The following is a 55,002-nucleotide window of genomic DNA, read 5'->3' as shown; positions in this document are numbered from 1 at the left end:
CAGTCGTTCCCCTATGCGGTCGATCCCGACCAGAGCCACGATCCGCAGAACGTGCTGCTGCTCGACCTGTCGAACGGCGGCCGCGTCGCGATCCGGCTGATGCCGCAGTGGGCGCCGCACCATGTCGAGCGGATCAAGGAGCTGGTGGGGCAGGGCTTCTACAACGGCATCATCTTCCACCGCGTGATCGACGGCTTCATGGCCCAGACCGGCGACCCGACCGGCACCGGGCAGGGCGGATCGAAGCTGCCCGACCTCGCCGCCGAGTTCAACGATGCGCCGCACGTGCGCGGCACCGTGTCGATGGCGCGCACCGATGATCCGAACTCGGCCAACAGCCAGTTCTTCATCGTGTTCTACCCGCGCATGGGACTGGACCACAAGTACACCGCCTTTGGCCGGGTGATCGCCGGGATGGACACCGTGGACGCGATCCAGCGCGGCGAGCCGCCGGCGAACCCGACCCGCATCCTCCAGGCATCGCTCGCCTCGGACGACAAGCCGCAGGCGCTGCCCGCCGCGCCCGCCGCCGCGCCCGCGATCACCACGGACATGCTGCGCAACTCGAAGTCGAACTGACAGGCTCGAATTGCCGGCGCAATCGCGCTAGGGGCGCTGTCCCATGCGCGTTGACCTGTTCGACTTCGACCTTCCGCCCGAAAACATCGCCCTGCGCCCGGCCCGTCCGCGCGACTCGGCGCGCCTGCTGCGCGTCGGGCCGGAGGGGCCGTTCACCGACCACGTGGTCCGCGACCTGCCGGGTCTGCTGCGCGCCGGCGACGTGCTGGTGTTCAACGACACCCGGGTGATCCCCGCCCAGCTCGAAGGGCAGCGGGGCGAGGCGCGGGTGGGCGCGACGCTGCACAAGCGGGTCGACCTGCGCCGCTGGCAGGCCTTCGTGCGCAACGCCAAGCGTCTGCGCGAAGGCGACGAGATCGCGTTCGGCGCGGGCGTCACCGGCTTTGCCGAGGCGCGTCACGCCGACGGCAGCTGGACGCTGTTCTTCCCGGGCGACGAGCCGGTCGAAGTGCTGCTCGAACGCGCCGGGCGCATGCCGCTGCCGCCCTATATCGCCGGCAAGCGGCCGACCGACGAGCAGGACAAGGCCGACTACCAGACGATGTTCGCGGCCAAGGACGGCGCGGTCGCTGCGCCGACGGCCGCCTTGCACTTCACGCCCGGGTTGATGGCGGCGCTGGCGGCGGCGGGGATCAGGACCGAGACGCTGACGCTCCACGTGGGCGCGGGCACGTTCCTGCCGGTCAAGGCCGAGGACACCGACGATCACGCGATGCACGCCGAATGGGGCACGATCGATGCCGCGACCTGCGACCGGCTCAACGCCGCGCGCGCTGCGGGGCACCGGGTGATCGCGGTCGGCACCACCAGCCTGCGCCTGCTCGAAAGCGCTTGCGGAGTGGACAAGATCATCCGCCCGTTCGAGGGCGACACCGCGATCTTCATCACGCCGGGCTATGTCTTCCGCGCGATCGACGGGCTGATGACCAACTTCCACCTGCCCAAGTCGACGCTGATGATGCTGGTCAGCGCGCTGATGGGCCGCGACCGGATGATTGCCGCCTATGCCCATGCCATCGCGGCAGGGTACAGGTTCTACAGCTACGGGGATTCGAGCCTGCTGCTGCCCGAGGACTGAACGCCGCTCAGGCGGTGAACCAGCCCCAGACCAGGCGCCCGGTCAGCCCCAGGCTCACCACCACCAGCAGCGGGCGGATCACCTTGGCGCCGTGGCGGGTGGCGAAGTGGCTGCCGATCATGGCGCCGCACATCGCGCCCGCGCCCATGCAGAGCCCGAGCAGCCACATCGCCTGCCCGCCGATGGTGAACACGATCACGCTGGCGATGTTGCTGGTGACGTTGAGGTACTTGGTGAGCCCCGTCGCGCGCGTCAGGCCGAGGCCGCGCAAGGCGACCAGCGTCGTGGTGAAGAACTGTCCCGCGCCGGGACCGAAGAACCCGTCGTAGAAGGCAACGCCCGCGCCCACCGGCATGTAGCCCTTTTCGCCCAGCCGCGCATGGCGGTCGTCGTCGGTCATGCTCGGCGACAGCACCGTATAGAGTGCCACCGCGATCAGCAGCACCGGCACCACCAGCTTGAGCACGTCGGTGCTGAGCCGCTGGATCGCCAGCGAGCCGATCAGCGCGCCCGCGAACACCACCACAGCGGTCGGCGCGCTCGTGCGGAAGCTGAACAGCCCGGCGCGCCAGTAGCGCCAGGTGGCCATGCCGGTCCCGAACATCGACTGCACCTTGTTGGTGCCGAGCACGACATGCGGCGGCAGCGGGGTCGAGAGCAGCACCGGCATCATCACCAAGCCGCCGCCGCCCGCCACCGCGTCGATGAAGCCGGTCAGCACCGCGACCAGCGTCAGCGCGGGGTAGAACCACAGGTCGAGGTGCGCGGGCGCGAGCATTTGCGCGCCATGGCGATTGCGCCTAAGGGCCGCAATCTTCTTTTTCGCCAGTGATCCCGATGACGCGCTTTTCCTTCGATATCCACGCAACCGACGGCAAGGCGCGTACCGGCGTCATCCGCATGCAGCGCGGCGAAATCCGCACGCCGGCGTTCATGCCTGTCGGCACCGCCGCGACGGTCAAGGCGATGAAGGTGGAGGAGGTTCGCGCCAGTGGCGCCGACATCATCCTCGGCAATACCTACCACCTGATGCTGCGCCCCGGCGCGGAGCGCGTGGCGCGCCTTGGCGGCCTGCACAAGTTCATGGGCTGGGACCGCCCGATCCTCACCGACAGCGGCGGCTACCAGGTGATGAGCCTGTCCGATTTGCGCAAGATCACCGAGGAAGGCGTCACCTTCGCCAGCCATGTCGACGGCTCGCGCCATATGCTCAGCCCCGAGCGCTCGATGGAGATCCAGCGCCTGCTCGGCAGCGACATCGTCATGTGCTTCGACGAATGCCCCAGGATCGACCAGCCGCGCGACGTGATCGCGCGCTCGATGGAAATGTCGATGCGCTGGGCCCGCCGCAGTCGCGACGCCTTCGATGCGGGTGAGGAGCACGCGAGCCGCGCCGCGCTGTTCGGCATCCAGCAGGGCGCGCTCGACGAAAGCTTGCGCAAGGCGAGCGCCGATGCGCTGACCGACATCGGCTTCGACGGCTACGCGATCGGCGGCCTTGCGGTGGGCGAGGGCCAGCAGGCGATGTTCGAAACGCTCGAATTCGCGCCCGGCCAGCTGCCTGCGGACCGTCCCCGCTACCTGATGGGCGTGGGCAAGCCCGACGATCTCGTCGGCGCGGTCGAGCGCGGGGTCGACATGTTCGACTGCGTGCTGCCGACGCGCTCGGGCCGCAACGGACAGGCGTTCACGTGGAACGGCCCCCTCAACATGCGCAACGCCCGCCATGCCGAGGATACCGGCCCCGTCGACGAACGCTGCGCCTGCCCCACCTGCGCCAAGTACAGCCGCGCCTACCTCCATCACCTGCACAAGACCGGCGAAATGCTCGGCGCGATCCTGCTGACCGAACACAACATCTGGTTTTACCAGCAGTTGATGGCCGCGATGCGCGCCGCGATCGCGGAACAGCGGTTCGATGCGTTTGCGCGGGATTTTCGGCGGGATTATTTCGAGAAGCGATGAACTTGTCGCGGAAAGCACTCCGAGGGAATGGAAACTAGGGGCAAACTGTCTAGGCTCGCCGGCAACATTGTCCGGGGGCACGATGATTTCGTACAAGGCATTTCGCACCGCGCTTGCGTTTGTCGGCGTGACGACGGCCGGTGGGTTTGCCGGGGGAAGCGCGATGGCGCAGGGCACGGCGGTCGATCCGGCATCGCTGGCGGCGCGCTTCGGAGCGCTGGAATCGGTCAGACAACTCAGCCTTTCGCCCAGCGGCGACAAGATCGCCTACATTGCCCCGCGCCCCCAGGGCGGCGCCGTGATCATGGTGGTCGATCTGGCCGGCGATGGACAGCCTAAAGCCATCCTCGCGCAGCGTGCCGGGACCCAGAACTTGCGATGGTGTGCCTGGCCGACCGAGACCCGGCTCATCTGCTCCAACTACACGGTCGTCGGCACGGGTTCCGACAACGTCGCGATGTCACGGCTGATCGTGCTGAACGCCGATGGTTCCAATCCGCGCCAGCTCACGGCGGACGGAGGCAGCAACACCATCGGCGCCGTGCTCGGGGGCGGGGGCGACATCGTTGACTGGAACGTGCCGGGCAAGCCTGACAGCATCCTGCTGTCGCGGTACTATCTTCCCGAAGTCACGATCGGCAGCAACGCCAAGCGCGAAGTCAACGGGTTCGGGGTCGAGGAAGTCGATACCCGCACCTTGCTGCGCCACAACGTCGAACGTCCGGCCTTTGAAGCGGTCCAGTATCTCAGCGATGGCAGTGGCAACGTCCGCGTGATGGGGGTGCAGCCGCGTGATCCGGATGGAGAGCAGCGCGGCCATCTCAACTATTCGTACCGTGCGCCGGGCAGCCGCGAATGGCACTCCCTGTCGCGCGTGCGGCTGGACGATACCGGAATGGGCGAGGGCTTCGAACCGCTCGCCGTCGATGCGACGAAGAACGTCGTTTACGGTGTGGATTCGCTAAACGGTTTCAAGGCGCTCTATTCGATCTCGCTCGATGGGGAGGGCACGCGCACGCTGGTGCTGGCAAAGGACGGCGTCGATGTGGATGATGTCGTGCAGATCGGGCGCGACCGCCGCGTGGTCGGGGCAACCTATGCCGGTGAGCGCCGCGAATACGCCTTCTTCGATCCGGAGCTGAAGAGCTTGGGCGCCGGGTTGAGCAGGGCCTTGCCCGGCCAGCCGCTCGTCGGCTTCATTGGCGCCAGTGCCGATGCGAACAAGCTGCTGTTGCTTGCCTCCAGCGACGTCGATCCGGGCACCTTCTATCGCTTCGACAAGACGACCAAGGCGCTCGCGCCGCTGCTTCCCGTGCGCAACGAGCTTTCCGGGATCGCCATGGGGCAGATGCGCGCGATCACCTTCCCGGCCGCCGACGGGACGATGATTCCCGGTTACCTGACCCTTCCTCCGGGAAGCGAAGGACGCAACCTGCCGGCGATCGTGATGCCGCACGGCGGGCCGGCGTCGCGCGACGAATGGGGCTTCGACTGGCTGGTCCAGTATTTCGCTGTCCGTGGCTACGCGGTGCTCCAGCCCAACTATCGCGGGTCCGCCGGCCTGGGTTCGGAATGGTATCGTCAGAACGGTTTCCAGTCGTGGCGAACGGCTATCGGCGATGTCGACGATGCCGGTCGATGGCTGCTCAAGCAGGGCATCGCCGCGCCGGGCAAGCTCGCCATCGTGGGATGGTCCTATGGCGGTTATGCCGCCCTGCAGGGCGCGGCGCTCGATCCCGATCTTTACAAGGCGGCCGTGGCCGTGGCGCCGGTCACCGACCTTGCGCGGTTGAAGAACGATGTCGGCCAGCTTGGACGTGACTTCATCGGCAGCGGGCCGCACATCAGTGAAGGCTCGCCGGCACAGAATGCCGAACGCATCAAGATCCCGGTGCTGCTGTTCCACGGGGACCACGACGCGAACGTCGACATCGCGCAGTCGAGGGTGATGCGCGACAAGCTGAAGGCGGCGGGCAAGGACGTGACACTGGTGGAATTCCCGGGGCTCGACCACCAACTGTTCGACGCCAGCGCACGGACCAGGGTGTTGGCCGACAGCGACGCCTTCATCCGCAAGGCGCTGGGGCTCTAGGATCGCCTGCTCAGCAGCGGTGATGCGATCAGGACACCGACCCGGCGTAGCGGGCGCCGGGTCATTCTGGCGGCTGCCTCGAGGCGACCTTCAGCTATCGGGTGCGGGATCGATTTCTTGCACAGGTCCGGCGCGAGACAGCGCACAAAGGATCGCGCAGCAGCGTGTGCTTCAAGCCGCGATGACCTGCGTCTCCACCGGCTCCAGGACCCGCGTTTCCAGACGCGTGCCCGGGTACTGGTAGAACTCGCCCGTTCGCTGCTCGAGGAAGCCGGCGCCGATGGCGTAGGCTTGTTCCTGCGCGGTGCGGAGATCGGGATACCATTTGCCGGTACGGTGAGCGGTCAGGAAACGATATTGCGTGGTCATGCCCGATCAATCGCGGGCAGGGTCGGCGGTTCCGCCTCCTGTCGCGGAATCGATGCGGTACGAAGATGCAGCAAACTCTTGCTTAAAAACGGAAAAAGGCGGGACTTGCGTCCCGCCTTCTTGCCGCGTTCCAGTGCTGGAGCGGACCCGATCAGCGCGAGTAGAACTCGACGACCAGGTTCGGTTCCATCTTCACCGGATAGGGCACTTCGTCGAGCGTCGGCACGCGGACGAAGGTCACCTTGTCGCCGCCGTCCTGCGCGACGTAGTCGGGCACTTCGCGCTCGGGCAGGGTCAGCGCTTCGGCGATCAGGGCCATTTCCTTGGCCTTCTTGCCGAGGCTGATCACGTCGCCGGGGCGGACGCGACGCGAGGCGATGTTGCACTTCACGCCGTTGACGAAGATGTGGCCGTGCGAAACGATCTGGCGGGCCGAGAAGATCGTCGGGGCGAACTTGGCGCGGTAGACGACCATGTCGAGGCGCTGTTCGAGCAGGCCGATCAGGTTCTGGCCGGTGTCACCCTTCATGCTCGCCGCTTCCTGGTAGGTGCGCTTGAACTGCTTTTCGGTGACGTCGCCGTAGTAGCCCTTGAGCTTCTGCTTGGCGCGCAGCTGGATGCCGAAGTCCGAAACCTTGCTCTTGCGGCGCTGGCCGTGCTGGCCCGGGCCGTACGAGCGGCGGTTCACCGACGACTTGGGACGACCCCAGATGTTTTCGCCAAGGCGGCGGTCGATCTTGTGCTTCGAAGCATGACGCTTGGACATGCGCGTTCCTTTCCAATCTGCTTGCCCGCGGCAGGATTGCCACGGACGGGTTCGCTTCCGGAGCGCACCATCCGGCCTGTTGCCGGATGCGGCCGCCGCTTCACCGGAAATGCGGGGCCAATAGGACGTTGTCGGCGAAAGAGGCTTCCGCCGGGTCCAAGTGAAGCGCGGCCCTTACAGGCTTGGCCGCGCGAGTCAAGCGCAAGCGTCGCCTTCGTCCTTCGGCCCCGGCCGGCGGCGCAGGATCGACAGCACGCCGCGGAAGGTGCGCACTTCCAGATGGTTCCAGCCGGCCTTGGTGAGCAGCGTGCGCAAGGTGCGGCGGGTGACCGCGGCACGGATCTCGGGCTCGAAATAGCCGCGCGGCTCGAGCATGTCGCACAGCTGTTCGAACATGCCCTCGAACTCCTCCTGCGGGGCAGGGGGCAGGATGTCCTCGACCGTCGGCTGCACCAGGTCGAGGTGCTTGGAATATTCATAGGCGCACAGGATCACCGCCTGCGCGAGGTTGAGCGAGCCGAATTCGGGGTTGATCGGCGCGGTGACGATGGCGCGGGCGAGGGCGACGTCGTCGGTCTCGAGGCCCGAGCGTTCGGGGCCGAACACCAGCGCGCTGCGGCCGGGGGCGACGACGATGTCCTTCGCCGCCTGTTCGGGCGTGAGCACCGGCTTGGTCACGCCGCGCTTGCGCACGGTGGTGGCATAGACGTGCGAGCAATCGGCCACCGCTTCGGCCAGCGTGTCGAAGACCTGCGCCTTTTCCAGCACCACGTCCGCGCCCGAGGCGGCGGGGCCGGCCGAGGGGTTGGGCCAGCCATCGCGCGGGGCGACGAGGCGCAGCTCGTCCAGCCCGAAGTTGAGCATGGCGCGCGCGGCCTTGCCGATGTTCTCGCCCAGCTGCGGGCGCACCAGCACGATCACCGGCTTTCGGGTTGCAGCGTCGGACGTCATTGGCCGCGACGGCTCATTTCGGCGACGCTGCTGGCGAATTCCTCGAAATCGCGCGCTTGCGCAAAATCGCGATAGACGCTGGCGAAGCGGATGTAGGCGACGCTGTCGAGCTGGCGCAGGCCTTCCATCACCATCTCGCCGATCTCGCGCGAGCTGACCTCGTTTTCGCCCAGCGTCTCGATCTGGCGCTGGATGCCCGAGACGAGCTGGTCGAGCCGTTCCTGCGCGACCGGGCGCTTGCGGCTGGCGAGCGCGACCGACTGTTCGATCTTGGCGCGGTCGAACGGTTCGCGGCGGTCGTTGCTCTTGACCACGGTGACTTCGCGCAGTTGCACGCGTTCGAACGTGGTGAAGCGCGCGCCGCAGCCTTCGCACTGACGGCGCCGGCGGATCGAGGTGTTGTCCTCGCTCGGCCGGCTGTCCTTCACCTGGCTGTTGTCATGGGCGCAAAACGGGCAACGCATCCGTCAGGGGTCAGTTCTTGATCCGCTGCCAGAACGCGATCCCAGCGCCGATCAGCAGGCCGGCCGGAAGCGAAACGACCGGCAGCAACGCGCCCGCCACCGCGCCGATGCCGGCGCCGACCAGGACCGGCTTGGTCGAGGGATGGTCCATGCCCTGCCGGGCCATGCCGGAAATTTCGGCCTTGGCGCGGGTGGCGAGATCGTCGTTGCTGCTCATCGGGTCAAAGCTCCGGGTAGATCGGGAAGCGGGCGCACAGCGCCTCGACCTGATCGCGCACGCGCTGCTCGACCTGGCCGTCGCCATCATCGCCGTTGCGGGCGAGCCCGTCCACGACTTCGGCAATCAGCTTGCCGATGGTGCGGAACTCATCCTCGCGGAAACCGCGGGTGGTGCCGGCCGGCGTGCCGAGGCGGATGCCCGAAGTGACGAAGGGCGAGCGCTTGTCGAACGGCACGCCGTTCTTGTTGCAGGTGAGCCACGCGCGATCGAGGCCCTTTTCCGCCGCCTTGCCGGTGACGTCCTTGGCGGTGAGGTCGACCAGCATCAGGTGGTTGTCGGTGCCGCCCGAGACGATGCCGAGGCCTGCCTCCTTGAGGCTTTCAGCGAGCGCCTTGGCGTTGCTGACGATCTGGTGGGCGTAGGCCTTGAACTCGGGACGCAGCGCCTCGCCGAAAGCCACCGCCTTGGCGGCGATGACGTGGACCAGCGGACCGCCCTGGAGGCCGGGGAAGACCGCGGTGTTGAACTTCTTGGCGAGGTCCTCGTCGTTGGTGAGGATCACGCCGGAACGGGGGCCGCGCAAGGACTTGTGCGTGGTGGTGGTGACGACGTGGGCGTGCGGGAACGGCGAGGGGTGCGCGCCGCCGGCGACAAGCCCCGAGATGTGCGACATGTCGACCAGCAGCCAGGCGCCGATCTCGTCGGCGATGGCGCGGAAGGCGGCCCAGTCCCAGGTGCGCGAATAGGCGGTGCCGCCGGCGATGATCAGCTTGGGCTTGTGCTCGCGGGCGAGGCGAGCGACCTCGTCCATGTCGATCAGGTGGTCGTCCGGGCGCACGCCGTAGGGAATGACGTTGAACCACTTGCCGCTCATGTTCACGGGGCTGCCGTGGGTGAGGTGGCCGCCCGAATTGAGGTCAAGCCCCATGAAGCTGTCGCCGGGCTGGAGCAGGGCGAGGAACACCGCCTGGTTCATCTGGCTGCCCGAGTTGGGCTGGACGTTGGCGAAGTTGCATCCGAACAGCGTCTTGGCGCGCTCGATGGCGAGGTTCTCGACCACGTCGGCATATTCGCAGCCGCCGTAGTAGCGCTTGCCGGGATAGCCTTCGGCGTACTTGTTGGTGAACACCGAGCCGGTCGCCTCGATCACCGCGAGCGAGGTGATGTTCTCGGACGCGATCAGTTCGATCTTGTTCTGCTGGCGCTTGAGCTCGCCCTGGATCGCGGCGAAGACTTCGGCGTCGGCCGAGGCGAGGTGCTCGGTGAAGAAGCCGGGCTTGCGGATGTCGGGGGCGAGAGAGGCCATCGCTTCGGTCTCCTGGGTCAGAACGAGGGGTTGGTGAGCTTGTCGACGCGGCCGGTGTGGCGGCCGCCGCCGAAATCGGTCGAAAGGAAGGCGTCGAGGCAGGCCTTGGCCATGTCCTCGCCGGTCAGGCGCGCGCCCATGGCGAGGACGTTGGCGTCGTTGTGTTCGCGCGCCAGCGCGGCCGAAAGCGGCTCGGAGACGAGCGCGCAGCGGCAGGCCGGGTTGCGGTTGACCGCGATCGAGATGCCGATGCCCGAGCCGCACAGCGCGACGCCATAGTCGGCGATGCCTTCGGCGACGACCGAGGCGAGCTTGTAGCCGTAGTCGGGGTAGTCGACGCGGTCCGCCGTTTCGGGGCCGAGGTCGGCGACTTCGTGGCCGAGGCCGATCAGGTACTCGCAGCAAACGGCCTTGAGGTCGACGGCGGCGTGGTCGGAGGCAATGGCGATGCGCATGGCGTGCGGGGTGGCCCTGGCTGCGATGATGAAGGAATCGCGGCCTCCCTTAGGCGCGCTTGGGGCCGAGCGCCACCCGAAAAGGGCGCGCGCGGTCGCGCTGCACCGGAGGGAATTGCTGACCGCAAGCGGTGGCGCCGGGGCCAAGTTGACACAGTTGACACGGTCCTGAGCAAAAACTTCGGGGCCGCCGCAGGGGTAGCGTTCGACCGGCGCGAGCACCCGGTCGCCTGGCCCCACGGCCGATGCAAGATGCTGATGGTCAACGATTTGAAGGAGCGATGCGGCGGTCTTATAGCGGCTCGGCCCGCTGTAGGACAGGCCTGCAGAGGGACCGCGTCAACCTTGCATATGCAATCGCTGGGTGGCGCGCGCCAGCGCACGAGAAAAGGCCCCGACGATCCGTCGAGGCCTTTTCCCGAGGATCCCGGATGGACGCCTCGCTGGTGCTTTCCATTCGCTCTGCAAGATCAACGGGACACGCAATTTGGCGTTCCGCAGCCCGCCGCTGTCAGCGCTCGGCTGGCGGATTTTCCTTGAGCGCGCCGCGCAGATAAGCGTTGATGCGCGATTGCCACCCGGGACCGGTGGCGCGGAAGTGCGCCAGCACATCGGGATCGAGACGGAGCGAGACCGCCTGCTTGACGTCGGCCTTGACAGACCCTGCCGGGCGGCCGCGCATTTTCGGGAAGGCGGCGCGGATGTGCGCGGGAATGTCGTCACCCCTCAAAGCACGGGCGAAGTCGTCCTCGGTCCATTCGGGATTGTCGTCGTCGAAGACTACGGGCTGTCCTCGGCCGGTCGCTTCAATTGACATGGCGTCGAAATTCCTTGGCATGCGCCCGCCGCAGGCTGATGACGCGAACCTTCAAGTTCCGGTCAGTACCGGCGAGGCAATAAAACTCCCCGTCGATCAGTCCGTAGAGCCGGAAGCGAGGCTCTCCGAAACGGTCGTCGGGCACAAAGGCGAGGAGTTCGAAGTCGGCCGCGCGGGCGAGCGAAATGCCGTGCTTGGCGATGTTAGCCGCATCCTTGTCCGGATCGAACTCGATCTCCATCGCATTTCAATGTATATACATTTTAATGCGACGTCAAGTGTATGCAAGCGCGACCGCCTGCTCGACCAATGCAAGAAAAAGCCCCGCCGAAGCAGGGCTTTCTCTTACTGATCGAGGAACGAGCGCATCTTTCGCGACCGGCTCGGGTGCTTCAGCTTGCGCAGCGCCTTCGCTTCGATCTGGCGGATGCGTTCGCGGGTGACCGAGAACTGCTGGCCGACTTCCTCGAGCGTGTGGTCGGTGTTCATGCCGATGCCGAAGCGCATGCGCAGCACGCGTTCCTCGCGCGGGGTGAGGCTGGCAAGGACGCGAGTGACCGTTTCCTTGAGGTTCGCCTGGATCGCCGCGTCGACCGGGATGATCGCGTTCTTGTCCTCGATGAAATCGCCGAGGTGCGAATCTTCCTCGTCGCCGATCGGCGTTTCGAGGCTGATCGGCTCCTTGGCGATCTTCATCACCTTGCGCACCTTTTCGAGCGGCATCGACAGGCGCTCGGCCATTTCCTCGGGCGTGGGCTCGCGCCCCTGCTCGTGGAGGAACTGGCGGCTGGTGCGAACCAGCTTGTTGATCGTCTCGATCATGTGGACCGGGATGCGGATCGTGCGCGCCTGGTCGGCGATCGAGCGGGTGATCGCCTGGCGGATCCACCAGGTGGCATAGGTCGAGAATTTGTAGCCGCGGCGGTACTCGAACTTGTCGACCGCCTTCATCAGGCCGATGTTGCCTTCCTGGATCAGGTCGAGGAACTGCAGCCCGCGGTTGGTGTACTTCTTGGCGATCGAGATCACGAGCCGCAGGTTCGCCTCGACCATTTCCTTCTTGGCGATGCGCGCCTCGCGCTCGCCCTTCTGGACCATGTTGACGATGCGGCGGAACTCGCCCAGCGACATGCCGGTGGCGCTGGCGATGTCGGCGATCTCGGCGCGGATGCGCTCGACCGCGCCCGCTTCGTTGGCGGCGAAGGCGGCCCACTTCTTGTCGCGGGTGGCGTGCTGCTGCAGCCAGCCTTCGTCGAGTTCATGGCCGACGTAAAGGTCGAGGAAGTCCTTGCGCGAGACCTTGTGGCGCTCGGCAAGGCGCAGCATCTGGCCGCCCAGCGTGGTCAGGCGACGGTTGAAGGCATAGAGGTTGTCGACCAGATATTCGATCTTGGTGGCGTGGAACTGCACGCTCTCGACCTGCGCGGTAAGGTCCTCGCGCAGCTTGTGGTACTGCGCCTCCTTAGCCGGCGGGAAGGCGTTGCCGAGGCCCAGCGCGTCGAGGCGCTCGGCCTGGAGCTTCTCGAAGGCGCGGAACAGGCCGGTGATCTCGGCGAACTTCTCGAGCGCGGCGGGCTTGAGCTGCGCTTCCATCTGGGCGAGGCTGAGGGTGTTGTCCTCTTCCTCTTCCTCGGCCGGGCGGGCGCGGCGCTCGCGCAGTTCATCGTCCTCGTCGTCGGAGGTCTCTTCCTCCTCCTCGATGTCCTCTTCTTCCTTGAAGGTCGGACCGGCGGTCGCCTCGCTGATCTCGCCGTCGGCTTCCTCGCCGTCTTCCGACAGGTTCTCGGGCTGCGGCTCCTTCGACAGCATCGCGTCGAGATCGAGGATCTCGCGCAGCTGCATTTCGCCGGCGTTGAGCGCCTCGGACCACTGGATGATCGCGTGGAAGGTGATCGGGCTTTCGCACAGGCCCATGATCATGGTGTCGCGGCCCGCCTCGATGCGCTTGGCGATGGCGATTTCGCCCTCGCGGCTGAGCAGCTCGACCGCGCCCATCTCGCGCAGGTACATGCGCACCGGATCATCGGTGCGCTCGACGGTTTCCTTGCGCTTGACGATGTCGGGACGGTCCTCGACCGCATCGCTCTCCTCGATCTCGTCGTCCTGGCCCTTGTCGTCGGGATCGACCGCGTCCTCGTCGCTCTCGACGATGTTGACGCCCATCTCCGAGATCGCGGCCATGATGTCCTCGATCTGCTCGGACGACATCTGGTCCTGCGGCAGAGCCTCGTTCAGCTCGTCGTAGGTGATGATGCCGCGGCGCTTGGCGCGCGCGATGAGCTTCTTGATCGAAGCATCGTTGAGGTCGATCAGCGGGGCATCGCCGCTATCGGTCTTTTCGTTCGAAGCCATTGAAACCCGGTACCACCTGTCATCCGCCGGCCTGCGAGGAGCCGGACCCAGTGCATCGTATAATTATACCGAAAGCCGAGCACGGCCCATCTGCCCCAAACGGGCAAGCAACGCCAGCCTTCGTTGCAGCAAACGCTGCTGTTCGGCAAAACTTTCGTCGGAAAACTCCGCCTCGTGCCGCCGGTTCGCCTCGACCAGCGCCGTTTCGACGGCCGGCAGCTCGACCAGCAGGGCGATCGCCTCGGCGAGTTCGTCGCGCGCCGAATCGCTTGCCGCGTTCAAGAAGCCGAATCGCATCCCGGCGTAGTCCGCCGCTTGCGGGACCGTGAGCCCTCGCGCTGCCAATATGGTGGGAAGCGTGCCGCTTTCAAGCGGCTGCCCCGAGTCGGCGAGCAGAAGCAGCGCATCGAGCAGCGCGGCTTGCGCGGCCTGCTGGGGATGGAGCCGGGCCAGCGCCTCGCTCTGTTGCCCGATCAGCGAAGGGTGGGCGACCAGTCCTGCCAGCACCGCGGCCATCAGCGCATCGTTGGTGCCGACGTTGCGCAGCCGCGCGGCGGCTTGTGGGTCGAGCGGGGGCGGGGCGGGTTTCCACGGCTGGCCCCTGGGGCGTTGGCCCTGGGCCTGGCGCGGTTGGAACGGCGCGCGCTCGGGCCGCGCATAGGCAAGATCGCCGAAGCGCCGGGTCAGCTCGCTGCGATAGAGCGCCTTGATATCGGGATGGGCGATCGTGTCGCAGTGGGCGAGCAGGCGCGCCTTGAGGCCGGCCTTGTCCTCGGGCGTGGTGAGCGGGGCGGCGTCGCGTTCCGCTTCCCACAGCACGTCGACGAGGCTGCGCGCTTCGCCCAGCAGGGCCTCCATCGCGGGCGCGCCCTGTTGCTTGATCACGTCATCGGGGTCGAGGCCCTTGGGCAGGGTAACGATGCGCAAGGAATGCCCGGGCTGGAGCATCGGCAGCGCGCGCACGATTGCGCGCATCGCCGCGCGCTGGCCGGCGGCGTCGCCATCGAAGCACAGCGTCGGGCATTCGGTCACCCGCCACAAGCGTTCGAGCTGGTGTTCGGTGAGCGCGGTGCCGAGCGGGGCGACCGCCTCGGCAATGCCGGCGGCGGCGAGGGCGACGACGTCCATGTAGCCTTCGACCACGACGATCCGGCCCGACTGGCGGGCGGCAGGGCCTGCCCGGTGCAGGTTGTAGACGGTGCGGCCCTTGTCGAACAGCGGCGTATCGGGCGAGTTGAGGTACTTGGGCGCATCGGTCTTCTCGGCCGCGAGGATGCGCCCGCCGAACGCGATCACGCGGCCGCGCGCGTCGAGGATCGGCAGCATCAACCGGTCGCGGAAGCGGTCGTAGGGGTCTTTCCCCTCGACCACGATCCTGAGGCCGGCCTCGATCAGCATCTCTTCGGGAAAGGCGGAGAGCGCGGCCTTGAGTCCCTGCCGATCGTTGGGCGCGTAGCCGAAGCCGAATTCGCGGACGATGCCTTCGGGAAACCCGCGCGAGGCGAGGTAGGCGCGCGCCGCCGCGCCGCCCGGTCCTTTCAGCGATTCGACGAAGTAGCCTTGCGCCGCGGCCATGACGTCGTGGAGCGACTTGTGCTGCTCGGCCCGCTTCGCCGCGCGGTGATCGGGGGCGGGGACGTCCATGCCCGCCTGCGCCGCCAGCTCCTTGACCGCGTCCATGAACGGCAGCCCCTGGTGGTCGGTCATCCAGCGGATCACGTCGCCATGCGCGCCGCAGCCGAAGCAGTGGTAGAAGCCCTTCTCGTCGTTGATGGTGAAGCTGGGCGTCTTCTCGTTGTGAAACGGGCAGCACGCCTTGAACTCGCGCCCCGCCTTCTGCACGCGCACCGAGCGCCCGATCACGCCCGACAGCGAGATCCGGGCGCGCAGTTCGTCCAGCCATTGGGGGGAGAGGCTCATCGCGCCGATCGTCCGGTCAGGCGCGCATCAGTTCGGGCAGGTGCTCGACCGCGATCTCGTCCTCGCGCTGGCGGGCCTGCGCGATGTCCCAGGCCGACTGCATCCGCAGCAGCGTATCGGCCTCGAGCCCGAACACCTTCTCGAAGCGGATCGCCATTTCCGCCGAGAGCCCGGCATTGCCGTTGAGCAGGTTGCTGAGCGCAGGGCGCGAGACATGCAGCACTTCGGCCGCGCGCTTGACCGTGAGGCCGTGCGGGTCGAGCACCTGACGGCGCAGCCAGCCGCCGGGATGGACCGCGAGCGAGGAATGAAGCCTGATCGCCATCAGTGGTAATCCTCCAGGTCGAGATCGCCGATCGCATGGTCGCCGATCCGGGTGAACGTCAGCCGCCAGTTGCGCGCCACGGTCATCGCCCAGCACCCGGCACGGTCGCCGGTGAGCGGATGAAGGCCGAAATTGGGCGGCAGGGCCAGTTCTTCGAACGAACCCGCCGCATCGATATAGGCCAGCATGTCGCGCAGCCGGTCCGGCTCGATCAGCCCCTTCGCCCTGCCTTCGATGGCGAAGCGACGGAGCGCCTTGTGCCGGATCGACGCGATTTCCATCGCCGGGGGATCGCAGGTGAGTGGCGCTGCGTCAAGTGTAGCGTTACACGCTACGCCTCACCCCGCCAGCGCCGCCTTCACCAGCCCGCTGGCCTTGCCCATGTCGAGCTGGCTGCCGTGCTTGGCCTTCAGCGCCGCCACGACGCGCCCCATGTCCTTCATCCCCGCAGCGCCCGTCTCCGCGATGATCGCGGCGATGGCGGCCTTGGTGTCTTCCTCGGAGAGCTGCTGCGGCAGGAATTCCTCGATCACGGCGAGTTCGCCCTTCTCGACCTCGGCGAGTTCCTGGCGGCCGCCCTGTTCGTAGAGCGCGATCGATTCGCGGCGCTGCTTGGCCATCTTCTGCAGCACGTCGACCACCAGCGTGTCGTCGTCGGGGACGCTGGCGGCGGTGCGCAGTTCGATGTCCTTGTCCTTGAGCTTGGCGAGGATCAGGCGGACGGCGGCGAGGCGGGGCTTGTCGCCGGCCTTCATCGCCGAAACCTGCGCGGCCTTGATGGTGTCGCGGATCATGCGGTTTTCCTGTGGATGTGGGGGCGCTGCGAAGCGCAAGCGGTCCATCTAGGGGAAACTTTCTGGCTTCGCTAGGTTGACGCTGCGCGCCCGCAGGTCTAGCGGACGAGCCTTAGCGACATCGCCAGACCCCTTGCCAACGGAGCGCCCCCAATCATGGCCGACCCCGCACTTTCGCACGCGCCCAAACCTGACGGCGCGACGGGAGTCCTTGTTCTTGGCGATGGCTCGGTGGCGTGGGGACGCGGCTTCGGCGCCGTCGGTTCGTCGGTGGGCGAGGTGTGCTTCAACACGGCGATGACCGGCTACCAGGAAGTGATGACCGATCCTTCCTATGCCGCGCAGATCGTGACCTTCACCTTCCCGCACATCGGCAACGTCGGCGTCAATTCCGAGGACATCGAGAGCGCGGGCGTTCCCGGCGCGATCGGCTGCGTGGTGCGCGAGGACGTGACCGACCCCGCCAACTTCCGCGCCACCGGCACGTTCCAGCGCTGGCTGGAAGTGCAGGGCAAGATCGGCCTTGCCGGGATCGACACCCGCGCGCTGACCCGCCGCATCCGCATGTCGGGCGCGCCCAACGCGGTGATCGCGCACGATCCCGCCGGCAATTTCGACATCGCGGCGCTGGCCGAGCGCGCGCGTTCGTGGCCGGGCCTCGAAGGCATGGACCTTGCCATCAAGGTCACCCGCGAGGCGCGCGAGCAGTGGGACGGTTCGATCTGGAAGCTGGGCGAGGGGTATACCAAGCCCGAAGGCACCGGTCGCCCGCATGTCGTCGCCATCGACTATGGCGCGAAGGACAACATCTTCCGCAACCTGGTGAAGGCCGGGGCCGACGTCACCGTCGTGCCCGCCGAGACCAGCGTGGACAAGATCCTCGAGCTGAAGCCCGCTGGCGTGTTCCTGTCGAACGGCCCGGGCGATCCGGCGGCGACCGGCGCCTATGCCGTGCCGGTGATCCAGAAGCTGCTCGAAATGGACATGCCGATCTTCGGCATCTGCCTTGGCCACCAGATGCTGGCGCTCGCCGCCGGCGCCCGCACCACCAAGATGCACCAGGGCCACCGCGGCGCGAACCACCCGGTCAAGCGGATCGAGGATGGTGTGGTCGAGATCACCTCGATGAACCACGGCTTCGCGGTGGACAACGCGCCCGGCGCGCTGGGCGACAACGTGGTCGAAACGCACGTGTCGCTGTTCGACGGTTCGAACTGCGGCATCGCGGTGAAGGGCAAGCGCGCGTTCGGGGTGCAGTACCACCCCGAGGCGAGCCCGGGGCCGCAGGACAGCTTCTACCTGTTCGAGAAGTTTGTGGGGACGCTGGGGTGATAACTTTTCCGGTTTCTTATTCCAACTCGCGACTGCTTGAGAAAGCGGTTCGTTGGTCGTTGAGAAATCGGCATCATATCCCTTCGCTGTCCGACCTAGCACCCCGCTGTTCGCTGAATGAACTGACGCAGTTGGGGCGTGAGTGGCAGGCGTCCGGCCTGGGAACAATGATTGAGGTTTCGGAAGCGGGGCGGCGTTCAGTACATTTTTCGCTCAACGATACTGCAGTCCTTTTCGTGGATCAGCTGAATCGGACCTCCATTAAGGGGCGATTGAAGTCAGTGTCTCGCGCTGATTGGATCGCTTTTTCCGCTTTGATTGTTTCAATAATCGCACTTTTTAAGTCGGGATCTTAAATGCCCAAACGCACTGACATCTCCTCGATCCTGATCATCGGCGCCGGGCCGATCATCATCGGCCAGGCTTGCGAGTTCGATTATTCGGGCACGCAGGCGGTGAAGGCGCTCAAGGAAGAGGGCTATCGCATCATCCTGGTGAACTCGAACCCTGCGACGATCATGACCGACCCGGACATGGCGCACGCGACTTATGTCGAGCCGATCACCCCCGAAGTCGTCGCCAAGATCATCGAGAAGGAGCGGCCCGACGCGCTGCTGCCGACGATGGGCGGGCAGACCGCGCTCAACACCGCGCTGGCGCTGTTCAACGACGGCACGCTCGACAAGTTCGGGGTGCAGATGATCGGGGCGAATGCCGATGCCATCGACAAGGCCGAGGACCGCCAGCGCTTCCGCGAGGCGATGGACAAGATCGGGCTGGAATCGGCGCGTTCGGGCGTGGCCCACACCATCGAGGAAGCGCTCGCCGTGCTGGAACGCACGGGGCTGCCTTCGATCATCCGCCCCAGCTTCACCATGGGTGGCACGGGCGGCGGCATCGCCTACAACAAGGAAGAATTCGTCCAGATCGTGAAGGGCGGGCTCGAAGCCAGCCCCACGACCGAAGTCCTGATCGAGGAATCGCTCCTCGGCTGGAAGGAATACGAGATGGAAGTCGTGCGCGATCGCAACGACAACGCCATCATCATCTGCTCGATCGAGAACGTCGATCCGATGGGCGTCCACACGGGCGATTCCATCACCGTCGCGCCCGCGCTGACGCTGACCGACAAGGAATACCAGATCATGCGCAACGCCAGCATCGCGGTGCTGCGCGAGATCGGCGTGGAGACCGGCGGATCGAACGTGCAGTTCGCGGTCAATCCCGCCGACGGGCGCCTGATCGTGATCGAGATGAACCCGCGCGTGTCGCGCTCCTCGGCGCTGGCGTCGAAGGCCACCGGATTTCCCATCGCCAAGGTCGCGGCCAAGCTCGCCGTGGGCTACACGCTCGATGAAATCACCAACGACATCACCGGCGCGACGCCGGCGGCATTCGAGCCGACGATCGACTACGTTGTCACCAAGATTCCGCGCTTCGCCTTCGAGAAGTTCAAGGGCGCCGAGCCGCTGCTGGGCACGGCGATGAAGTCGGTCGGCGAAGTCATGGCGATCGGCCGCAACTTCAAGGAATCGCTGCAGAAGGCGCTGCGTGGCCTTGAAACCGGGCTCGACGGCTTCAACCGCGTGGTCGAGCTGGAAGGCGCGAGCCGCGACGAGATCAAGGCGGCGCTGAGCCGGGCGACGCCCGACCGCCTGCTGATCGTGGGCCAGGCCTTCCGCGAGGGCTTCAGCGTGGAGGATGTCCACGCGATCACCAAGTACGAGCCGTGGTTCCTGCGCCACATCGCCGAGATCATCGCCGAGGAAGCGAACGTCCAGGCGAACGGCCTGCCGGTCGATGCGGCGGGCATGCGCCGGTTGAAGGCCATGGGCTTTTCCGACAAGCGGCTGGCGACGCTCGCGGTGCGCTCGGTGGGCGTTGCCGGCGGCCTCGGCGAGACGCAGGCCAAGCGCTCGGGCCTGCTCCACGACGTGATCAGCGCGATGGCCGGCGCGACCAGCGAAGCCGAAGTGCGCGCGCTGCGCCACAAGCTGGGCGTGCGCCCGGTGTTCAAGCGCATCGACAGCTGCGCCGCCGAGTTCGAGGCGGTGACGCCGTATATGTACTCGACCTACGAAGGCGCGCTGTTCGGCGAGCCCGAGAACGAGGCGGCGCCCTCGAACCGCAAGAAGATCGTGATCCTGGGCGGCGGCCCCAATCGCATCGGCCAGGGCATCGAGTTCGACTACTGCTGCTGCCATGCCTGCTTCGCGCTCGAGGATGCAGGGTTCGAGACCATCATGGTCAACTGCAACCCCGAGACGGTTTCGACCGACTACGACACTTCGGACCGGCTCTATTTCGAGCCGCTGACCGCCGAGGACGTGCTCGAGATCCTCGAGATCGAGAAGTCGAACGGCGAGCTGGTCGGCGTGATCGTGCAGTTTGGCGGGCAGACTCCGCTGAAGCTCGCGCAGGCGCTGCAGGATGCGGGTATCCCGATCCTTGGCACCAGCCCGGATTCGATCGACCTTGCCGAAGACCGCGAACGCTTTGCCGCGCTGGTCGAGAAGCTGGGCCTGCTCCAGCCCGCCAACGGCATCGCCCGCAGCCGGGAAGAGGCGATCGCGGTCGCCAGCCGGATCGGTTACCCGGTGCTGATGCGCCCGAGCTACGTGCTCGGCGGGCGGGCGATGGAAATCGTCGACAGCCAGGCGCAGCTCGAGGACTATATCCAGACCGCCGTGAAGGTGTCGGGCGACAGCCCGGTGCTGATCGACCAGTACCTACGCGACGCGATCGAGTGCGATGTCGACGCGCTGGCCGATGGCGACCAGGTCACCGTCGCGGGCGTCATGCAGCACATCGAGGAAGCGGGCATCCATTCGGGCGACAGCGCCTGCACGCTGCCGCCCTACAGCCTGCCCGCCGAGATCATCGCCGAGATGGAGCGCCAGGCGGTACTGCTTGCAAACGGGTTGTCGGTGCGCGGGCTGATGAACATCCAGTTCGCGGTGAAGGACGGCAAGGTCTATCTGATCGAAGTGAATCCGCGCGCCAGCCGCACCGTGCCGTTCGTCGCCAAGGCGGTGGGCCAGCCGATCGCCAAGTTCGCGGCGCGCGTCATGGCGGGTGAAAAGCTCGCCGATCTTCCCGCGATCAAGCGCGACATCGACTACATGGCGGTCAAGGAAGCGGTGTTCCCGTTCGCGCGCTTCCCCGGCGTCGATCCGGTGCTGTCGCCGGAAATGAAATCGACCGGCGAAGTCATGGGCATCGACGGCAATTTCGCGGTGGCCTTCGCCAAGGCGCAGCTGGGCGCGGGGCTGCGGCTGCCGACGCAGGGCACGCTGTTCGTGTCGGTCAAGGACAGCGACAAGCCGGTGGTGCTGCCGGCGGTGCAGAAGCTCGCCGGCCTCGGCTTCAGGATCGTCGCGACCGGCGGCACTGCGGGTTTCCTCGCCGGAAACGGCGTGGCGGTCGAGCGGGTCAACAAGGTCGCCGAAGGGCGCCCGCACATCGTCGACCGGATCATCGACGGCGAGATCACGCTGATCTTCAACACCACCGAGGGGTGGCAGAGCCACAAGGACTCGCAATCGATCCGCGGATCGGCGCTGACGGGCAAGATCTCCTACTTCACCACAGCGGCGGCGTCGGTCGCGGCGGCCGAGGCGATCGAGGCGCTGAAAAGTGCCGATCTTGCGGTCCGTTCCCTGCAGGATTATTATCGCTGAGCTTCCACGGGTCCCCCCGACAACTCCGGATGTGAAGTTCCGGACCGCATCGTGCGGTCCGGCGGGGAACGGTTTGCTCCGGCCTGCGTAGCGTCATGAACGTTCGCGTCGGTTAAGGGTTTGATAAGAAAAGGAATACGGATGGCCAGTATCGAAAAGCTGCCGATGCTCCAGGAAGGCTACGAGAAGCTGACCGCCGAGCTGAAGGCGCTGCGCGACGAGCGCCCGAAGATCGTCGACGCCATCGAGGAAGCGCGCGCGCACGGCGATCTTTCGGAAAATGCCGAGTATCACGCGGCGAAGGAGCGCCAGGGCCAGGTCGAGGCTTCGATCGCCGATCTCGAGGACAAGATCAGCCGCGCGCAGATCATCGATCCGACGACGCTGTCGGGCGACCGGATCGTGTTCGGCGCGACCGTGACGCTGCTCGACGACGACGACAAGCCGGTGCGCTACCAGATCGTGGGACAGGCCGAAGCCGACGCCAAGGCGGGCAAGATCAGCTACAACTCGCCGCTCGGGCGCGCGCTGATCGGCCGCAAGGTCGAGGACGAGGTCGAAGTGACCGTGCCGTCGGGCGACAAGTTCTACGTGGTCGAGAAGATCGAGTTCATTTGAACCGCAAGGCGCGCGCCCCGCGCGCGAAACGACCAGCGAAAAGGCCCCGGAAGCGATCCTTCCGGGGCCTTTTTCGTGGCGGCGCCTCAGGCTTCGCCGAGCTTGGGCTCGAGCAGGCGGTGGAGGTGGACGATCACGTAGCGCATCTCGGCATCGTCGACCGTGCGCTGCGCCGCGCTGCGCCAGGCGTCCTCGGCGCTGGCGTAGTCGGCATAGACGCCGACCATGTCGATGGCCTTGAGATCGACGAATTCGAGGCCTTGCGGGTCCTTGACCCGGCCGCCCATTACCAGATGCAGCTTCTGCATGTTGCGCATGTTCCTTGAGGGGAGGAAGATTCGCCTGCGCCACTGGCAAAAGGAATGGGCGGTTGCAAGTGCGACCAAAGCCGCACGCCCTATTAAGGTTTTACGCGGTCCTTCAGCTCGCCTGCGCGCTTGAGCGCCGCTTCGCCGGCTTCGCGCAGGACGTTGACGGCGATGTCGGCGAAGTCGCTCGCCCGCTTCTTCGCCTCGCTCGCGCCGTCACCCAGCTTTTCGCCCACGGTGCCGCCGATATCCTCGAGCTTGTGTACGCCGTCGCGGCCCTTTTCGGCGGCCTTCGCGGCATAGGCGAGGGCGATCTCTGCGCCGAGCGCGGCAAGCGCCGACGCGCTCTTGCCCGCCTTCTTGACCGGCTCGGCCGCGCTCTTCGAGCCGCGCGGCAACATGCGCGCGACGATCGCGCCGACGAGAATGCCGCCGGCAAGCGCGGCGACGGGGTGTTCCTCGATCAGGCCCTTTACGGTCTCGACGCCGGAACGTGCGGCATCGCGCGCCTTTGCGGCATCGAGACGGTCGCGCAGGCGGGACGCGGTTTCTTCGGTCATGGAAGGCTCCTCGAATGGAAGGCTTGGGGCTTTTGGGCCGAGCCGGGCGGTGCGCCGGCGTCAGCGCCGGTCGATATAATCGGTGACGGCTTCGGCGATGTCCTGCGCGACGTCGGTGATCGGGCGGCGGAAGAACCAGCCGAGCAGCGCGGCGAAGGTGAGGCCGATGACGGTCTTGTTCTCGGCGGCGACGTCGCGGGCGGTGTCGATCATGTCGACGACCTCGCCGGTCGCCTTGTCCTTGATCCGCTGGCCGATCGGCCGCGCCGCGAGACCGCTGCGCAGCGCCTCGACGTCGCTGCGCACCTGGCTCCAGGCGCGGGTGCGAAGTTCGAGCAGGTCCTTGTACTCGCTCGCGGTGGTCATGGCGTGCTCCCGTCCTTGCCGAGCACCACCGCCCGCGCGGCGCGATAGCGGCCGATCGCGCCGAACAGGCACAAGCCGGTTCCGGCGAGCAGCGCGAGCGCGACGATGGCGAGCGCACCCCACGGCCCGACCAGCGGCGCCAGCGCGAGCAGCAGCCCGACGACCAACGCGACGAGGAAGAAGAAGGCAAGGAACAGCGCCGCGACGAGCAGCAGCGCGATTCCCTTGGCGCGCGAGGCGACGAAGCCTGCGCGCGCCTTCTGGAACGCGAGTTCGGCTTCGAACAGCGTCTGCCCGTCCTCGAGCAGCGCGCGGATGCCGTCACCGAGCGCGAAGTCGCCGGCAGAGGCCTGCGCGCTGCCTTCGCCGCCGGGCATGGCCTGGGTTTCGGTCATGCGCGCAGCACTCCCGCCTGCGGGCATCAGGCGTCGGACTTGTCGGAACCGCCGATCAGGCGCGCCAGGGCATAACCCGCGACAGCGGCGATGCCCACCGCAATGGCCGGGCTCTTGCGCACCGCTTCCTTGAGGTCCTCGCCCAGTTCGGCGAAATCCTTGGCCTCGAGGCTGGCGGCGGTTTCCTGGATCGAACGCGCGGCGCTGCGGGCATAGTCGCCGTACTGCACGCCGAGCTTTTCGTCGATCGTGCCGGCGCTGCCGGAGATCGTCTGGCCGAGCGCGGCGAGCGCGTCGCTCGCGCGGGTCTTGCCGACCTTGGCGAGTTCGATGCCCTTGTCGCGGGCCTGGCTGGCATAGGCGCCGGCCTGTTCCTGCCAGTCGGCGGCGGTGCTGGCGGCCTTGTCCCGGGCGTCGCTCGCCCGCGCGCTCGCTTCGTCCTTGAGCGCGGCGGCGCCGGCCTTGGCTTCCTCGATCGCCTTGCCGAAGCGGGTCTTGGCGTCGGCCAGCCCCGCGGTGCCGGCTGCGTCCGCGTTGGTCACTTCGTCCGCGGCGATGTTCGCGCCCTCGACCGACAGGACGGGAGCGGCGCTGTCGGTGGTGCCGGTGGAGGTGGTGTCTGCCATGGGGTCGGTTCCTCTGAATCGTGGGGCCAGTCCCGCAAGGGGATGACGGATCGAAGGCCGTCGAAGCCATTATTGCCCGCAAATGTTGCACCTGCGCAATAGCGGGCGTTCGAAGCGTTCAACGCGGGTTGCTAGCACGGGTTCCACCCGATAGGAGCCGAGCCGAGCCCCGTATCCGGCGGCCAGTTCCACGCCTCGCCGCCCGGCGAGTTTGCCCATCTGAGGGGGGAGCCCACCTTGACCGCGATCATCGACATCCACGCCCGCGAAATCCTCGACAGCCGTGGCAACCCCACCGTCGAAGTCGACGTCCTGCTCGACGACGGCTCGTTCGGCCGCGCCGCCGTCCCTTCGGGCGCCTCGACCGGCGCGCACGAGGCGGTCGAACTGCGCGACGGCGACAAGGGGCGCTATCTCGGCAAGGGCGTGACCAAGGCGGTCACCGCGGTCAACAGCGACATCGCCGAACTGCTGACCGGGCTCGACGCCGAGGACCAGCGCGACATCGACCTCGCGATGATCGAGCTCGACGGCACCGAGAACAAGAGCCGCCTCGGCGCCAACGCGATCCTGGGCACCAGCCTCGCCGTCGCCAAGGCCGCCGCCGATGCGCGCGGGCTGCCGCTCTACAGCTATGTCGGCGGGGTTTCCGCGCACGTCCTGCCGGTGCCGATGATGAACATCATCAACGGCGGCGAACATGCCGACAACCCGATCGACTTCCAGGAATTCATGATCATGCCGGTCGGCGCGCCCTCGCTCGCCGAAGCGGTGCGCTGGGGCGCCGAAGTGTTCCACACGCTGAAGAAGGGCCTGCACGAGAAGGGCCTCGCCACCGGCGTCGGCGACGAAGGCGGCTTTGCCCCCAACATCGCCAGCACCCGCGATGCGCTCGACTTCGTGATGGCCTCGATCGAGAAGGCGGGCTTCACCCCGGGCACCGACATCGTGCTCGCGCTCGACTGCGCCGCGACCGAGTTCTTCAGGAACGGCAAGTACGAGATCAGCGGCGAAGGCCTCTCGCTCTCGCCCGAAGCGATGGCCGACTACCTCGCCGCGCTGTGCGATGCCTACCCGATCCGCTCGATCGAGGACGGCATGAGCGAGGACGATTTCGAGGGCTGGGCGGCGCTCACCGCCAAGGTCGGCAAGAAGGTGCAGCTGGTGGGCGACGACCTGTTCGTGACCAACCCCAAGCGCCTGACCATGGGCATAGGCAAGGGCCTCGCCAACTCGCTGCTGGTGAAGGTCAACCAGATCGGCACGCTGACCGAGACGCTCGAGGCCGTCAGCATCGCGCAGCGCAACGGCTATACCGCGGTCATGTCGCACCGTTCGGGCGAGACCGAGGACGCGACCATCGCCGACCTCGCGGTTGCCACCAACTGCGGCCAGATCAAGACCGGCTCGCTCGCGCGTTCGGACCGGCTCGCCAAGTACAACCAGCTGATCCGGATCGAGGAAGAGCTGGGCGTCAACGCGGTCTACGCAGGCGCGGGCGCGTTCGGGCGCCTTGCGGGGTAAGCCCTCGCGAAGCGTTGCGAATGAAAAGGGGGCCGTCCGCCGGGGCGGCCCTTTTCGTTTGGCGATGCAACGGTCCTGCGTCGTCGTGCTGAACTGAATTCAGCATTCATCTTGCCGCCGAGAGCAACGGCGCCGGACCACCGATGGACCCTGAAACGCGTTCAGGGTGACGGGATTGGTTTGAGGTAGCTTCAATCTGCCGCTTCCTTCGCCACCTCGTCCTTCGCCTCGGCTGCCAGTTCTTCCTGCTTCTCGATCTCGCGCTTCTTCCTGGGGCTCAGCAGGTATTGCCACACGCCCCAGGCGTTGACCGCGAGCAGCAGGGCGTTCTGCACGACGATCGGCATCGTGCTGTTGGCGAGGCCCGAAGCGATCCACGCCACCGAGACCGCGACGAAGAGGACGAACGCCCAGCCGGTCCAGCGCCGGCCGAGGTCCATCGCGATCATGCCGGCGGCGACAATGGCGCCGATCGCGCCGAACCATTCGAGTGGGCCGTCCATGGTGCAAGGAATTGATCGGACTCGATTTATGTTCCGTTGCGTGCAACCGATTTAAGTGACCAATTAAATCCTCTTCACAAGCCAGTGCGGCTCTGCCAGCATGGCGGCGGGAGAGAATGATGACAGATTTTCCGAAGTGCCCCGCGGACGTGACCGCGTCCTGGCTCGAAGACCGCCTGCGCAGTTCCGGCGCGCTGGGCGAAGGCCGGATCACCGGCGTCGAATGGGTGTCGATCGGCACCGGACAGGTGGGCGACACCGCCCGCTTCACGCTGACCTACGAGCCCGAAGGGGCGGGGCCGGCGACCGTCGCGGCCAAGTTCGCCTCGACCGATGCGACCAGTCGCTCGACCGCGGCGATGTTCGGGCTCTATCGCAAGGAAGTGAACTTCTACCGCGAGCTGGCGCCCAACATCGACGTGCGCACCCCGCGCACCTACGGGTCCGAACTGGGCGAGGACGGCGCGGACTTCATCCTGCTGTTCGAGGACCTCGGACCCTGCCGTGGCGGCAACCAGCTGGCCGGGTGCTCCATCGACGACGCGCGGCACGGCATCCGCCAGGCAGCGGCGCTCCACGCGCCGACCTGGAACGCGCCATGGCTCGCCGAAACGCCGTGGATCCAGGCGGCCGAGGGCACGCAGTCGCAGATGATCGCGCTCTATCCGCAGGCGCAGGCGATCTTCCGCGAGCGCTACGCCGATACGCTCGAGCCCGAGCTGATGGAGGTGTGCGAGCAGCTCAACGACCTGGTCGAAGTCTACTTCTCGCGCCTGCCGACCGATTATTCGGTGACCCACGGCGACTTCCGGCTCGACAACATGCTGTTCGACGTCTGCGGGGGTGCGGACCCGATCGCGGTGGTCGACTGGCAGACCACCGGCATCGGCTGCCCGCTCAACGACGTCGGCTATTTCATGGGCTGCGGCATCGGCAGCGCGGTGCGCCGCCCGCACGAGGACGAACTGCTCGACCTCTACTGCGCGGAAATGACCGCGCGCGGCGTGCCGCTGACCCGCGCGGACATCTGGGACCGCTATCGCGTCGGCGCGCTCCACGGCGTCTCGACCGCGGTGTTCAGCGCGGCTTTCGTCGTGCGCACCGAGCGCGGCGACGCCAACTTCCTCTCGATGGCGCGCAATTCGTGCGAACTCTGCCTCGACCATGACAGCATCGGCGCGCTGAAGCGCCTGACGGAGACTGTGTGATGTTGACCAAGGGTGACGATTTCCCGCTCCACCAGACGCCCGAGCCGATCGCCTATTCGGGGACCGACCGGAACTTCTACGACCGCTATTTCTTCAATGGATATGCCCCCGACGGCAGCGGCTTCTTCGCCGTCGCATTCGGCGTCTACCCGCACCTCAACGTCGCCGACGCAAGCTTCTGCGCGATCCGCGACGGCAAGCAATACAACCTCCATGCCTCGCGCGAGCTGGGGATGGAGCGGCTGGACCTGGTGGTCGGGCCGATCTCGATCGAGGTGGTCGAGCCGCTCAAGCAATTGGTCGTGCGTGTCGATGGCGAGGGGATCAAGGCCGAGGTCCGCTTCACCGGCCGCGCCTTCCCGATCGAGGAGCCGCGCTTCGTCTTCCGCAATGGCCCACGCACCTTCATGGATTATACCCGCCTGACCCAGAACGGTCACTACACCGGCTGGATCGAGATCGACGGGGTGCGCGAGGAGCTTGCCGCGGGGACGGCTGGCACGCGCGACCGCAGCTGGGGCGTGCGGCCGGTTGGCACCAGCGACACGCAGCCGCATGCGGGCAACCAGGTGCCCTCGTTCTTCTGGCAGTGGACCCCGATCAACCTGCCGACGCGATCGGTTTTCTACCACATCAACGCCGACGTCCACGGCTCGGCCTGGAACACCCGTGCGGTGGTGGCGCCCGATGGCGCGCATCACGATGGCTTCTTCGAGACGCCCTCGGGCAAGATGGTCTCGCCGATGGAGAAGGGCACGCGCTGGCCCGCCTCGGGCGAACTGACGGTGCAGGCGCCCGACGGCCCGCTGACCCTGACATTCGAACCGATCGTCCGCTTCCAGATGAAGGGCCTCGGCTATACTTCGCCCAAGTGGGGCCACGGACTGTACCACGGCCCGCTCGAGGTGGAGCGCGAGGACTTCGTGCTCGACCAGATGGACCCGCTGCAGATGGACAACCTCCACGTGCAGGTGGTCAGCAGGATCACGACGTCGGCCGGGGAAACCGGGGTGGGCGTGTTCGAGCAGCTGGTGATCGGGCCCTACCACCCGTGGGGCCTGACCGGCTTCACCGACGCCGGCTGATCGCTTGGCGAGGGCCCGGCGCAGGCATGGCGGAGCCAGCGGGCGCGGCGCGCTTGCGCTGGCGATCGGTCTCGGCGTGGCCGCCGGGCTCGGCTCGGCGTGGTGGGCGATGAAGCACGGGACCAGCGGCGAGGTCCACGCGCACTGGGCGGGCAATCGCCTGACCGGGCGCGTCGGGGCCGATCCCTGGACGCGGGCGCAAGTCGCGCTGACCGGGCTGCTCGCGCTCAACCCCTCGCAGGCGATCTATTTCCGCCGCCAGGTCGACGACAGCGGCGCAAGGCTGCGCGAGAATTGCCGGTATCGCATCGCCGGGGGGGCGCTGCCCGGCCGCTGGTGGTCGGTCACGGTCTACGCCGCCGACGATTACCTGCCGCTCAACCACGACGATGCGCTCTCGTTCGACGCGACCGAAGTGCAGCGCAATGGCGCCGGCCGCTGGAGCGCGACCGTGGCGCCCGACCGGCCGGCGCAAGGGGCCTGGGCCTCGACCCGCAATGCCGGGGACTTCGACCTGACCTTGCGGATCTACAATCCGACGCCGCAAGCGCAGGCCGATTTCGGCGCGATCGCCTTTCCCACGGTCGAGCGGATCGGCTGCAACAAGACGCCGCGCGCATGAGGAGGCCGGTCCTGCTGCTCGCCGCCTTCGCGGTGACCGCGCTGCTCGTCCATCTTGGCGCGATCGTGGCCGCGCCGCGGGTGATCATGGCGCTGGCGATCGGCAAGCTGGGGCAGGGCGGGGCGGCGGTGAACAGGTTCCAGTTCTCGCGCCGCACCAATGCCCAGTCGCGCGACGTGGTGCGCCCGTCGCCCGACCTTGCCTATGCGAGCTGCGTCTACGACCTCGAGAAGGGGCCGCTGCTGGTCGAAGCCGCGCCCACTCCGGGCGGGGGCTATGCCTCGGTCTCGGTCTTTGCCGGCAACACCGACAACATCGGCGTGTTCGACACGATCGCGAATCCGCAGGGCGTGCGTTTCGCGCTGGTCCGGGCGGGCGAGCCTTTTCCCGACAAGGCAGTCCGACTGCAGCTTCCGCTGGTGGTCTCGCCTTCGCGCAAGGGGGTGATCCTCGACCGCCGCCTTGCGCCCACGCAAGCGGCGTTCGATCTTGCCGACAAGGCGCGGCGCGCGGACCGGTGCGCGCCGCTCTAGCTCAGGCTTTCAAATCAGGCGTACTTCTCGCGCAGCGCGAGCAGCGCCATCGCCGCCTTGGCCGCTTCGCCGCCCTTGTCCTTCTGCGCGGGGTCCGCGCGAACCAGCGCCTGGGCCTCGTTCTCGACGGTGAGGATGCCGTTGCCGATGGCGATGCCGTCCATCGTCAGCGCCATCACGCCGCGCGCGCTTTCGCCGGCGACGATCTCGAAGTGGTAGGTCTCGCCGCGAATCACCACGCCGATCGCGACGTAGCCGTCGAAATCGCCCGACTGTTCGGCGAGTGCGATCGCGCCGGGGATTTCGAGCGCGCCGGGCACGGTCAGCACTTCGGCCTTGTGGCCGGCGGCCTTGAGCGCAGCCTTCGCGCCGGCGACGAGCATGTCGTTGAGGTGGTCGTAGAAGCGCGCTTCGACGATGAGGAACTTGGCCATGTCGGCGATTACTCCGCAGGAATCGGCCGTTCGCCGACGATGTTGATGCCATAGCCTTCGATCGCGACGACGTTGCGATGGGCGTTGGTCAGGAGGATCATGTCGTGGATGCCGAGGTCGGCGAGGATCTGCGCGCCGATGCCGTAGTTGCGCAAGTCCATCTCGCCCCCGGTCTGGCCGCCCCGGCTGGGGTCGTTCTCGCGGTCGGGGAACAGCAGCACGATCACGCCGGCGCCTTCCTTGCCGATTTCCGCCATCGCCCGCTGCAGCGCGCGCTTGCGCGGGCCCGGCGCGCCGAGGAAGTCGTCGAACGGCGAAAGCTGGTGGACGCGGGCGAGCGTCGGCTTGCCCTCCTCGACCGAGCCCTTTTGCAGGACCAGGCTTTCGGTGCCGTCGATCTTGTTGCGATAGGTGAGCACGCGCCAGTCGCCGCCGTAGTCGGACGTGAAGGCGATGTCCTTGACCCGCTCGACGAGATGGTCGTGGCGGCGCCGGTATTCGATCAGGTCGCGGATCGTGCCCATCTTGAGCCCGTGCCGCCGCGCGAAGGGAATGAGGTCGTCGAGACGGGCCATCGTCCCGTCGTCCTTCATGATCTCGCAGATCACGCCCGAGGGGTTGAGCCCGGCGAGGCGGCTGATGTCGACCGCGGCTTCGGTATGGCCGGCGCGCACCAACACGCCGCCGTCGCGCGCGATCAGCGGGAAGACGTGGCCGGGGGTGACGATGTCTTCCTTGCCCTTGCCCGCGTCGATCGCGACGGCGACGGTGCGCGCGCGGTCGGCGGCGGAAATGCCGGTGGTGACGCCCTCGCGCGCCTCGATGGAGACGGTGAAGGCGGTCTCGTGCCGTGTGCCGTTGTTGCGGCTCATCAGTTCGAGCCCGAGCTGTTCGACCCGGGTGCGGGTAAGCGTGAGGCAGATCAGGCCGCGGCCGTGAGTCGCCATGAAATTGATCGCATCGGGCGTGGCCATCTGCGCCGGGATCACGAGGTCGCCCTCGTTCTCGCGGTCCTCGTCGTCGACGAGGATGAACATGCGGCCGTTGCGCGCCTCGTCGATGATCTCCTCGATCGAGGCGAGGGCGGGAGCGTCGTCGCTTTCGAACAATACCCGCTCGAGCTTGGCGAGCGTGTCGGCCGTGGGGTTCCACGTCGGCTGCGTGACGTCGCGCAGGGTGTTGGCATGGAGGCCTGCGGCGCGCGCGAGGCCGGAACGGGACATGCCGCCTTCGGTGACGAGTCGGCGGATGCGGTCGATGAGGTCACTGGACATGGCGCATGAATTTCACATCATGATGTGATTTGCAAGCGGTGATAATCACATTGCGATGGAAAGACCCGCTCCGAACGTGTCGTTCCCGCCACGGTGATGGTTTCCGAAAAGATCTTCGGGTTACGGAACGGCTTCGTGTTAATTATCCGGTTGACAAGTTGGCCGTCTCAATATGTCTTTGTTGCAGGAGACCCGCGCAAAAGACGGGCTCCGCTGGAGAGAGAGGTCAGAAAGATGAGGGGCAAGATTACCCTGCTTGCGGGCGTGTGCGCCGCAGCCGTTACCACTCCGTCGTTCGCCCAGTCGGCGCCCCAATCGGCCCAGGCAGACTCGGGATCGGGAATCGAGGAAATCATCGTCACCGCGCAGCGCCAGTCGCAGCGCCTCCAGGACGTGCCAATCGCGGTCAGCGCCTTCACCGCCGAAAGCATCGAGAAGCAGCAGATCAAGAACACCAGCGACCTGCAGCTGACCCTGCCGAACGTCACCTTCACCAAGACCAACTTCTCGTCGGCCTCGTTCACCATTCGCGGCATCGGCGACCTTTGCGTCGGCGTCACCTGCGACAGCGCGACCGCCATCCACCTCAACGACGCGCCGCTCGGCGGGTCGACCCGCCTGTTCGAAGGCGAGTTCTACGACCTCGCCCAGATCGAAGTGCTGCGTGGTCCCCAGGGCACCCTGTTCGGCCGCAACGCGACCTCGGGCGTGGTCAACTTCCGCACCGCCAAGCCCGATCTCAACAAGTTCGGTGCCAACGGTGAAGCCGAATACGGCAACTACAATTCGATCAAGGTCAAGGGCGCGCTCAACGTGCCGCTCAGCGACACTTTCGGCGTTCGTCTCGCCGGCTTCTACCTGAACCGCGACGGCTATACGAAGAACCTGTTCGACAACAGCCGCGTCGACGACCGCGACATGTACGGCCTGCGCGGCTCGGTCACCTGGGAGCCCACCCCGAGCACGACGATCGACATCGTCGGCCAGTACTTCCATGAAAACGATCATCGCCTGCGCATCCAGAAGCAGCTGTGCGACCGCGACCCGACCGGCGTGCTGGGCTGCCTCAACACCAGCTACGGCTACGGCATCACCAATGCCAACTCGCAGTTCGGCAACACGCTGGTCTCGAAGCAGGCTTTCGCGATGCTCGGCCTGCCGACCGCATTGGCGCTGGGCGACGTCTACGGACCCGACGTCTATGCCAACAACCAGAACCCCAAGGATCCGCGTGTCATCAACACCGATTTCAACCCGACCTACAAGGCGGACGAAATCATCATCCAGGGCCGCCTCAACCAGAAGATCGGCGACAAGCTGAACCTGCGCGTGACCGGCCAGTACACCAAGGTCACCAACGATTCGCAGCAGGACTACAACCTGTCGGTGGTCAATCGTAACCTGTTCGCGCCGGGCCTGACCGAGCTTCAGGCCTACGCCGATGGCGCCCGGGGCGCTTTCTTCGTGCCCTTCCTCAAGCCCGTCGCCGACGCGCTGATCCCCGATGGCCCGAGCGGCAAGCTCTGCACCTCGGCTGCCGAACGCACCGGAACCGGCGTTTATGGCGGCCACGCGGTATGCTCGGACACGCCGCAGGACTTCGACCGTTCGACCCTGCGGACGTCGGGCTGGTCGGCTGAAGCGGTGCTGACCTCGGACTTCGACGGTCCGTTCAACTTCCTGCTCGGCGGCATCTATTCCAAGGCGCACCTGACCGACGGCAGCTACTGGGTCGACGGGTTCAACCTCGACTATCTGACCGGCGTGCTGGGCGCCTTCACCTCGATCGGCCGCAACGTCGACACCAATCCCGACAACAACGTCGCGCCTTCGTACAACGGCTCTCCGTACTTCCATTCGGACTCGACCGACCTGCGGATCACCACCTACGGTCTGTTCGGCGAAGCCTACTACAAGTTCAACGACAAGGTGAAGCTGACCCTCGGCCTTCGCTACAACAACGACAAGAAGGTCAACGTCGCGCGCACCACGCTCGCCTCGTTCCTCGTGCCGTTCACTGCCGCGAATATCGAGGATTCGCCCAACTACGGCGAGTTCGACGCTGACCCGGGCCGCGCCGGCAACCAGCCCTGGCAGCAGCGCCAGGTCAAGTTCGGCGAGTTCACCGGTCGTGCGGTGCTCGACTTCCAGGTGACGCCGGACAACCTGATCTACCTGTCGTACTCGCGCGGCTACAAGTCTGGCGGCATCAACCCGCCGCTGTCGCCGATCTACACCGTGCCCGAGACGTTCAACCCCGAATTCGTCAACGCGTTCGAAATCGGTTCGAAGAACACCTTCGCCAACGGCGCGCTGCAGCTTAACCTCACCGGCTTCTACTACCAGTACAAGTCGCTGCAGCTCTCGCGCATCGTCGCACGCACCTCGGTCAACGACAACGTCAACGCCAACATCTGGGGTCTCGAAGCCGAAGCGATCTTCCGCCCGGTTCGCGAGATGACGATCAACGCCAACTTCAGCTACCTCAACACCAAGGTCTCGCAGGACAAGTGGATTGCGGACTCGCGTGACTTCGGGGCGGGCCGTGAAGATGCGGTGATCATCAAGGACATCACCAACGGTGCAAACTGCGCGGTGACGTCGGCCACCGGCAGCAAGGCCCTCGTCAATGCCTATGTGAACCAGGTCAACACGCTGATCAATGCAGGTGCGATCCCGGGTCTCGGCGCGGGTGCTGGCCTCCAGGGCACGACCGAGTTCCCGAGCAACAGCGGGATCAAGTCGACCGGCGCCTACAGCGTCTGCGGCGTGGTCAATGCTCTGGCTCCGTCGCTTGGCGCGGCCTTCGGCGGCATCAACACCTCGGCGGTGATCGACGGCGATACCTACGACTATGCCTCGGGTATCCCGAAGAACATCCGCGGCAACAAGCTGCCGGGTGCGCCGACGATCAAGTTCTCGGTGGGCGCGCAGTACGATTTCCACATCGGCGACCTGACCCTGACGCCGCGTGCGGACCTTGCCTTCACCGGTGAATCCTACGGCAACATCTTCAACGGCAACGTCAACAAGGTCCCGGCCTTCACCCAGGTGAACGCCCAGGTCCAGCTCGACGGGCCGGACAAGAAGTGGTTCATCCGCGGCTTCATCCAGAACATCACCGACAACAACTCGATCACCGGTCTCTACGTGACCGACCAGTCGTCGGGCCTGTTCACCAACGTCTTCACGCTAGAACCGCGTCGCTACGGCGTCGCCGCGGGCTTCCGCTTCTGAGCGTGTCCTGAAGATAACAGGGGCCGGTCCAGCCACGGGACCGGATCAACTGGCGCCGGGGGGCAACCTCCGGCGCTTTTATGTGCGTGCTGGAGCGGCATGGCCGACTGCCTTCGGGATGGCGGTTTCAGATATCGCAAGGGCGGTGTCGCCGCCTTCCCGGGCTCTCAAGGCAGCCCCGATCCGCTTTCAGGTAAAAGCGGCTTGGGGCAGTCCCGATCCGTCATACACCGGCTGCTTGAGGTCGACGCGGTACTTGTTGACCTCGGCCCCGGTCATGCCGGCATCGGCGAGGTAACCGGCCATGTCCCGGTAGAGCGCCCCGTCGAGATGCGCCTGCAGATCTTCGACGCGCTCCCATTCCTCGAACACCCATACGCGATGGGTTTGCACCGGGTCTGCCGTCCAGACGTAGTGAACGCAGCCTTTTTCGGTATAGGTCGGGGCGATCAGGTGCGTCGCGCCTCGCACGATCACGGCAGCGTCCTTCCCCTCGAAGTCGATCCAGCCCCAAAGGGTTATACGTTCCATGGCCTTGGATCCTCTCGCTGCGGCGCTGTGCCGGGCCACGGCGATAGACCTCGATGCGACGGAGCGAACCGCATCTTTTCGTCAGGGCTGGGGAAGGGTGGTGGACGCACTAGGGCTCGAACCTAGGACCCGCTGATTAAGAGTCAGCTGCTCTACCAACTGAGCTATGCGTCCGTATCCCGTTCGGGATGGCTGCCATGCGGCAGGGACAGGATGGTGGACGCACTAGGGCTCGAACCTAGGACCCGCTGATTAAGAGTCAGCTGCTCTACCAACTGAGCTATGCGTCCATTATCCCGTACCGGGAAATCCCGTCTCGGCGTTGGTTGCGCCGGGGAGCCGCCCCCATAACGATTCTGGCGCGCCTGCCAAGAGGGAAATTGCAAAGTTCCTACAGCAATCCCGTTCCGGTGCGCCGCGACCAGCGGTCGACTGCCATGATCGTGCCGATGCAGATCATGTTGGTCATCATCGACGAGCCGCCGTGGCTCATGAACGGCAGCGGGATCCCGACCACCGGGGCAAGGCCCATGACCATCATCAGGTTGATGCACATGTAGAAGAAGATCGTCGTGGTCATGCCGGCTGCCAGCAGGCGCGAGAAGCGGTCGGGCGCGTTGGTCGCGACCTTCAGCCCCCAGCGGAACACGAGGAAGAACACCGCCAGCACGAACAGGCCGCCCGCCATGCCCCATTCCTCGCTCATCGTCGCGAAGACGAAGTCGGTGTGCGCTTCGGGCAGGTAGTCGAGGTGGCTCTGCGAGCCGTGGCCGAAGCCCTTGCCGAACAGGCCGCCCGAGCCGATCGCGATCTTCGACTGGGTGATGTGGTAGCCCGAACCCAGCGGGTCGCTTTCGGGATCGAGGAACACCAGCACGCGCTTGCGCTGGTAGTCGTGCAGCAGGGTGAAGAAGGCGACCGGCGCGACGATCGCTCCGGCCAGCGCCCCGCCGATGAACAGGCGCAGGGGGAGCCCCGCAAGGAACATCATCACCACCGCGCCGAAGCTGATGGCAAGACCCGTGCCGAGGTCGGGCTGGAGCATGACGAGTCCCGCCGGGAAGCCGAGCAGCAGCACCGCGGGCGCGATCGCGCGCCAGCCGCCCACTTCGCCCACCGGCAGCACGCTGTAGAACCAGGCGAGCACCAGCACGATCCCCGGCTTCATCAGTTCGGATGGCTGGAGCGTCATGAAGCCCAGGTTCAGCCAGCGCTGGCTGCCGCCGCCGATGCCGCCGATCAGTTCGACGAGGACGAGCAGCACGCACAGGACGAGGTAGATCGGCAGCGCCGCGCGCTTGAACCAGTCCTGCGGCACCCGCGCGATCGCCGCGGCCATGACGAGGAACACGAAGAAGCGGGCGACGTGCATTCCGGCCCAGGGCCGGATGTTGCCGCCCGCGGCGGAATAGAGCACCAGGCTGCCGAACACGACCAGCGCCAGGAGCGGCAGGATCACCCGCCAGGGTTGGCGCGCGATGATCTGCGGGATGTAGGCGCGCTGCATCGGCTCAGGTCCCCGGCGTGGGCGATGGCGCGGGCGAGGGCACGGGCGCGGGCGCGGGCGAGGGCGAGGGCAGCACGATCGGCGCCGGCTCGGGCTCGGGCGCGGGGTTGGCCGCATCGGTCTGCGCCGCGGTCGGTTCGGGCGCGGGCTTGTTTTCTGCAGCGACTTCCTGCGCGGCCTGGTCCTCGTCGGGCGCGGCCGGTGCGGTCGCGCCGAAGCGGGCGGCATAGGCGTCGTACTTGGCGCGCATCCGCGTGCGCACGTCGCCGCCCCACTGCTTCTCGTATTCCTCGAGCGCTTCCATCGCCTTGGCCGGGTTGAACAGGTAGGTCATCACGTCGCGCGCGATGGGATAGGCCGAGGGACTGCCGCCGCCGTGCTCGATCACCACCGCGCAGGCGAAGCGCGGGCGGTCGAACGGCGCGAAGCAGATGAAGTGGCCGTGGTCGCGGTGCTTCCACTGGCCGCCCTTGCCGTTGCCGATGTTCAGCCCGACGACCTGCGCGGTGCCGGTCTTGCCCGCCATCTGCACGTCGGGCAGCGGCAGCCGCGCGTGGCCCGCCGTGCCGCGGCCGTTGACCACCTCGTTCATCGCCGAGTGGATCAGGTCGAGATGCTCCTGGCGGAAGCCCATCGAGGCAGGCGCAGGGGCGTGCCGGTCGAGCAGCAGCCGCGGCTTCAATTCGAGCCCCGAGGCGAGGCGCGAGGCCATCACCGCCTGCTGCAGCGGATTGACCAGCATGTAGCCCTGGCCGATCGTTGCATTGACGGTGTCGTAGATCGCCCACTCCTTCTTGTACTTGCGCAGCTTCCACGCAGGGTCGGGGACCGTGCCGTAGGATTGCCCGGGGTAGGGCATCTCGAATTCCTGACCGAGGCCGAGGCGGCGCGCCATCTTCGCGATCGTGTCCATGCCGATCTGTTGCGCGAAGTGGTAAAAGTAGACGTCGCACGACTGGTAGATGCCCTTGGCCATGTCGACGGCGCCGTGGCCGCGGTGGTTCCAGCAATGGAACACGCGGTTGCCGACGCGCAGGCCGCCGGCGCAGCCGACGCTCGCGTGCGGATCGAGCCCGGCTTCGAGGAACGAGAGCGCCACCATCGGCTTCACCGTCGAGCCGGGCGGATAGAGCCCGCGCAGCACCTTGTTGCGCAAGGGCACGTGGTCGTCCTCGGACAGCATCTTCCATTCGATGCGGCCGATGCCGTCGCTGAACGAATTGGGATCGAAGCTCGGCATCGAGACCATCGCCAGCACGTCGCCGGTGGCGCAGTCCATGACCACCACCGAGCCGCTTTCGAGCCCGATGCGCCGCGCGGCATAGTCCTGTAGGCCCGCGCGGATGGTCAGCTGGATCGGCTTGCCCGGCACGTCCTCGCGCGTGCCGAGGTCGCGCACCACCCGGCCGCTCGCGGTCGCCTCGACCCGGCGCGCGCCGGGCACGCCGCGCAGGCGCTCCTCGAAGTGCTTTTCGAGGCCGTCCTTGCCGATCTTGAACCCGGGCGTGATCAGCAGCGGGTTGCGTTCGCGCTCGTAGTCCTCGGCGGAGGCCGGGCCGACGTAGCCGACGAGGTGGCCCACCGACGGCCCGGTCGGATAGAACCGCGAATATCCGCGCTGCGGGATCACGCCGGGCAGTTCGGGCAGGCGCACCGATACCGCGGCGAACTTGTCCCAGTCGAGGTTCGAGGCGACTTCCACCGGCTGGAAGCCGCGCGCTTTGTCGAGCCGGGTCTTGATGTCGCTCACCTTGTCGGCGCTGAGGCCGAGCAGGGGACCCAGCGTCGCGAGCGTGGCGTCGGGATCGACCACGCGGTCGGGGATGAGGTCGACGCGGAAGTCGGCGCGATTGGCGGCGAGCGCCGCACCGCGCCGGTCGATCACCCAGCCGCGCCGCGGCGGGATCAGCGTGAGGTTGACGCGGTTGCTTTCGGACGCGGCGCGGTACTTCGCGTTCTCCGCCACCGCAAGGTAGCCGAGCCGCGTCGCCAGCAGCACGCCGACCGCGGCTTGCGCGGTGCCGAGCACGAAGGTGCGGCGCTCGAACTTGTTGGTGAGGATCGCCGAGGTCATCGGCAGCTTCTGCTTCACCGCGCTCAGATCCTCCTGAGCGGGAGCAGCCGCACCCGGTCGAGCATCGCGACGAGGCGGGTCACTGGCGGGAACAGCACGACCGCGAGCAGCAGCTGCGGCCCGATCGTCATCGGCAGCGGATAGCCTGCGGCCAGCCCCGCGAAGGCCGCGGCGAGCAGCAGGTAGGCCGCCAGCAGCGCCGCGCCCGCCAGCCAGTCCTGGGCAAAGCCGCGCCACAGGAAGCGCGCGTCTATCGCCTCCATCGCCAGCATCGCGCCCGAAAACAGCACGATCCCGCTGCCGAACGGCTGGCCGCTGTAGAGATCGTCCCAGGCGCCGAGCGGCAGCCCGGCCCAGATCGGCAGCAGCGTCGGGCGCAGCATGCGCCAGGCGAGCAGCACCATGAACGACAGCGGCGGCAGCACCGGCGCCGAGGCGATGATCGGCGAGAAGCTGGCCATCGCCGCCAGCATGATCGAGACCCATGGCAAGCCCACCGCCAGCAGCGGCGAGGGCGCGCGGTTGATCGGGCTGCGCACGCGGGTCGAACCGCTCGCAAGGCGCGTTCCGCTCATGGCGTGTCGTCCTCGGGCGGCGGCGGCGCGGCCTTCTGCGTCGCCTCCAGCGTGGCGACGGCGGCGGGCTGGTAGATCGGCAGGACCAGTACGTAGTCGGCGTCGGCGGGATCGCTGGCGAGGTGCCCGGTCGCGCCGTCGCGATGCGGCTGGGTGGCGACGGCGACGGGAATGCCCGGGGGATAGATCCCGCCCGAGCCCGAGGTCACGAAGACATCGCCCTTGTGCAGCGGATTGATGCCCGAATTGATCAGGCGGATCTCGATCCGGCCGTTGGCGCCGCCCTGGACGAAGCCGGGCAGGCCATCGCTGGCGCGGCGCACCGGCACGACGTTGTCGGGGTCGGTGACGAGCAGCACGCGCGCGGTGTCGGGCCCGATCTCGACCACGCGCCCGATCAGGCCGCCGCCGCTGCGCACCGGCTGGCCCTTGACCAGTCCTTGGCGGCTGCCCACCGAGAGCACCGCGAAACGGCGCGAGCTGGCCGAGGTCGAGCCGATCAGCCGCGCCGCCGCGACCGGGCGAGGGGCGGCCTCGGCAATCCCGAGCAGGGCCTTCAGCCGGCGATTCTCGCTCTCGATCGCGCGCATCGCCACGGCATTGGCGCGCGCGGCGGCGACTTCGCGGCTCAGCTCGGCGTTCTGCCGCCCGGCGTTGAGGTAGGCGCCGATCGCGGCGAACACGCCCTGGCTCGCCACCCGGCTCTCCGCTCCCGCCGCGCCCAGCGGGCGGGCGACTTCGGCAGCGCCGGCGCGCGCGAAGGCGAAGGCGCCCGGATTGAGCAGCGAGACGACGAGCAGCACCGCGCCCAGCAGCACGCCGGCCACGGCGACCACGTAGCCGGTGAAGATCCCGACTTGCGCCCTGCGCGAAAAGCCCGGGCGCCTGTCCTGCGACCGCGCCATGTTCTAACCCCTTCGTCACCGCGCCCGAACGGAGCGGACGTCTCTCCCTCGACGCATCGCATCGAGGCGGCTGAACCGGCGGTTTACGCGGTCATCAGCACGCCGCGATAGATCGGATCCTCCATCGCCCGGCCAGTGCCGAGAGCGACGCACGAGAGCGGGTCCTCCGCGACCGAGACGGGCAGGCCGGTCTCCTCGCGCAAGTGCTCGTCGAGCCCGCGGATCAGCGCGCCGCCGCCGGTCAGCACGATGCCCTGGTCGACGATGTCGGCGGCGAGTTCGGGCGCGGTGTTTTCGAGCGCAATGCGCACGCCCTCGACGATCGCGCCGATCGGCTCGGACAGCGCCTCGGCGACGTTGGCCTGGGTGATGGTGATTTCCTTGGGCACGCCATTGACGAGGTCGCGGCCCTTGATGTGGATCGTCTCGCCGATGCCGTCGGCCGGCACGGTGGCGATGCCGTAGTCCTTCTTGATCCGCTCGGCGGTCGCTTCACCGATCAGCAGGTTGTGGTGGCGGCGGACGTAGGAGACGATCGCCTCGTCCATCTTGTCGCCGCCGACGCGCACGCTGGTGGTGTAGGCAAGGCCGCGCAAGGACAGCACGGCGACTTCGGTGGTGCCGCCGCCGATGTCGACGACCATCGAGCCGACCGGCTCGGTCACCGGCATGTCGGCGCCGATCGCCGCGGCCATCGGTTCGAGGATCAGGTAGACCTGGCTGGCGCCGGCGTTGCTCGCGGCATCGCGGATCGCGCGGCGTTCGACCGAGGTCGAACCCGAAGGCACGCAGATCACGATTTCGGGATAGCGCAGCAGGCTCTTCTTGCCGTGCACCTTCTGGATGAAGTGCTTGATCATCGCCTCGGCGACTTCGATGTCGGCGATCACGCCGTCGCGCAAGGGGCGGATCGCCTCGATGTTGTCGGGGGTCTTGCCCATCATCATCTTGGCGTCGTCGCCGACCGCCTTGACCTTCTTGATGCCGTTGAGCGTCTCGATGGCAACGACCGAGGGTTCGTTCAGCACAATGCCGCGATCCTGCACGTAGACCAGCGTATTGGCCGTACCGAGGTCAATCGCAATGTTCTGGGAACCGAATTTGAAGAATCGGGAAAACATCGAAGCCATCAGGGAATCCGTCGAGAATCAGGAGGTTGGCGCAGAAGCATTGCGCCTCCCCCTCCAGGAGTGAGCGTCCAGCGAAGGCGGCTCATTAGCGCAAGCCCCGCGCAAAACCCAATATTTTGTGCGAGGTGCAAGGGGATAAGTGCCACCGCTTGTCTCGAAATCCGGCGGCCTCGTCGCTAGGTTTGCTCGACGCCATGACCCTGCCCAGTTCCCCTTCCGCGCCGCGCACGATCCGCCGCCTGCCCGAGACGCTGGTCAACCGCATCGCCGCGGGCGAAGTGGTGGAGCGCCCGGCCTCCGCGCTCAAGGAACTGGTCGAGAACGCGATCGACGCGGGCGCCAGCACGATCACGGTGCGCCTGTCCGAAGGCGGCCTCGCCCTGATCGAGGTGACCGACGACGGCTGCGGCATGCGCGCCGACGAGATCGCGCTCGCGCTCGAACGCCATGCCACCAGCAAGCTGCCGGATGAAGCGATCGAGATGGTCGCGACGCTCGGCTTCCGGGGGGAGGCGCTGCCTTCGATTGCCTCGGTCGCGCGCGTAACCATCGAAAGCCGCAGCCGCGAGACCGGCGAGGCGTGGAAGCGCGTGGTCGATCACGGCGCGCTCGTTTCCGAAGGCCCTGCCGCGCTGCCGCCGGGCACGCGCGTGCGGGTCGAGGATCTGTTCGGCAAGATCCCGGCGCGTCGCAAGTTCCTGCGCTCGCCCCGCAGCGAATGGGCGGCGAGCCTCGATGTCGTGCGCCGGCTCGCGATGGCGCGGCCCGACATCGGCTTCACGCTCGAACACGACGGCAGGCGCGCGCTGCAGGTCCAGCCGGGCGACAGCCTCGAGGCGCGCGTCGCGCTGCTCGTCGCGCGCGAACTGAAGGACAACGCGGTCGCGGTCGATCTCGAACGCGGCGAATATGCCTTGCGCGGCGTCGCTGGCCTGCCGACCTACAACCGCGGCATGGCCGACCACCAGTACCTGTTCGTCAACGGCCGCCCGGTGAAGGACAAGCTGATGGTCGGCGCGGTGCGCGGCGCCTATGCCGACATGCTGGCGCGCGACCGTCACGCGGTGCTGGCGCTGTTCCTCGACGTTCCGCCCAGCGAAGTCGACGTCAACGTCCACCCGGCCAAGACCGAAGTGCGCTTCCGCGATGCCCAGCTCGTGCGCGGGCTGATTGTCTCGGGGCTGCGGCACGCGCTCGCCGCCGGCGACAAGCGTAGCGCGCAGGCGCCCGACGCGTCGGCGATGGCCGCGTGGCGCAGCGAACCGCTGGGGGCGCCGGCTTTCGCTCCGCTCACGCCCACGCCCGCGTCCGTCCAGGGCAGCATCTTCGCCCAGCCGCGCCTGTCCGAAGCCGGCCAGGCCTGGCGCGGCTACGAGGCATCGGTCATGGCCCCGCCGGTTGCGCGCGCCGAGGAGGCCGCCGCGCCTGCGCCCGAACCGGTCGAGCATCCGCTCGGCGTCGCGCGCGGGCAGGTCGCCAACACCTACATCGTCGCCGAAGCCGCCGACGGCCTCGTCCTCGTCGACCAGCACGCCGCGCACGAGCGCCTCGTGCTCGAACGCCTCCGCGCCGCCGGGATGGGGGCAGGGGAGGCGCCGAGCCAGGCGCTGCTGATCCCCGAAGTGGTCGAGGTCGAGGAGCTCGCCGCCGACCGGCTCGAGGACGCTGCGCCGCGCCTTGCAAGGTTCGGCCTGCTGCTCGAGCGCTTCGGTCCTGCCGCGGTGCTCGTCCGCGCGGTCCCCGCCGCGCTCGCCAAGGGGGATCCCGCCGCGCTCGTCAACGACGTGGCCGACGATCTCGCCAAGCACGGCGAGGCGCTGCTGCTCGAAGAAAAGCTCGACCTCGTGCTCGCGACGATGGCCTGCCACGGCTCGGTCCGCGCAGGCCGGCAGCTGTCGGTCGCCGAGATGAACGCGCTGCTGCGCGAAATGGAAGCGACCCCGCGCTCGGGCCAATGCAACCACGGCCGGCCGACCTGGGTCAAGCTCGCCCATGGCGACATCGAAAAACTGTTCGGGCGCAAGTGACGGCCCGGCTAGAAAGAGAGGACCACACCATGCGCCGCCTGCTCGCACCGCTTGCACCGCTTGCCCTGGCCGCGTGCTCGAACGCGCCGCAGCAGAGCGATGCGGCAGCGATCGCGCAGGTCGAAGCGGCGCAGAAGGCGAAGCCCCCGGCGCGCGCGCTCGACCCGCAGCCGATCGGCTACTTCGACATCAAGGACAACGGCCTGATCGCGTCGGGCTGCAACTTCGTCGCCGACGGCGGCGGCATGGGTGCGACCGCGCTGGCGCAGGGCGAGCATGCCGCGATCAAGCTAGACGGCAAGATCGTCACGCTCGCCGCCGACAAGGGCAGCACGCAGCTGCCGCAAGGGGCGTGGTCGCACTACACCGGCACCGAATTCGCGCTCAGCCTCGCGCGGGTTGCGCAAGGCAAGCACTCGGTCAACGGCGTGGTCGAGATGTTCGAAGCGCACCTGACGATCACCGACCCGCACGACCAGGTGGTCTACGACAGCAACGGCACCGCGCAGTGCAAGCCCATGTAGGGCAGGCCGGTCTGGGGTAATGCAATCAGGGCAAGCCGGCGCGAACGGTCCTCAGTCCGTCCCGCCGGGATCGCGCGTGCGGATGAAGCCGGTCGACTTCATCGTCATCACCACCTCGCCGTGCTGGTTGCGCACGGTGATCTCGTTGCGGAAGCTGCCCATCTCGGGCCGCGACCGGCTGCGCTTCTTGTCGATCGTCAGCCGTTCGCAGGTGAGCGTGTCGCCGGGATAGACCGGCTTGATCCAGCGCAGTTCGTCGACGCCGGGCGAGCCGAGCCCGGCCTGCTCGTGGGTCTTGAGCTGCTCGACCAGCATCGCCATGGTCATCGCGCAGGTATGCCAGCCGCTGGCCGAAAGCCGCCCGAAATAGGTCGCCTTGGCCGCCTCGTCGTCGAGGTGGAAGGGCTGCGGATCGTACTTCGAGGCGAAGTCGATCACTTCCTCGCGGGTGACGTGGTAGGCGCCGAAGCGGTCGCTGCTGCCCGGAACGATGTCTTCGTAATACTGCATGGCGACACGCTGCCGCCGGGCTCGCCCTGCGTCAACCGATCAATTAAACCGGCGGCGCGTCGCGTGGACGACGTCGATGGCCGGGACCACGCGATACTTCGCGCAGATCAGGCTGAACAAGCCGAACAGCAGCAGGCCCGCCGCAACCGCGAGGTAGACCGTCTCGTGCCCGCGCAAGTGGGCCAGCACGCCGCCGAGATCGCGCACTTCGGCATGGCGCACCAACCAGGCCGATCGCAGCAGCGACCAGCCGACCAGCGCGAAGACCACCGCGCGCGCCGCCAGCCCTGCGCGGCCGAGCGCCTCGGTCGCGCGCGGCGCGTCCGGGGCCATGCGTTTCATGAACTTGCCTGTCGCCGCGCCGATCGCCTGGAACACCGCGGCGGCGAGAAAGGCGGCTCCGGCAAGGCCGACCAGCACCCAGCCGAGCGGCCAGCCGAGCACGCCGCCCGCCATGTCCGCCCCGCCGTGCGCGCCCTCGCTGGCATAGTGGCGATAGCCCAGCGCGAACTTGGCCGCGGCCCAGGCCATCGCGAGATAGGCGAGCGCACCGAACCCCGCGCCCGCGCGCACGGCGAGCCCCTTTGCGTCCTGGCCATGCCGTTCCAGATCGACCGCGGCGCTGGCGAGCTTGTAGACGCCATAGGCGACGAGACCGATCACCAGCAGCGTCAGCACCACCCCGCCGCCCGGCATGTCCTGCACCATGTCGAACACCGCGTTCTGGCCTTCGTCGGCCTTGCCGCGCGTGCCCAGCGCGAGCCAGCCGAGCAGACCGTAGACCACCCCGCGCGCAGCATAGCCGGCTTTCGCCAGCACATCGGCTCTCGTCATCTTCGCCATGGCATCCCCTTGTTTCGCAAGGGGGAACGGCGCGCGGCCGGAATGGCTCCCGCAGCGCGCGGCGCCAGCCTCAGACGTTGAACTTGAAGTGCATCACGTCGCCGTCCTGCACCACATATTCCTTGCCTTCCTGGCGCAGCTTGCCCGCATCCTTGGCCGCCGTCTCACCGCCGAGCGCGACGTAGTCGTCGTAGGCGATGGTCTCGGCGCGGATGAAGCCACGCTGCATGTCGGAATGGATCTCGCCCGCAGCCTCGGGCGCCTTGGCGCCCTTGTGCACGGTCCAGGCGCGCGCTTCCTTGGGGCCGACGGTGAAGAAGGTGATCAGGTGCAGCAGGTCGTATCCCGAGCGGATCACGCGGGCGAGTCCGGTTTCGTGCAGGCCCATTTCCTCGAGGAACACGCTGCGCTCCTCGGCGTCCATGCCGACCAGCTCGGCCTCGATCGCGGCCGAGACGATCACGGCATTGGCGCCTTCGGCCTTGGCCTTCTCGAACACGCGCGCGGAAAAGGCGTTGCCCTCGGCCGCGCTCTCTTCCTCGACGTTGCAGACGTAGAGCACCGGCTTCGAGGTCAGCAACTGCGCCTGCGCGAAGACTCGCGCCTCCTCGTCGTCCTTGGGCACGGTCAGGCGCGCGGGCTTGCCTTCGCGCAGCAGCGCCAGCGCCTGGCCCAGCACCGAGGCGACGATCTTCGATTCCTTGTCGCCCGCCGCGGCCTTCTTCTGTGCCGCCGGAACGCGCTTTTCCAGGCTTTCGAGGTCGGCCAGCATCAGCTCGGTCTCGACCGTGTCGGCGTCGGAGATGGGATCGACCTTGTTGTCGACGTGCTGGATGTCGTCGTTCTCGAAGCAGCGCAGCACGTGGACGATGGCGTCGACCTCGCGGATGTTGCCGAGGAACTGGTTGCCGAGGCCTTCACCCTTCGAGGCGCCGCGCACCAGTCCGGCGATGTCGACGAAGCCGAGCTGCGTCGGGATGATCTTCTGGCTGCCGGCGATCGCCGCCAGCTTGTCGAGCCGCTGATCGGGCACGCCGACATTGCCGACGTTCGGCTCGATCGTGCAGAACGGATAGTTCGCCGCCTGCGCCGCCTGCGTCTCGGTCAGCGCGTTGAACAGCGTCGACTTGCCCACGTTCGGCAGCCCGACGATTCCGCAACGAAAACCCATGTCCTGCTCACTCCTGCTTTGCCCGAGGCCCTTAGGCGGCAGGGCGCGATTGCGCAACGGCGCGCGGGGCCCTGCAACCGGTCATGCGGGGACATTGGCAACATTCACAAGACGTTTATACCTTTGCGGCAGGGACGGTCCGAAATGGTGGGAATCAACCGGATGAAGCGCGTTAACCTGCTCCTGCCGCTCGCGCTCGCAGGGGCGATCGGGGGGTGCGGCGAAGATCCCGCACGGCGCTTCGCGCGCGCGGGTGAGGAGTTCGCCCGGCACGACTACGTCGCCGCGCAGGGCGACCTCGCCGCCGCGCTCGCCGCGATGCCCGACGATCCCCGGGTGCTCGAGCTGCATGCCCGCAACGCGCTGGCGATGGGCGATGGCGTGGCCGCCGGCGCCAGCCTCGACAAGCTGCCCGCCGCGCGCCGCCCCGCCGATTTCCGCCTGCTCGTTGCCGAAGCCGCGCTGCTGCGCGAAAAGCCCGCCGATGCGCTGGCGGCGCTGGGTGACGACCACTCGGCCACGGGCCGGCGGCTGCGCGCGCTCGCGCTGCTTGGAAAGGGCGACAATGCGGCCGCGGCGCGCGAATTCACCGCAGGCGTGCTGGCCCACCCGGACGATCCGCGCCTGCTCGCCGCCGCCGCGCGCTACCGCCTCGGCGAAGGCGACCGGATCGAGGCGCGCGTGCTCGTCGACAAGGCGCTCAAGGCCGATGGCGGCAATCTCGACGCGATGCTGGCGGACGGCAAGGTGTCGACGGCCGAGGGCGACCTTGCACGGGCGCTCGCCTCCTACGACAAGGCGGCGCGCGCCTATCCCGGCAACCTGCCGGCGCTGGTCGGGCGCGCCGGCGTGCTCGGCGACCTCGGCCGGCTCGACCAGCTCGAGCAGGCGATCGGCGCGCTCAAGGGCGTCGGCAGCGATGCCGACGTGACCTACCTTTCCGCCCGGCTCGCTGCGGCGCGCGGGCAGTGGCAGAAGGTCCGCGACCTGCTCCAGGCGGGCGAGGGCAAGCTGTCCGGGCGCGACGATGCGAGCGTGCTCTATGCCCAGGCGCTCGTCGCGCTCGGGCAGCCCGAGCAGGCGCGCGCGCGGCTCGCCCCGCTGCTGCTGCGCCATCCCGAAAACCTCGTCGTGCGGCGCGAACTGGCGAAGGCGCAGATGGCGGGCGGCGACAATGCCGCGGCAGTCGATACCCTGCGCCCCTTCGCCACCAGCCGCACCGCGCTGCCCGAGGACTTGCGCCTGCTGGCCAAGGCCGCGCAGGCGGCGGGCGACGTCGACATCGCCTCGTTCGACGCGCGCGCCCGCTTTCCCAGCCCGCGCGCGATGGGCGCGCTGCTTGCCAATGGCGATCTCGCCATGCGCCAGGGCAACTGGGCGGGCGCGGTCGACGCCTACGAGCGCATCCTTGCCGCGACCGACGGGCGCAACGCGATGGTGCTGAACAACATCGCCTGGGCCGAAGGCCAGCTCGGCAATTTCGACAAGGCGGTCGGCTACGGCGAACGCGCGCTCCGTGAAGCCGGTGACAATCCCTCGGTGATGGACACGCTCGGCTGGCTGCTGGTGCAACAGGGCAAGGACCGCGCGCGCGGCGTGCGGCTGCTGCGCGATGCGGCGGGCAGGGCGCCGCAGAACCCGACGATCCAGCGCCACTACGCCGAAGCGCGCAAGGGGTGAGCCAACGAAAAGAGCCGACCCTGCGGGCCGGCTCCTTCGTGTTTCCGTTCGCGCGGGAAGCGGTCAGGCGCGGCGCAGCACCTGGCGACGACGGGCCAGCGCGAGGCCGGCGAGGCCGAGCCCGAACAGGCCGAGCATGCCCGGCTCCGGCACCTTGGTGCCGCTGCCCGAGGGCGAGCTGATCGTGCCCGCGCCGCTCGCCGAGCTGATTCCGGGAATGCCCGCGATCGACTGGTAGCGCACGAAGAAGTCGCTCAGCGTCACGGCCGTCGCGGGCGAGGAGAACGACAGCGAGAACGCGCCGGTCCCGGTCTGGCCCAGGGTCAGACCGCCGCCGCCGCCGCCCGCGCACGAACCGGTGGTCGCGTCCTTGAAGCAGACGTCGACGGTGCCGATGCCGTTGGGATAGTTCGAGTTGAGCGTGGTCTGCGAGAACGCGCCGGTCGAGGTCGCGCTGGCGATCGTCGGATCGGTGTTGAACGCGAAGCTCGAGATGCGCGATTCGGTCACCGGCGTCGCGCTGGTGTTGGTCACCGAATAGTTGAAGTTGTACGTGTTGCCCGAAACGCCCGTCAGGGTGAACGTGGTTGAGCCGGTCAGCCCGCCGATGGTCGCGCCGCCGTTGCCGCTGTAGCCGTTGTAGGTCAGCGTCACCGACTTGTTGATGTCGCCCGCGCCGAACGTCATCGAATCGGCGAGCGCAGTGCCGGCGAAGGCGAAGCTGGCAATCGCAGCGAGGCTGGCAATCGAGCGGTTGAGGCGCATGGAGCGGGTTCCAATGGTTAAGATCAAGTCCCCGACCAAGACGCAAACCGCGTGCCAATCCCGGATTCGAGCCAATCAGGGTGGTTAACGTTCAGAGGTTTGTAAACTTCTGCGACACGTAACGTATCGCATTGGCACAAGTTCGCGCGGCCAGGCTTGCAGTGCGCGCCGCTTGGTGATGCCATGGCGGGACTTCCGCCCGCAGTTCACCGAAACTTCAGGCCTCGTTGGCAGATCGTCGAACCCATGCGCTTCTTCCGCTACGCTCTTGTGCTCGCACCGCTCGTCCTCGTGCTCGCCGCCTGCGGCGAGGGCGCGGCCGAGCACGCCGCCCGCGCCCGCGCCGCCTTCGCTGCCGATGACTATGCCGGCGCGCGGATCGAGGCGCTTGCCGCGCTCGACCGCGACGGCGCCGATCGCGCGATGCTGGTGGTGCTGATCGAAAGCCAGCTCCGTCTCGGCGACGGCGACGGCGCGCAGGCGACGCTGCAGCGGCTGGTCGATGCCGGGCAGGGTGGCCCCGAACTGACGCGCTGGAAGGCCGAGGCGGCGCTGCTGCGCGGGCAGGCGCGGCAGGCGCTCGACTGGATCGGCGACGACCGCAGCGCCGGCGGATGGCGCATCCGCGCCGCCGCGCTGCTCGCGCTCAAGGACTACGCCGGCGCCAGCCAGGCCTTCCGCGAAGGCATGGCCGGCGAGCCCGACCTGCTGCTCGCGCGCGATTATGCCCGCACCCAGCTCGAAGCGCAGGACTGGACCGGCGCGGCGGCGACGCTGGCGGTGATGCAGCGCCTGTCGCGCGATGCGCTCGATACCCAGCTTGTCGCCGGCGAACTCGCGCAGCGGCAGGGGCGGCGCGACGAGGCCGCGACGATCTACGACGCGGCCATCGCCGCGCATCCGCGGCGGATCGAGCCGCTGCTGGCGCGCGCCGCCATCGCGGACATCGGCGGAAAGGTCGACGAGGCGGCGGCGCTCGTCGCGCGCGCCGCGGCGATCGCGCCCAACGATGCGCGCGTCGTCGAGCTCGGCGTCCAGGTGGCTGCGGAAAGGGGCGAGTGGGAGAAGGTGCGCAGCACGCTCGCGCCGGTCGAATCCGATCTCGATCCGCGCTCGCCCAACGGCCTCAAATATGCCGAGGCGCTGCTGGCGCTGAACCATCCCGAGCAGGCGCGCGCGATGTTCGCCAAGGCGTTGCTGCTCTCGCCGCAGAACCCCTATGCGCGGATCATGCTGGGCGAGGCGCAGCTGGCGACGGGCGACGGCGCGGGCGCATTGCGCACGATCCGCCCGCTGGCCGATGCGGTCACCGCGGGCCCGCGCGAGCTCGACCTCGCGGTCCGCGCCGCCCGGGCGGCGAACGATCCGGCGGCGGGGTCGTATGCGGCGCGGCTGGCGTCTCCTGCCTACAAGGCGGACCAGCAGGCGCTGGGCGCGGCGAGCGCGGCGCTGGCGCGGCAGGACTGGGCGGGCGCGATCGCGGCCGTGCAGCGGATCGGCGGGTACGACAGCGACGCCGAGGCGCTCAAGCTGCTCGCCTTCGCCTGCAGCAAGGCCGGGCGCGCCGACGAGGCGATCGCCCATGCCGATCGCGCGCTGGCGCTGGCGCCTCACAACCCCGATATGATTCATCTCGCGGGGCTGGTCCGGCTGGAAGCGGGACGCGACCGCGAGGCGATGGTGCGGCTGTTGAAACAGGCGAGCGAGGCGGACCCCGCCAATCGCCTGTTCCGGGCCGATCTGGTGCGGAGCGGCGCGGCAGGCTGAAGCCCCCCGCGCCGTCCTTTCGGGAAATCAGCGGCGGCGGCGGCGCGCCATGCCGAGGCCGAAGAGGCCCATCGCCATCAGGCCGAGCATGCCCGGCTCGGGCACCGCGGTCGGCGGGTTGACGCCGCCCGAGGTGGTGCTGCCGCCCGAGGTGCTGGTGGTGGTGCCGCCCGAGGTGGTCGAGGTGGTGCCGCCCGACGTGGTGGTGGTGCCGCCCGAAGTGGTCGAGGTCGTACCGCCCGACGTCGTCGTCGTGCCGCCCGAGGTGGTCGAGGTGGTGGTCGACGAGCTGCTGCTCGAACCGGGGCACATCGACGAGCCGGTGGAATCGCCGCAGTTGCAGTAGTGGACGTGCCACCAGGTCGCGTGGGCCGGGGCCGAGCTGGCGAGCGAGCCGAGGAGGGCGGTGGCGATGACGAGCGAACGCTTCACGGTAGATCCCCTGTATTTGGTCGTGTTCGGTTAATCCCGAACTTTGCAAAACCGGTGCCAAACGCGGAAATCCGGGCTTCACGCTGGTTAACCGACGTCACCGGCCAAAACGGTTGTAAATTGGACCGACCATCCGGATCGGACTTTTAATAGGCTGTTCACAAGCCGTTACGGCGCGATGGTCAGTCCTGCTGGCGCAGCGCCACGTCGTTCATGAAGCGGGTGTCGTCGCCCTTCGCCAGCCACTCCGCCTCGGCCGCGATCGCGCCGAGCATCGCGGCAAGGTCGTCCTGCTCGGCCTTGGCGTAGTTGCCGAGCACGTGGCCGGTCACGCGGTCCTTGTGCCCGGGATGGCCGATGCCGATGCGCACCCGGCGGAAGTCGGCGCCGAGGTGCTGGTCGATCGAGCGCAGGCCATTGTGCCCGGCGGTGCCGCCACCCTGCTTCACCTTGACCTTGAACGGGGCGAGATCGAGCTCGTCGTGGAACACGGTCAGCGCCTCGGTCCCGAGCTTGTAGAAGCGCAATGCCTCGCCCACCGCGCGGCCGCTCTCGTTCATGAACGTCGCCGGCTTGAGCAGCAGCACCTTCTGCGTGCCGATCCGCCCTTCCTGGACCCAGCCCTGGAACTTCTTCTGCACCGGGCCGAAGCCATGGACTTCGGCGATGGTGTCGAGCGCCATGAAGCCGACGTTGTGGCGGTTGAGCGCATATTGCGGCCCCGGATTGCCGAGCCCTGTCCACACCTGCATGACCAATTCCCGAATTGACGCCGCCCGCCCATGCCAGAGCCGGGCACGCAAAAAAAGAACCCCTCCGGCGCGAGGCGGGAGGGGTTCTCCGGTTCGTTCGCGTCCTTCCGCATGGGGAAGGCCACCCAAAAAGGCGATCAGCCCTCCTTGGTGGTGTCGCCTTCTTCGCTCTTGAGCGCCGAAGGGGCGACCAGCGTGGCGATGGTGAAGTCGCGGTCGGTGATCGCGCTCGTCACGCCGGCGGGCAGGGTCACCGCGCTGATGTGGATCGATTCGCCCACGTCGTAGCCCGAGACGTCGATGGTGATGTCGTCGGGGATCGCGTCGGGCGCGCAGACCAGCTCGAGCTCGTGACGGACCACGTTGAGCACGCCGCCCTTCTTGAGGCCGGGCGACTTGTCTTCGTTGGCGAAGACCACCGGCACGTTGACGTGCACGGCGTGGCCCGCGGCGAGGCGCAGGAAGTCGACGTGCTCGGGGCGATCCGACACGGGGTGGAAGGCAACGTCCTTGGGGAGCGTGCGGACGGTTTCGCCGCCCACGGTCACTTCGACGATCGAGTTGAAGAAGTGGCCGGTGCCCAGCGCCTTGACCAGCGCCTTCTCTTCGACGTGGATCGCGATGGGTTCCTGCTTTTCGCCATAGATCACGGCGGGGATGCGGCCTTCGCGACGCAGACTACGGGAGGCTCCCTTGCCAACCCGATCGCGCGTCTCGGCAGCCAGCGTAAGCGTCTCGCTCATGGACTGTACCTTCCGAAAATGCTTGTTGTTCCAATTCGCCCGCCACGCCTCCAGGGATGACCATGACGGGGAAGCGGCGGCCCTTAGCCGATTGCGGGCGAAAAGCAAGGGAAAGCGCCGAACCCGCCGCGGCGCGTGCGCCTCAATCCACCCGCCGCACTTTCCAGCCGCGCGCCATCAGCATCCTCGGCAACCCATCGCTGCCCGCCACGTGCGCCGCGCCCACCGCGATGAAGGGCCGCGCGCCGCGTTTCATCATCGCGTCGATCTGGTCCGCCCAGGAGCGGTTGCGCCCGGTCAGCAGCGCTTCGTGCAGTTGCGCGTCGGCGAGAAAGCCGGTGGCCGATTCGCGGGCGATGCCGAGGTCGTCGCCGCGCAGCCAGAGCTGCATCAGGTCGGCCTCGTCGTCCTTGTCGTCGGTCGCCTCGACCGCGACCTGTTCGAGCAGGACCTGCTGCGCCCGCTGCGGCAGGTGGTCGAACACGCCGAACTGGCCGTCGAGCGTCTCCAGCCCCTCGACCGGCCGCGCGCCGTTCATCTTGCGAAGTTCGGGCTCGACCCCGCTGTCGGGCATCATCCCTTCCTTCTGCCCGCCGATCGCCGCGATCTGCAGCGCGACCGCCCAGTCCTCCTGGTCCTTGAAGCCTTCGTCGGACAGGCCGAGCTTGCGGTAGGCCTTGGCGAGAACGTCGCGATACTTCGGCCCCACGCGTTGCGAAGGCGGGGGCAGCCCTTCGGTGAAGGCGACGCGGCCCATCGCTTCGCCCGCCACCTTGTCGTCCAGAGGCTGGCCGATTTCGAGCACCAGCCGGTCGGCCGAGCCCAGCGCTTGTTCGATCGCCGGGCGCTGCCAGTGCGTGCCGCGCGGCAGCGCGTGGACCGTGCCGAACAGCCAGCCGTGGACGCGCCCTGCGTCGTCCGAAATCTCCCACAGCGCCACCTTGGGCGCGGCTTCGGCCGGGTTGGAGGTCGGCGTGGCGGGAGCGTGGCAGCCGGCAAGCAGCAGCACGGCGGCAAGGAGGCGGAGCGCGCGGGTCATCGGGGCGCAGCGATGGACCAGCCGCGCGCCGCCTGCAAGACGCGCTGCAAGCATGCGCCAAGGTTGATTTGCGGGCCCTCATCGGCCAAAGCCCGCGCCACCATGGCCGACATTGCAACCAAGCCGCTCAGCCTGCAGGACATGATCCTGCGCCTCCACGCTTTCTGGGGCGAACAGGGCTGCCTGATCCTGCAGCCTTATGACATGCGCATGGGGGCGGGCACGTTCCACACCGCCACCACGCTGCGCGCGCTGGGGCCGGAGCCGTGGAACGCCGCGTTCGTCCAGCCGTGCCGCCGCCCGACCGACGGCCGCTATGGCGAGAACCCGAACCGGCTGCAGCATTACTATCAGTATCAGGTGATCCTGAAGCCGAGCCCGGAGAACCTGCAGGAACTCTACCTGCAGTCGCTGGTCGAAATCGGCATCGACCCGCTGGTGCACGATATCCGCTTTGTCGAGGACGACTGGGAATCGCCCACGCTCGGCGCCTGGGGCCTCGGCTGGGAAGTGTGGTGCGATGGCATGGAAGTCACGCAGTTCACCTACTTCCAGCAGATGGGCGGGTTCGACTGCCGCCCCGTCGCGGGCGAGCTGACCTATGGTCTCGAACGCCTCGCCATGTACATCCAGGGCGTCGACAACGTCTACGACCTTGCCTTCAATGCGCCGAAGGGCAATCGCCCCGGCGTGTCCTATGGCGAGGTGTTTCTCGAAAACGAGAAGCAGATGTCGAAGTGGAACTTCGAGGTCGCCGATACCGACAGCCTGTTCGAAGGCTTCCGCCGCGCCGAGGAGGAATGCCGCCGCTCATTGGATGCGAACGTGCCCATCGCCGCCTATGAACAGGCGATCGAAGCGAGCCACCTGTTCAACCTGCTGCAGGCGCGCGGCGTGATCAGCGTGCAGGAACGCGCCAGCTACATGGCCCGCGTCCGCGATCTCGCGCGCGGCAGTTGCGAAGCCTACATGGCGAAGTTCAAGGACGAATGGGCCGCAAAGTATCCGGAGTGGGCAGCATGAGCGCGGCAGACTTCCTTCTAGAGCTGCGCTGCGAGGAAATCCCCGCACGCATGCAGGCGGGCGCCCGCGCCGATCTCGAAAAGCTGTTCCGCAGGGAAATGGACGCAGCGGGCCTCAAGGCCGGCGCGATCACCGTCTGGTCCACCCCGCGCCGCCTCGCGCTGATCGCGCGCGACCTGCCGCTGGCGACCGACGCCGTCAGCGAGGAAGTGAAAGGCCCGCGCACCAGCGCGCCCGAACAGGCAT

56 protein-coding genes and 2 tRNA genes (2 of these 58 running past the window's edge) are annotated in these 55,002 nt (G+C 67.6%); 19 read left to right on the top strand and 39 right to left on the bottom strand.

The genetic code is table 11. The features are described from left to right. Positions 1-579, top strand: partial view of a peptidylprolyl isomerase gene (locus tag K3A85_RS14340; protein WP_225207192.1) — the 3' portion only. 129 nt of this gene lie to the left of the window's left edge; 579 of the gene's 708 nt are visible here — the last part of the coding sequence; its start codon lies beyond the left edge, outside the window; its stop codon occupies positions 577-579. A gap of 43 nt (positions 580-622) precedes the next feature. Beyond that, the gene (gene queA / locus K3A85_RS14335) at positions 623-1,657 is read left to right on the top strand and encodes a tRNA preQ1(34) S-adenosylmethionine ribosyltransferase-isomerase QueA (protein WP_225207191.1); all 1,035 of its coding nucleotides are present in this window, start codon (positions 623-625) and stop codon (positions 1,655-1,657) included. 7 nt (positions 1,658-1,664) lie between these two features. Here queA and K3A85_RS14330 read toward each other — a convergent pair whose 3' ends face one another. Next, positions 1,665-2,435 carry a TSUP family transporter gene (locus tag K3A85_RS14330; RefSeq protein ID WP_225207190.1) on the bottom strand — a complete coding sequence of 257 codons (771 nt, stop codon included), beginning with the start codon at positions 2,433-2,435 and terminating at the stop codon, positions 1,665-1,667. Positions 2,436-2,494: 59 nt separating this feature from the next. On the opposite strand from K3A85_RS14330, the gene tgt reads away from it, so the two are divergent. Next, complete coding sequence (gene tgt, locus K3A85_RS14325; RefSeq protein ID WP_225207189.1) at positions 2,495-3,622, top strand: tRNA guanosine(34) transglycosylase Tgt; 1,128 nt, start codon at positions 2,495-2,497, stop codon at positions 3,620-3,622. Then, on the top strand, positions 3,576-5,714 hold the full coding sequence (locus tag K3A85_RS14320; protein ID WP_225207188.1) for a S9 family peptidase: 2,139 nt from the start codon (positions 3,576-3,578) through the stop codon (positions 5,712-5,714). Before tgt ends, K3A85_RS14320 begins: the two co-directional genes overlap by 47 nt. Positions 5,715-5,885: 171 nt before the next feature. On the opposite strand, the gene K3A85_RS14315 is transcribed toward K3A85_RS14320, so the two are convergent. The 14 genes from K3A85_RS14315 to K3A85_RS14250 form a co-directional block, all read right to left on the bottom strand. Next, positions 5,886-6,083 (bottom strand): hypothetical protein, encoded by a 198-nt coding sequence (locus tag K3A85_RS14315; RefSeq protein ID WP_225207187.1) that lies wholly within the window; start codon positions 6,081-6,083, stop codon positions 5,886-5,888. 151 nt (positions 6,084-6,234) lie between these two features. Beyond that, positions 6,235-6,849: a 30S ribosomal protein S4 gene (rpsD, locus tag K3A85_RS14310; RefSeq protein ID WP_225207186.1), complete on the bottom strand. Its 615-nt coding sequence runs from the start codon at positions 6,847-6,849 to the stop codon at positions 6,235-6,237. A gap of 195 nt (positions 6,850-7,044) precedes the next feature. Further along, on the bottom strand, positions 7,045-7,800 hold the full coding sequence (locus tag K3A85_RS14305) for an RNA methyltransferase (RefSeq protein WP_225207185.1): 756 nt from the start codon (positions 7,798-7,800) through the stop codon (positions 7,045-7,047). Beyond that, positions 7,797-8,264, bottom strand: a complete 468-nt coding sequence (gene nrdR / locus K3A85_RS14300) for a transcriptional regulator NrdR (RefSeq protein WP_225207184.1) — start codon at positions 8,262-8,264, stop codon at positions 7,797-7,799. The genes K3A85_RS14305 and nrdR overlap by 4 nt, the downstream gene beginning before the upstream one ends. Positions 8,265-8,274: 10 nt before the next feature. Then, positions 8,275-8,481: a hypothetical protein gene (locus K3A85_RS14295; RefSeq protein ID WP_225207183.1), complete on the bottom strand. Its 207-nt coding sequence runs from the start codon at positions 8,479-8,481 to the stop codon at positions 8,275-8,277. Between the two features lie 4 nt (positions 8,482-8,485). After that, complete coding sequence (glyA, locus tag K3A85_RS14290) at positions 8,486-9,790, bottom strand: serine hydroxymethyltransferase (RefSeq protein ID WP_225207182.1); 1,305 nt, start codon at positions 9,788-9,790, stop codon at positions 8,486-8,488. Positions 9,791-9,807: 17 nt separating this feature from the next. Then, a complete protein-coding gene (rpiB, locus tag K3A85_RS14285) occupies positions 9,808-10,245 on the bottom strand; it encodes a ribose 5-phosphate isomerase B (protein WP_225207181.1) in 438 nt (145 codons plus the stop codon). A gap of 511 nt (positions 10,246-10,756) precedes the next feature. Beyond that, positions 10,757-11,062: a BrnA antitoxin family protein gene (locus K3A85_RS14280; protein WP_225207180.1), complete on the bottom strand. Its 306-nt coding sequence runs from the start codon at positions 11,060-11,062 to the stop codon at positions 10,757-10,759. After that, complete coding sequence (locus tag K3A85_RS14275) at positions 11,052-11,303, bottom strand: BrnT family toxin (RefSeq protein ID WP_225207179.1); 252 nt, start codon at positions 11,301-11,303, stop codon at positions 11,052-11,054. Before K3A85_RS14275 ends, K3A85_RS14280 begins: the two co-directional genes overlap by 11 nt. Before the next feature lie 104 nt (positions 11,304-11,407). Next, positions 11,408-13,414 carry an RNA polymerase sigma factor RpoD gene (gene rpoD / locus K3A85_RS14270; protein WP_225207178.1) on the bottom strand — a complete coding sequence of 669 codons (2,007 nt, stop codon included), beginning with the start codon at positions 13,412-13,414 and terminating at the stop codon, positions 11,408-11,410. A gap of 63 nt (positions 13,415-13,477) precedes the next feature. Then, a complete protein-coding gene (gene dnaG, locus K3A85_RS14265; protein ID WP_225207177.1) occupies positions 13,478-15,334 on the bottom strand; it encodes a DNA primase in 1,857 nt (618 codons plus the stop codon). A gap of 16 nt (positions 15,335-15,350) precedes the next feature. After that, positions 15,351-15,659, bottom strand: a complete 309-nt coding sequence (locus K3A85_RS14260; protein ID WP_225207176.1) for a HigA family addiction module antitoxin — start codon at positions 15,657-15,659, stop codon at positions 15,351-15,353. Continuing rightward, the gene (locus tag K3A85_RS14255; protein ID WP_225207175.1) at positions 15,659-15,940 is read right to left on the bottom strand and encodes a type II toxin-antitoxin system RelE/ParE family toxin; all 282 of its coding nucleotides are present in this window, start codon (positions 15,938-15,940) and stop codon (positions 15,659-15,661) included. The genes K3A85_RS14260 and K3A85_RS14255 overlap by 1 nt, the downstream gene beginning before the upstream one ends. Positions 15,941-15,997: 57 nt before the next feature. Then, positions 15,998-16,453, bottom strand: coding sequence for a GatB/YqeY domain-containing protein (locus tag K3A85_RS14250; protein WP_225207174.1), 456 nt, complete (start codon positions 16,451-16,453; stop codon positions 15,998-16,000). A 156-nt stretch (positions 16,454-16,609) separates the two neighbouring features. On the opposite strand from K3A85_RS14250, the gene carA reads away from it, so the two are divergent. From carA to greA, 3 genes are all read left to right on the top strand, one after another. Further along, complete coding sequence (gene carA, locus K3A85_RS14245) at positions 16,610-17,785, top strand: glutamine-hydrolyzing carbamoyl-phosphate synthase small subunit (protein ID WP_225207173.1); 1,176 nt, start codon at positions 16,610-16,612, stop codon at positions 17,783-17,785. A gap of 356 nt (positions 17,786-18,141) precedes the next feature. Continuing rightward, on the top strand, positions 18,142-21,465 hold the full coding sequence (gene carB / locus K3A85_RS14240) for a carbamoyl-phosphate synthase large subunit (protein WP_225207172.1): 3,324 nt from the start codon (positions 18,142-18,144) through the stop codon (positions 21,463-21,465). A 141-nt stretch (positions 21,466-21,606) separates the two neighbouring features. Further along, entirely contained in the window at positions 21,607-22,083 is a 477-nt protein-coding gene (gene greA, locus K3A85_RS14235) for a transcription elongation factor GreA (RefSeq protein ID WP_225207171.1), read from the top strand. An 86-nt stretch (positions 22,084-22,169) separates the two neighbouring features. Here the strand turns inward: greA and K3A85_RS14230 are convergent, their stop codons facing one another. The 5 genes from K3A85_RS14230 to K3A85_RS14210 all read right to left on the bottom strand — a co-directional run bounded on the left by K3A85_RS14230 (position 22,170) and on the right by K3A85_RS14210 (position 24,338). After that, positions 22,170-22,391: a DUF4170 domain-containing protein gene (locus K3A85_RS14230; protein ID WP_225207170.1), complete on the bottom strand. Its 222-nt coding sequence runs from the start codon at positions 22,389-22,391 to the stop codon at positions 22,170-22,172. Between the two features lie 92 nt (positions 22,392-22,483). After that, complete coding sequence (locus K3A85_RS14225) at positions 22,484-22,951, bottom strand: hypothetical protein (RefSeq protein WP_225207169.1); 468 nt, start codon at positions 22,949-22,951, stop codon at positions 22,484-22,486. Between the two features lie 60 nt (positions 22,952-23,011). Continuing rightward, positions 23,012-23,317: a hypothetical protein gene (locus tag K3A85_RS14220; RefSeq protein ID WP_225207168.1), complete on the bottom strand. Its 306-nt coding sequence runs from the start codon at positions 23,315-23,317 to the stop codon at positions 23,012-23,014. Then, positions 23,314-23,712, bottom strand: coding sequence for a phage holin family protein (locus K3A85_RS14215; protein WP_225207167.1), 399 nt, complete (start codon positions 23,710-23,712; stop codon positions 23,314-23,316). The genes K3A85_RS14220 and K3A85_RS14215 overlap by 4 nt, the downstream gene beginning before the upstream one ends. A 26-nt stretch (positions 23,713-23,738) precedes the next feature. Next, the gene (locus K3A85_RS14210; protein ID WP_225207166.1) at positions 23,739-24,338 is read right to left on the bottom strand and encodes a hypothetical protein; all 600 of its coding nucleotides are present in this window, start codon (positions 24,336-24,338) and stop codon (positions 23,739-23,741) included. 237 nt (positions 24,339-24,575) lie between these two features. Here K3A85_RS14210 and eno point away from each other — a divergent pair, with 237 nt between their 5' ends. Beyond that, positions 24,576-25,862, top strand: coding sequence for a phosphopyruvate hydratase (eno, locus tag K3A85_RS14205; protein ID WP_225207165.1), 1,287 nt, complete (start codon positions 24,576-24,578; stop codon positions 25,860-25,862). 191 nt (positions 25,863-26,053) lie between these two features. On the opposite strand, the gene K3A85_RS14200 is transcribed toward eno, so the two are convergent. After that, positions 26,054-26,365 carry a hypothetical protein gene (locus K3A85_RS14200; protein ID WP_225207164.1) on the bottom strand — a complete coding sequence of 104 codons (312 nt, stop codon included), beginning with the start codon at positions 26,363-26,365 and terminating at the stop codon, positions 26,054-26,056. A 119-nt stretch (positions 26,366-26,484) separates the two neighbouring features. Here K3A85_RS14200 and K3A85_RS14195 point away from each other — a divergent pair, with 119 nt between their 5' ends. Genes K3A85_RS14195 through K3A85_RS14180 form a run of 4 tightly spaced genes read left to right on the top strand, consistent with a single transcriptional unit; the run spans position 26,485 to position 29,813 of the window. Beyond that, positions 26,485-27,573, top strand: a complete 1,089-nt coding sequence (locus K3A85_RS14195; protein WP_225207163.1) for a phosphotransferase family protein — start codon at positions 26,485-26,487, stop codon at positions 27,571-27,573. Next, positions 27,573-28,658, top strand: a complete 1,086-nt coding sequence (locus K3A85_RS14190; RefSeq protein WP_225207162.1) for a hypothetical protein — start codon at positions 27,573-27,575, stop codon at positions 28,656-28,658. Before K3A85_RS14195 ends, K3A85_RS14190 begins: the two co-directional genes overlap by 1 nt. A 4-nt stretch (positions 28,659-28,662) precedes the next feature. Further along, positions 28,663-29,280, top strand: a complete 618-nt coding sequence (locus K3A85_RS14185) for a DUF1214 domain-containing protein (protein ID WP_225207161.1) — start codon at positions 28,663-28,665, stop codon at positions 29,278-29,280. Beyond that, positions 29,277-29,813, top strand: coding sequence for a DUF1254 domain-containing protein (locus K3A85_RS14180; RefSeq protein ID WP_225207160.1), 537 nt, complete (start codon positions 29,277-29,279; stop codon positions 29,811-29,813). Before K3A85_RS14185 ends, K3A85_RS14180 begins: the two co-directional genes overlap by 4 nt. Before the next feature lie 14 nt (positions 29,814-29,827). Here the strand turns inward: K3A85_RS14180 and ribH are convergent, their stop codons facing one another. Together ribH and ribB are read right to left on the bottom strand one after the other, a co-directional pair. Then, positions 29,828-30,247: a 6,7-dimethyl-8-ribityllumazine synthase gene (ribH, locus tag K3A85_RS14175; RefSeq protein ID WP_225207159.1), complete on the bottom strand. Its 420-nt coding sequence runs from the start codon at positions 30,245-30,247 to the stop codon at positions 29,828-29,830. 8 nt (positions 30,248-30,255) lie between these two features. Further along, positions 30,256-31,521 (bottom strand): 3,4-dihydroxy-2-butanone-4-phosphate synthase, encoded by a 1,266-nt coding sequence (ribB, locus tag K3A85_RS14170; RefSeq protein ID WP_225207158.1) that lies wholly within the window; start codon positions 31,519-31,521, stop codon positions 30,256-30,258. A 234-nt stretch (positions 31,522-31,755) separates the two neighbouring features. Here ribB and K3A85_RS14165 point away from each other — a divergent pair, with 234 nt between their 5' ends. After that, positions 31,756-34,758: a TonB-dependent receptor gene (locus tag K3A85_RS14165; RefSeq protein ID WP_225207157.1), complete on the top strand. Its 3,003-nt coding sequence runs from the start codon at positions 31,756-31,758 to the stop codon at positions 34,756-34,758. A 189-nt stretch (positions 34,759-34,947) separates the two neighbouring features. On the opposite strand, the gene K3A85_RS14160 is transcribed toward K3A85_RS14165, so the two are convergent. The 8 genes from K3A85_RS14160 to K3A85_RS14125 form a co-directional block, all read right to left on the bottom strand. Then, positions 34,948-35,289 carry a putative quinol monooxygenase gene (locus K3A85_RS14160; RefSeq protein WP_225207156.1) on the bottom strand — a complete coding sequence of 114 codons (342 nt, stop codon included), beginning with the start codon at positions 35,287-35,289 and terminating at the stop codon, positions 34,948-34,950. Between the two features lie 98 nt (positions 35,290-35,387). Next, positions 35,388-35,463 (bottom strand) — tRNA-Lys (locus K3A85_RS14155). Positions 35,464-35,503: 40 nt separating this feature from the next. Next, positions 35,504-35,579, bottom strand: a tRNA-Lys gene (locus K3A85_RS14150). 101 nt (positions 35,580-35,680) lie between these two features. Further along, positions 35,681-36,796, bottom strand: a complete 1,116-nt coding sequence (gene rodA, locus K3A85_RS14145) for a rod shape-determining protein RodA (protein ID WP_225207155.1) — start codon at positions 36,794-36,796, stop codon at positions 35,681-35,683. A 4-nt stretch (positions 36,797-36,800) separates the two neighbouring features. Continuing rightward, positions 36,801-38,870 (bottom strand): penicillin-binding protein 2, encoded by a 2,070-nt coding sequence (gene mrdA, locus K3A85_RS14140; RefSeq protein WP_225207370.1) that lies wholly within the window; start codon positions 38,868-38,870, stop codon positions 36,801-36,803. Positions 38,871-38,893: 23 nt separating this feature from the next. After that, positions 38,894-39,445 carry a rod shape-determining protein MreD gene (locus tag K3A85_RS14135; RefSeq protein ID WP_225207154.1) on the bottom strand — a complete coding sequence of 184 codons (552 nt, stop codon included), beginning with the start codon at positions 39,443-39,445 and terminating at the stop codon, positions 38,894-38,896. Further along, positions 39,442-40,350, bottom strand: a complete 909-nt coding sequence (gene mreC, locus K3A85_RS14130; RefSeq protein WP_225207153.1) for a rod shape-determining protein MreC — start codon at positions 40,348-40,350, stop codon at positions 39,442-39,444. Before mreC ends, K3A85_RS14135 begins: the two co-directional genes overlap by 4 nt. Before the next feature lie 83 nt (positions 40,351-40,433). Beyond that, entirely contained in the window at positions 40,434-41,480 is a 1,047-nt protein-coding gene (locus tag K3A85_RS14125) for a rod shape-determining protein (RefSeq protein WP_169493551.1), read from the bottom strand. Positions 41,481-41,674: 194 nt separating this feature from the next. On the opposite strand from K3A85_RS14125, the gene mutL reads away from it, so the two are divergent. Then, positions 41,675-43,507 (top strand): DNA mismatch repair endonuclease MutL, encoded by a 1,833-nt coding sequence (gene mutL, locus K3A85_RS14120; RefSeq protein ID WP_225207152.1) that lies wholly within the window; start codon positions 41,675-41,677, stop codon positions 43,505-43,507. Between the two features lie 29 nt (positions 43,508-43,536). Then, entirely contained in the window at positions 43,537-44,031 is a 495-nt protein-coding gene (locus K3A85_RS14115; RefSeq protein WP_225207151.1) for a hypothetical protein, read from the top strand. A 51-nt stretch (positions 44,032-44,082) separates the two neighbouring features. Here the strand turns inward: K3A85_RS14115 and K3A85_RS14110 are convergent, their stop codons facing one another. The 3 genes from K3A85_RS14110 to ychF form a co-directional block, all read right to left on the bottom strand. Continuing rightward, positions 44,083-44,541 carry a MaoC family dehydratase gene (locus K3A85_RS14110; protein WP_225207150.1) on the bottom strand — a complete coding sequence of 153 codons (459 nt, stop codon included), beginning with the start codon at positions 44,539-44,541 and terminating at the stop codon, positions 44,083-44,085. Positions 44,542-44,580: 39 nt separating this feature from the next. Then, positions 44,581-45,375: a DUF1206 domain-containing protein gene (locus tag K3A85_RS14105; RefSeq protein WP_225207149.1), complete on the bottom strand. Its 795-nt coding sequence runs from the start codon at positions 45,373-45,375 to the stop codon at positions 44,581-44,583. 79 nt (positions 45,376-45,454) lie between these two features. Beyond that, complete coding sequence (ychF, locus tag K3A85_RS14100; protein WP_225207148.1) at positions 45,455-46,555, bottom strand: redox-regulated ATPase YchF; 1,101 nt, start codon at positions 46,553-46,555, stop codon at positions 45,455-45,457. Positions 46,556-46,717: 162 nt separating this feature from the next. Here ychF and K3A85_RS14095 point away from each other — a divergent pair, with 162 nt between their 5' ends. Beyond that, positions 46,718-48,235 (top strand): tetratricopeptide repeat protein, encoded by a 1,518-nt coding sequence (locus K3A85_RS14095; RefSeq protein ID WP_225207147.1) that lies wholly within the window; start codon positions 46,718-46,720, stop codon positions 48,233-48,235. 63 nt (positions 48,236-48,298) lie between these two features. Here the strand turns inward: K3A85_RS14095 and K3A85_RS14090 are convergent, their stop codons facing one another. Beyond that, a complete protein-coding gene (locus tag K3A85_RS14090; RefSeq protein ID WP_225207146.1) occupies positions 48,299-49,000 on the bottom strand; it encodes a cistern family PEP-CTERM protein in 702 nt (233 codons plus the stop codon). 246 nt (positions 49,001-49,246) lie between these two features. On the opposite strand from K3A85_RS14090, the gene K3A85_RS14085 reads away from it, so the two are divergent. Further along, a complete protein-coding gene (locus K3A85_RS14085; protein ID WP_225207145.1) occupies positions 49,247-50,767 on the top strand; it encodes a tetratricopeptide repeat protein in 1,521 nt (506 codons plus the stop codon). Between the two features lie 27 nt (positions 50,768-50,794). On the opposite strand, the gene K3A85_RS14080 is transcribed toward K3A85_RS14085, so the two are convergent. From K3A85_RS14080 to K3A85_RS14065, 4 genes are all read right to left on the bottom strand, one after another. Then, positions 50,795-51,199, bottom strand: a complete 405-nt coding sequence (locus tag K3A85_RS14080; protein WP_225207144.1) for a PEP-CTERM sorting domain-containing protein — start codon at positions 51,197-51,199, stop codon at positions 50,795-50,797. A 182-nt stretch (positions 51,200-51,381) separates the two neighbouring features. Further along, on the bottom strand, positions 51,382-51,951 hold the full coding sequence (gene pth / locus K3A85_RS14075; RefSeq protein ID WP_225207143.1) for an aminoacyl-tRNA hydrolase: 570 nt from the start codon (positions 51,949-51,951) through the stop codon (positions 51,382-51,384). Positions 51,952-52,088: 137 nt separating this feature from the next. Next, positions 52,089-52,694, bottom strand: a complete 606-nt coding sequence (locus K3A85_RS14070) for a 50S ribosomal protein L25/general stress protein Ctc (protein WP_225207142.1) — start codon at positions 52,692-52,694, stop codon at positions 52,089-52,091. Positions 52,695-52,836: 142 nt separating this feature from the next. Continuing rightward, positions 52,837-53,787 (bottom strand): TraB/GumN family protein, encoded by a 951-nt coding sequence (locus K3A85_RS14065; protein WP_225207141.1) that lies wholly within the window; start codon positions 53,785-53,787, stop codon positions 52,837-52,839. Positions 53,788-53,835: 48 nt separating this feature from the next. Between K3A85_RS14065 and K3A85_RS14060 the strand changes: the two genes are divergently transcribed. Both K3A85_RS14060 and glyS read left to right on the top strand, forming a co-directional pair. Beyond that, entirely contained in the window at positions 53,836-54,756 is a 921-nt protein-coding gene (locus tag K3A85_RS14060) for a glycine--tRNA ligase subunit alpha (protein WP_225207140.1), read from the top strand. Beyond that, positions 54,753-55,002, top strand: partial view of a glycine--tRNA ligase subunit beta gene (gene glyS, locus K3A85_RS14055; protein ID WP_225207139.1) — the beginning only. Its footprint extends 1,943 nt past the window's final position; the window shows 250 of its 2,193 coding nt (coding positions 1-250); it begins with the start codon at positions 54,753-54,755; the stop codon falls past the right edge of the window. The genes K3A85_RS14060 and glyS overlap by 4 nt, the downstream gene beginning before the upstream one ends.

The organism is Novosphingobium huizhouense, from assembly GCF_020179475.1.
GTDB lineage: Bacteria > Pseudomonadota > Alphaproteobacteria > Sphingomonadales > Sphingomonadaceae > Novosphingobium > Novosphingobium huizhouense.
Note: the sequence above shows the minus strand (reverse complement) of the source record. Positions and strands in the feature narration are given on the sequence as shown.

Coding starts and splice junctions, on each gene's coding strand:
- K3A85_RS14095 (WP_225207147.1), top strand. CDS start 46,718: ATGAAGCGCGTTAACCTGCTCCTGCCGCTCGCGCTCGCAGGGGCGATC.
- K3A85_RS14115 (WP_225207151.1), top strand. CDS start 43,537: ATGCGCCGCCTGCTCGCACCGCTTGCACCGCTTGCCCTGGCCGCGTGC.
- carB (WP_225207172.1), top strand. CDS start 18,142: ATGCCCAAACGCACTGACATCTCCTCGATCCTGATCATCGGCGCCGGG.
- greA (WP_225207171.1), top strand. CDS start 21,607: ATGGCCAGTATCGAAAAGCTGCCGATGCTCCAGGAAGGCTACGAGAAG.
- K3A85_RS14165 (WP_225207157.1), top strand. CDS start 31,756: ATGAGGGGCAAGATTACCCTGCTTGCGGGCGTGTGCGCCGCAGCCGTT.
- K3A85_RS14135 (WP_225207154.1), bottom strand. CDS start 39,445: ATGAGCGGAACGCGCCTTGCGAGCGGTTCGACCCGCGTGCGCAGCCCG.
- K3A85_RS14070 (WP_225207142.1), bottom strand. CDS start 52,694: ATGAGCGAGACGCTTACGCTGGCTGCCGAGACGCGCGATCGGGTTGGC.
- K3A85_RS14260 (WP_225207176.1), bottom strand. CDS start 15,659: ATGGCGATCAGGCTTCATTCCTCGCTCGCGGTCCATCCCGGCGGCTGG.
- K3A85_RS14085 (WP_225207145.1), top strand. CDS start 49,247: ATGCGCTTCTTCCGCTACGCTCTTGTGCTCGCACCGCTCGTCCTCGTG.
- K3A85_RS14320 (WP_225207188.1), top strand. CDS start 3,576: ATGCGTTTGCGCGGGATTTTCGGCGGGATTATTTCGAGAAGCGATGAA.
- K3A85_RS14255 (WP_225207175.1), bottom strand. CDS start 15,940: ATGGAAATCGCGTCGATCCGGCACAAGGCGCTCCGTCGCTTCGCCATC.
- K3A85_RS14090 (WP_225207146.1), bottom strand. CDS start 49,000: ATGCGCCTCAACCGCTCGATTGCCAGCCTCGCTGCGATTGCCAGCTTC.
- nrdR (WP_225207184.1), bottom strand. CDS start 8,264: ATGCGTTGCCCGTTTTGCGCCCATGACAACAGCCAGGTGAAGGACAGC.
- queA (WP_225207191.1), top strand. CDS start 623: ATGCGCGTTGACCTGTTCGACTTCGACCTTCCGCCCGAAAACATCGCC.
- K3A85_RS14315 (WP_225207187.1), bottom strand. CDS start 6,083: ATGACCACGCAATATCGTTTCCTGACCGCTCACCGTACCGGCAAATGG.
- K3A85_RS14195 (WP_225207163.1), top strand. CDS start 26,485: ATGACAGATTTTCCGAAGTGCCCCGCGGACGTGACCGCGTCCTGGCTC.
- K3A85_RS14250 (WP_225207174.1), bottom strand. CDS start 16,453: ATGATCCGCGACACCATCAAGGCCGCGCAGGTTTCGGCGATGAAGGCC.
- ribB (WP_225207158.1), bottom strand. CDS start 31,521: ATGTCCAGTGACCTCATCGACCGCATCCGCCGACTCGTCACCGAAGGC.
- rpiB (WP_225207181.1), bottom strand. CDS start 10,245: ATGCGCATCGCCATTGCCTCCGACCACGCCGCCGTCGACCTCAAGGCC.
- K3A85_RS14105 (WP_225207149.1), bottom strand. CDS start 45,375: ATGACGAGAGCCGATGTGCTGGCGAAAGCCGGCTATGCTGCGCGCGGG.
- rodA (WP_225207155.1), bottom strand. CDS start 36,796: ATGCAGCGCGCCTACATCCCGCAGATCATCGCGCGCCAACCCTGGCGG.
- K3A85_RS14330 (WP_225207190.1), bottom strand. CDS start 2,435: ATGCTCGCGCCCGCGCACCTCGACCTGTGGTTCTACCCCGCGCTGACG.
- K3A85_RS14220 (WP_225207168.1), bottom strand. CDS start 23,317: ATGACCACCGCGAGCGAGTACAAGGACCTGCTCGAACTTCGCACCCGC.
- K3A85_RS14305 (WP_225207185.1), bottom strand. CDS start 7,800: ATGACGTCCGACGCTGCAACCCGAAAGCCGGTGATCGTGCTGGTGCGC.
- carA (WP_225207173.1), top strand. CDS start 16,610: ATGGCCGACCCCGCACTTTCGCACGCGCCCAAACCTGACGGCGCGACG.
- K3A85_RS14280 (WP_225207180.1), bottom strand. CDS start 11,062: ATGTCAATTGAAGCGACCGGCCGAGGACAGCCCGTAGTCTTCGACGAC.
- K3A85_RS14190 (WP_225207162.1), top strand. CDS start 27,573: ATGTTGACCAAGGGTGACGATTTCCCGCTCCACCAGACGCCCGAGCCG.
- rpoD (WP_225207178.1), bottom strand. CDS start 13,414: ATGGCTTCGAACGAAAAGACCGATAGCGGCGATGCCCCGCTGATCGAC.
- tgt (WP_225207189.1), top strand. CDS start 2,495: ATGACGCGCTTTTCCTTCGATATCCACGCAACCGACGGCAAGGCGCGT.
- K3A85_RS14275 (WP_225207179.1), bottom strand. CDS start 11,303: ATGGAGATCGAGTTCGATCCGGACAAGGATGCGGCTAACATCGCCAAG.
- K3A85_RS14200 (WP_225207164.1), bottom strand. CDS start 26,365: ATGGACGGCCCACTCGAATGGTTCGGCGCGATCGGCGCCATTGTCGCC.
- K3A85_RS14065 (WP_225207141.1), bottom strand. CDS start 53,787: ATGCTTGCAGCGCGTCTTGCAGGCGGCGCGCGGCTGGTCCATCGCTGC.
- K3A85_RS14125 (WP_169493551.1), bottom strand. CDS start 41,480: ATGGCTTCGATGTTTTCCCGATTCTTCAAATTCGGTTCCCAGAACATT.
- K3A85_RS14210 (WP_225207166.1), bottom strand. CDS start 24,338: ATGGCAGACACCACCTCCACCGGCACCACCGACAGCGCCGCTCCCGTC.
- mreC (WP_225207153.1), bottom strand. CDS start 40,350: ATGGCGCGGTCGCAGGACAGGCGCCCGGGCTTTTCGCGCAGGGCGCAA.
- K3A85_RS14295 (WP_225207183.1), bottom strand. CDS start 8,481: ATGAGCAGCAACGACGATCTCGCCACCCGCGCCAAGGCCGAAATTTCC.
- pth (WP_225207143.1), bottom strand. CDS start 51,951: ATGCAGGTGTGGACAGGGCTCGGCAATCCGGGGCCGCAATATGCGCTC.
- K3A85_RS14225 (WP_225207169.1), bottom strand. CDS start 22,951: ATGACCGAAGAAACCGCGTCCCGCCTGCGCGACCGTCTCGATGCCGCA.
- K3A85_RS14110 (WP_225207150.1), bottom strand. CDS start 44,541: ATGCAGTATTACGAAGACATCGTTCCGGGCAGCAGCGACCGCTTCGGC.
- ribH (WP_225207159.1), bottom strand. CDS start 30,247: ATGGCCAAGTTCCTCATCGTCGAAGCGCGCTTCTACGACCACCTCAAC.
- glyA (WP_225207182.1), bottom strand. CDS start 9,790: ATGGCCTCTCTCGCCCCCGACATCCGCAAGCCCGGCTTCTTCACCGAG.
- K3A85_RS14160 (WP_225207156.1), bottom strand. CDS start 35,289: ATGGAACGTATAACCCTTTGGGGCTGGATCGACTTCGAGGGGAAGGAC.
- dnaG (WP_225207177.1), bottom strand. CDS start 15,334: ATGAGCCTCTCCCCCCAATGGCTGGACGAACTGCGCGCCCGGATCTCG.
- ychF (WP_225207148.1), bottom strand. CDS start 46,555: ATGGGTTTTCGTTGCGGAATCGTCGGGCTGCCGAACGTGGGCAAGTCG.
- K3A85_RS14180 (WP_225207160.1), top strand. CDS start 29,277: ATGAGGAGGCCGGTCCTGCTGCTCGCCGCCTTCGCGGTGACCGCGCTG.
- rpsD (WP_225207186.1), bottom strand. CDS start 6,849: ATGTCCAAGCGTCATGCTTCGAAGCACAAGATCGACCGCCGCCTTGGC.
- mutL (WP_225207152.1), top strand. CDS start 41,675: ATGACCCTGCCCAGTTCCCCTTCCGCGCCGCGCACGATCCGCCGCCTG.
- mrdA (WP_225207370.1), bottom strand. CDS start 38,870: ATGACCTCGGCGATCCTCACCAACAAGTTCGAGCGCCGCACCTTCGTG.
- K3A85_RS14230 (WP_225207170.1), bottom strand. CDS start 22,391: ATGCAGAAGCTGCATCTGGTAATGGGCGGCCGGGTCAAGGACCCGCAA.
- K3A85_RS14215 (WP_225207167.1), bottom strand. CDS start 23,712: ATGACCGAAACCCAGGCCATGCCCGGCGGCGAAGGCAGCGCGCAGGCC.
- K3A85_RS14060 (WP_225207140.1), top strand. CDS start 53,836: ATGGCCGACATTGCAACCAAGCCGCTCAGCCTGCAGGACATGATCCTG.